The organism is Streptomyces sp. NPDC005811 (assembly GCF_040630405.1).
GTDB lineage: Bacteria > Actinomycetota > Actinomycetes > Streptomycetales > Streptomycetaceae > Streptomyces.
This window is the reverse complement of sequence record NZ_JBEXXK010000078.1, coordinates 1-47018: the sequence shown is the minus strand read 5'-3', so window position 1 is coordinate 47018 and position 47018 is coordinate 1. Positions and strand designations below refer to the sequence as shown.

Annotated in this window: 41 protein-coding genes and 1 pseudogene; 11 read left to right on the top strand and 31 right to left on the bottom strand. The window is 72.6% G+C overall.

Features of this window, described 5'->3' with window-relative positions:
* Nucleotides 1–279: 279 nt before the first annotated feature.
* From ABZ490_RS47625 to thyX, 3 genes are all read right to left on the bottom strand, one after another.
* Nucleotides 280–1965 carry a ribonuclease J gene (locus tag ABZ490_RS47625; protein ID WP_359005641.1) on the bottom strand — a complete coding sequence of 562 codons (1686 nt, stop codon included), beginning with the start codon at nt 1963–1965 and terminating at the stop codon, nt 280–282.
* 129 nt (nt 1966–2094) lie between these two features.
* Nucleotides 2095–2994, bottom strand: coding sequence for a 4-hydroxy-tetrahydrodipicolinate synthase (dapA, locus tag ABZ490_RS47620; protein ID WP_359005638.1), 900 nt, complete (start codon nt 2992–2994; stop codon nt 2095–2097).
* A 212-nt stretch (nt 2995–3206) separates the two neighbouring features.
* On the bottom strand, nt 3207–3938 hold the full coding sequence (thyX, locus tag ABZ490_RS47615; protein ID WP_359005635.1) for an FAD-dependent thymidylate synthase: 732 nt from the start codon (nt 3936–3938) through the stop codon (nt 3207–3209).
* A 138-nt stretch (nt 3939–4076) separates the two neighbouring features.
* Here thyX and ABZ490_RS47610 point away from each other — a divergent pair, with 138 nt between their 5' ends.
* Nucleotides 4077–4328, top strand: a complete 252-nt coding sequence (locus ABZ490_RS47610) for a hypothetical protein (RefSeq protein WP_359005645.1) — start codon at nt 4077–4079, stop codon at nt 4326–4328.
* 51 nt (nt 4329–4379) lie between these two features.
* Nucleotides 4380–4934 (top strand): hypothetical protein, encoded by a 555-nt coding sequence (locus tag ABZ490_RS47605; protein WP_359005632.1) that lies wholly within the window; start codon nt 4380–4382, stop codon nt 4932–4934.
* Nucleotides 4935–5017: 83 nt separating this feature from the next.
* On the opposite strand, the gene ABZ490_RS47600 is transcribed toward ABZ490_RS47605, so the two are convergent.
* The 5 genes from ABZ490_RS47600 to rpsO all read right to left on the bottom strand — a co-directional run bounded on the left by ABZ490_RS47600 (nt 5018) and on the right by rpsO (nt 10533).
* Nucleotides 5018–5473, bottom strand: a complete 456-nt coding sequence (locus ABZ490_RS47600) for a tetratricopeptide repeat protein (protein ID WP_359005629.1) — start codon at nt 5471–5473, stop codon at nt 5018–5020.
* A gap of 14 nt (nt 5474–5487) precedes the next feature.
* A complete protein-coding gene (gene dapB, locus ABZ490_RS47595) occupies nt 5488–6240 on the bottom strand; it encodes a 4-hydroxy-tetrahydrodipicolinate reductase (RefSeq protein ID WP_359005626.1) in 753 nt (250 codons plus the stop codon).
* Between the two features lie 26 nt (nt 6241–6266).
* The gene (locus ABZ490_RS47590; protein WP_359005623.1) at nt 6267–7646 is read right to left on the bottom strand and encodes a pitrilysin family protein; all 1380 of its coding nucleotides are present in this window, start codon (nt 7644–7646) and stop codon (nt 6267–6269) included.
* A complete protein-coding gene (locus ABZ490_RS47585; protein WP_359005620.1) occupies nt 7643–9865 on the bottom strand; it encodes a polyribonucleotide nucleotidyltransferase in 2223 nt (740 codons plus the stop codon). The genes ABZ490_RS47590 and ABZ490_RS47585 overlap by 4 nt, the downstream gene beginning before the upstream one ends.
* 380 nt (nt 9866–10245) lie before the next feature.
* On the bottom strand, nt 10246–10533 hold the full coding sequence (gene rpsO / locus ABZ490_RS47580) for a 30S ribosomal protein S15 (protein WP_016432306.1): 288 nt from the start codon (nt 10531–10533) through the stop codon (nt 10246–10248).
* Nucleotides 10534–10875: 342 nt separating this feature from the next.
* Here rpsO and ABZ490_RS47575 point away from each other — a divergent pair, with 342 nt between their 5' ends.
* The gene (locus ABZ490_RS47575) at nt 10876–11157 is read left to right on the top strand and encodes a DUF397 domain-containing protein (protein ID WP_359005616.1); all 282 of its coding nucleotides are present in this window, start codon (nt 10876–10878) and stop codon (nt 11155–11157) included.
* A 35-nt stretch (nt 11158–11192) separates the two neighbouring features.
* Here ABZ490_RS47575 and ABZ490_RS47570 read toward each other — a convergent pair.
* Nucleotides 11193–12358: pseudogene (locus tag ABZ490_RS47570) on the bottom strand (type VII secretion integral membrane protein EccD); the annotation flags it as partial.
* 57 nt (nt 12359–12415) lie between these two features.
* Between ABZ490_RS47570 and eccE the strand changes: the two are divergent.
* Both eccE and ABZ490_RS47560 read left to right on the top strand, forming a co-directional pair.
* Nucleotides 12416–13876: a type VII secretion protein EccE gene (eccE, locus tag ABZ490_RS47565; RefSeq protein WP_359005613.1), complete on the top strand. Its 1461-nt coding sequence runs from the start codon at nt 12416–12418 to the stop codon at nt 13874–13876.
* A gap of 243 nt (nt 13877–14119) precedes the next feature.
* Nucleotides 14120–17227, top strand: coding sequence for an SCO5717 family growth-regulating ATPase (locus tag ABZ490_RS47560; protein WP_359005610.1), 3108 nt, complete (start codon nt 14120–14122; stop codon nt 17225–17227).
* Between the two features lie 66 nt (nt 17228–17293).
* Here ABZ490_RS47560 and ABZ490_RS47555 read toward each other — a convergent pair whose 3' ends face one another.
* The 9 genes from ABZ490_RS47555 to rimP form a co-directional block, all read right to left on the bottom strand.
* Entirely contained in the window at nt 17294–18241 is a 948-nt protein-coding gene (locus ABZ490_RS47555; RefSeq protein ID WP_359005607.1) for a bifunctional riboflavin kinase/FAD synthetase, read from the bottom strand.
* Nucleotides 18242–18372: 131 nt separating this feature from the next.
* The gene (locus tag ABZ490_RS47550) at nt 18373–22410 is read right to left on the bottom strand and encodes a trypsin-like peptidase domain-containing protein (protein WP_359005604.1); all 4038 of its coding nucleotides are present in this window, start codon (nt 22408–22410) and stop codon (nt 18373–18375) included.
* A gap of 261 nt (nt 22411–22671) precedes the next feature.
* Nucleotides 22672–23577, bottom strand: coding sequence for a tRNA pseudouridine(55) synthase TruB (truB, locus tag ABZ490_RS47545; RefSeq protein WP_359005601.1), 906 nt, complete (start codon nt 23575–23577; stop codon nt 22672–22674).
* Nucleotides 23574–24023, bottom strand: a complete 450-nt coding sequence (rbfA, locus tag ABZ490_RS47540; RefSeq protein WP_067257649.1) for a 30S ribosome-binding factor RbfA — start codon at nt 24021–24023, stop codon at nt 23574–23576. The genes truB and rbfA overlap by 4 nt, the downstream gene beginning before the upstream one ends.
* Before the next feature lie 52 nt (nt 24024–24075).
* On the bottom strand, nt 24076–24372 hold the full coding sequence (locus tag ABZ490_RS47535; RefSeq protein WP_059203129.1) for a DUF503 domain-containing protein: 297 nt from the start codon (nt 24370–24372) through the stop codon (nt 24076–24078).
* A 325-nt stretch (nt 24373–24697) separates the two neighbouring features.
* Nucleotides 24698–27793 (bottom strand): translation initiation factor IF-2, encoded by a 3096-nt coding sequence (infB, locus tag ABZ490_RS47530; protein WP_359005597.1) that lies wholly within the window; start codon nt 27791–27793, stop codon nt 24698–24700.
* Between the two features lie 148 nt (nt 27794–27941).
* Nucleotides 27942–28238, bottom strand: coding sequence for a YlxR family protein (locus tag ABZ490_RS47525; RefSeq protein ID WP_359005594.1), 297 nt, complete (start codon nt 28236–28238; stop codon nt 27942–27944).
* Nucleotides 28239–28375: 137 nt separating this feature from the next.
* Nucleotides 28376–29362 carry a transcription termination factor NusA gene (gene nusA / locus ABZ490_RS47520; RefSeq protein ID WP_359005591.1) on the bottom strand — a complete coding sequence of 329 codons (987 nt, stop codon included), beginning with the start codon at nt 29360–29362 and terminating at the stop codon, nt 28376–28378.
* 2 nt (nt 29363–29364) lie between these two features.
* Entirely contained in the window at nt 29365–29877 is a 513-nt protein-coding gene (gene rimP, locus ABZ490_RS47515) for a ribosome maturation factor RimP (RefSeq protein WP_359005589.1), read from the bottom strand.
* 203 nt (nt 29878–30080) lie between these two features.
* Between rimP and ABZ490_RS47510 the strand changes: the two genes are divergently transcribed.
* Genes ABZ490_RS47510 through ABZ490_RS47500 form a run of 3 tightly spaced genes read left to right on the top strand, consistent with a single transcriptional unit; the run spans nt 30081 to nt 32091 of the window.
* A complete protein-coding gene (locus ABZ490_RS47510) occupies nt 30081–30677 on the top strand; it encodes a hypothetical protein (RefSeq protein WP_359005586.1) in 597 nt (198 codons plus the stop codon).
* A complete protein-coding gene (locus ABZ490_RS47505) occupies nt 30674–31156 on the top strand; it encodes a ferritin-like domain-containing protein (protein WP_359005584.1) in 483 nt (160 codons plus the stop codon). The genes ABZ490_RS47510 and ABZ490_RS47505 overlap by 4 nt, the downstream gene beginning before the upstream one ends.
* A 29-nt stretch (nt 31157–31185) precedes the next feature.
* Nucleotides 31186–32091 carry an aminoglycoside phosphotransferase family protein gene (locus tag ABZ490_RS47500; RefSeq protein WP_359005582.1) on the top strand — a complete coding sequence of 302 codons (906 nt, stop codon included), beginning with the start codon at nt 31186–31188 and terminating at the stop codon, nt 32089–32091.
* Nucleotides 32092–32301: 210 nt separating this feature from the next.
* Here the strand turns inward: ABZ490_RS47500 and ABZ490_RS47495 are convergent, their stop codons facing one another.
* The 3 genes from ABZ490_RS47495 to ABZ490_RS47485 are packed head-to-tail and all read right to left on the bottom strand — an operon-like array spanning nt 32302 to nt 34460.
* On the bottom strand, nt 32302–32775 hold the full coding sequence (locus ABZ490_RS47495) for a hypothetical protein (RefSeq protein WP_359005579.1): 474 nt from the start codon (nt 32773–32775) through the stop codon (nt 32302–32304).
* Nucleotides 32776–33873: a BN159_2729 family protein gene (locus tag ABZ490_RS47490; RefSeq protein ID WP_359005576.1), complete on the bottom strand. Its 1098-nt coding sequence runs from the start codon at nt 33871–33873 to the stop codon at nt 32776–32778.
* Nucleotides 33870–34460, bottom strand: a complete 591-nt coding sequence (locus tag ABZ490_RS47485; protein WP_359005573.1) for a sigma-70 family RNA polymerase sigma factor — start codon at nt 34458–34460, stop codon at nt 33870–33872. Before ABZ490_RS47485 ends, ABZ490_RS47490 begins: the two co-directional genes overlap by 4 nt.
* 246 nt (nt 34461–34706) lie before the next feature.
* Here ABZ490_RS47485 and ABZ490_RS47480 point away from each other — a divergent pair, with 246 nt between their 5' ends.
* Nucleotides 34707–35129 carry a helix-turn-helix domain-containing protein gene (locus ABZ490_RS47480; protein ID WP_359005570.1) on the top strand — a complete coding sequence of 141 codons (423 nt, stop codon included), beginning with the start codon at nt 34707–34709 and terminating at the stop codon, nt 35127–35129.
* Nucleotides 35130–35278: 149 nt separating this feature from the next.
* Complete coding sequence (locus ABZ490_RS47475; protein ID WP_359005567.1) at nt 35279–35509, top strand: hypothetical protein; 231 nt, start codon at nt 35279–35281, stop codon at nt 35507–35509.
* Between the two features lie 7 nt (nt 35510–35516).
* On the opposite strand, the gene ABZ490_RS47470 is transcribed toward ABZ490_RS47475, so the two are convergent.
* From ABZ490_RS47470 to ABZ490_RS47455, 4 genes are read right to left on the bottom strand one after another with little or no spacing between them, the layout of a single operon-like run.
* Nucleotides 35517–35786, bottom strand: coding sequence for a ferredoxin (locus ABZ490_RS47470; RefSeq protein ID WP_359005564.1), 270 nt, complete (start codon nt 35784–35786; stop codon nt 35517–35519).
* A gap of 1 nt (nt 35787) precedes the next feature.
* The gene (locus ABZ490_RS47465) at nt 35788–37005 is read right to left on the bottom strand and encodes an NADH-ubiquinone oxidoreductase-F iron-sulfur binding region domain-containing protein (RefSeq protein WP_359005561.1); all 1218 of its coding nucleotides are present in this window, start codon (nt 37003–37005) and stop codon (nt 35788–35790) included.
* Nucleotides 37002–37583, bottom strand: a complete 582-nt coding sequence (locus ABZ490_RS47460) for a ferric reductase-like transmembrane domain-containing protein (RefSeq protein WP_359005558.1) — start codon at nt 37581–37583, stop codon at nt 37002–37004. Before ABZ490_RS47460 ends, ABZ490_RS47465 begins: the two co-directional genes overlap by 4 nt.
* Nucleotides 37580–38602 carry an FAD:protein FMN transferase gene (locus ABZ490_RS47455; RefSeq protein ID WP_359005555.1) on the bottom strand — a complete coding sequence of 341 codons (1023 nt, stop codon included), beginning with the start codon at nt 38600–38602 and terminating at the stop codon, nt 37580–37582. Before ABZ490_RS47455 ends, ABZ490_RS47460 begins: the two co-directional genes overlap by 4 nt.
* A 15-nt stretch (nt 38603–38617) precedes the next feature.
* Here ABZ490_RS47455 and ABZ490_RS47450 point away from each other — a divergent pair, with 15 nt between their 5' ends.
* Nucleotides 38618–39064, top strand: a complete 447-nt coding sequence (locus ABZ490_RS47450; RefSeq protein ID WP_359005552.1) for a hypothetical protein — start codon at nt 38618–38620, stop codon at nt 39062–39064.
* Nucleotides 39065–39104: 40 nt separating this feature from the next.
* Here the strand turns inward: ABZ490_RS47450 and ABZ490_RS47445 are convergent, their stop codons facing one another.
* The 6 genes from ABZ490_RS47445 to dxr all read right to left on the bottom strand — a co-directional run bounded on the left by ABZ490_RS47445 (nt 39105) and on the right by dxr (nt 46470).
* On the bottom strand, nt 39105–40808 hold the full coding sequence (locus ABZ490_RS47445; protein WP_359005549.1) for a proline--tRNA ligase: 1704 nt from the start codon (nt 40806–40808) through the stop codon (nt 39105–39107).
* Between the two features lie 73 nt (nt 40809–40881).
* The gene (locus ABZ490_RS47440) at nt 40882–41415 is read right to left on the bottom strand and encodes a GNAT family N-acetyltransferase (RefSeq protein WP_359005546.1); all 534 of its coding nucleotides are present in this window, start codon (nt 41413–41415) and stop codon (nt 40882–40884) included.
* A gap of 21 nt (nt 41416–41436) precedes the next feature.
* Nucleotides 41437–42285: a GNAT family N-acetyltransferase gene (locus ABZ490_RS47435; protein WP_359005543.1), complete on the bottom strand. Its 849-nt coding sequence runs from the start codon at nt 42283–42285 to the stop codon at nt 41437–41439.
* Nucleotides 42286–42554: 269 nt separating this feature from the next.
* Nucleotides 42555–43712 carry a flavodoxin-dependent (E)-4-hydroxy-3-methylbut-2-enyl-diphosphate synthase gene (gene ispG / locus ABZ490_RS47430; RefSeq protein ID WP_359005541.1) on the bottom strand — a complete coding sequence of 386 codons (1158 nt, stop codon included), beginning with the start codon at nt 43710–43712 and terminating at the stop codon, nt 42555–42557.
* Nucleotides 43713–43915: 203 nt separating this feature from the next.
* A complete protein-coding gene (locus tag ABZ490_RS47425; protein ID WP_359005538.1) occupies nt 43916–45220 on the bottom strand; it encodes a site-2 protease family protein in 1305 nt (434 codons plus the stop codon).
* A complete protein-coding gene (gene dxr / locus ABZ490_RS47420) occupies nt 45217–46470 on the bottom strand; it encodes a 1-deoxy-D-xylulose-5-phosphate reductoisomerase (RefSeq protein ID WP_359005536.1) in 1254 nt (417 codons plus the stop codon). The genes ABZ490_RS47425 and dxr overlap by 4 nt, the downstream gene beginning before the upstream one ends.
* Nucleotides 46471–47018 lie beyond the last annotated feature (548 nt).

Genomic DNA, 47018 nt, shown 5'->3' with positions numbered 1-47018 from the left:
CAGGTTTTCCTCCGGGCTTCCCTTCGGTCTTGCGTTTCCGACTCTATCAGATCTTTTCTCGATCCGATTTCCTCGGTGCTTTCCAGGTTCCCGCTTTTGTTTCGCGGTTTCCTTTCCGGCGGTTCCGACTTTATCAGAAGTTCTGAGTCGGTTTTCCCGGCCCCTCCCGGTGGGCTGGTCCGGCGCGTGGCGCGGACTGCTTCCCGTTCAGGCGGAGCCGTAAACGTACTGGAGCGGGGCGCCCCGATGCAAATCGAGGCGCCCCGCTCCAAGTTCGGCTCAGACCTCCACCACGACCGGGAGGATCATCGGCCTGCGGCGATAGTTGTCGGAGACCCACTTGCCCAGGGTGCGGCGGATGAGCTGCTGCAGCTGGTGGGGTTCGACCACGCCGTCCTGGGCCGAGCGCTCCAGGACCTCGTTGATCTTCGGGACGACGTCCCCGAAAGCCGAGTCCTCGATGCCGGAACCGCGGGCCTGGATGTGCGGGCCGCCGGTGATCTTGCCGGTGGAGGAGTCCACGACCACGAAGACCGAGATGATGCCCTCGTCGCCGAGGATCTTCCGGTCCTTCAGGGCCGGCTCGCCCACATCGCCGACGGAGAGGCCGTCGACGTAGACGTATCCCGCCTGGACCTTGCCGGAGATCTTGGCCTTGCCCTCGACGAGGTCGACGGCGATGCCGTCCTCGGCGATGACGATCCGGTCGTGCGGGACGCCCGTCAGGGCACCCAGCTCGGCGTTGGCCCGCAGGTGGCGCCACTCGCCGTGGACCGGCATCAGGTTCTTCGGGCGGCAGATGTTGTAGAAGTACAGCAACTCGCCCGCCGAGGCGTGACCCGAGACATGGACCTTGGCGTTGCCCTTGTGGACGACGTTCGCGCCCCACCGGGTCAGGCCGTTGATCACGCGGTAGACCGCGTTCTCGTTGCCGGGGATCAGGGACGACGCCAGGATGACCGTGTCGCCGGGGACGATACGGATCTGGTGGTCGCGGTTGGCCATGCGGGACAGGGCGGCCATCGGTTCGCCCTGGGAGCCCGTGCAGACCAGGACCACCTCGTGGTCGGGGAGGTCGTCGAGCGTCTTGACGTCGACCACCAGGCCCGGCGGGACCTTCAGATAGCCGAGGTCCCGGGCGATGCCCATGTTGCGGACCATCGAACGGCCGACGAAGGCGACCCGGCGGCCGTACTCGTGGGCGGTGTCCAGGATCTGCTGGATGCGGTGGACGTGGCTGGCGAAGCTGGCCACGATGATCCGCTTGCGGGCGTTCGCGAAGACCGTGCGCAGGACGTTGGAGATGTCCCGCTCGGGCGGCACGAAACCGGGGACCTCGGCGTTCGTCGAGTCGGAGAGGAGGAGGTCGATGCCCTCCTCGCTCAGCCGGGCGAACGCGTGCAGATCCGTGAGACGCCCGTCCAGCGGCAGCTGGTCCATCTTGAAGTCACCCGTGTGGACCACCATGCCGGCGGGGGTGCGGATCGCGACGGCGAGGGCGTCCGGGATGGAGTGGTTGACGGCGATGAACTCGCAGTCGAAGGGGCCGATGCGCTCCCGGTTCCCCTCCGCCACCTCGAGGGTGTACGGGCGGATCCGGTGCTCCTGGAGCTTGGCCTCGATGAGCGCCAGGGTCAGCTTGGAGCCGATCAGCGGGATGTCCGGCTTCTCGCGCAGGAGATAGGGGACGGCCCCGATGTGGTCCTCGTGACCGTGCGTGAGGACGATGCCCTCGATGTCGTCCAGCCGTTCACGGATGGACGAGAAGTCGGGCAGGATCAGGTCGATTCCGGGCTGCTCCTCCTCGGGGAAGAGCACTCCGCAGTCGACGATCAGCAGACGGCCGCCGTACTCGAAGACCGTCATGTTGCGGCCGATCTCGCCGAGGCCGCCGAGCGGGGTGACCCGCAGGCCTCCCTTGGGGAGCGGCGGGGGCGGGCCCAGTTCGGGATGCGGATGACTCAAAAGACTCTCCTCAAACACGCGCGCCACGTACCGGTAGGGCACGTGGCGCGCGTGACGTTCGTGCAGAAGCAGTTGTCGTTGTGGTGTGCAGGCACCGGTGTCCTGCCTATTCAGTTGTGAAGTCCGTTGTCAGAGCTGTACCCCGCCCGAGGCAAGATCGATCTTGAGCTGCTCGATCTCTTCCGGCGAGCATTCGACCATGGGAGAGCGCAGCGGACCGGCGGGCAGGCCCTGGAGGGCGAGCGCGGCCTTGGTGGTCATGACGCCCTGGGTGCGGAACATGCCCGTGTAGACGGGGAGCAGCTTCTGGTGGATCTCGGTGGCCTTCTGGACGTCGCCGGCGACGAACGCGTCGACGAGTGCCCGCAGGTCGGGCGTGACGACATGGCCGACGACCGAGACGAAACCGACCGCGCCCACGGAGAGCAGCGGGAGGTTGAGCATGTCGTCGCCGGAGTACCAGGCGAGGCCGGAGCGTGCGATGGCCCAGCTCGCGCGGCCGAGGTCGCCCTTGGCGTCCTTGTTGGCGACGATCCGCGGGTGCTCGGCGAGGCGGACGAGCGTCTCGGTGCTGATCGGGACGCCGCTGCGGCCGGGGATGTCGTAGAGCATGACCGGCAGCTCGGCGGCGTCGGCGACGGCCGTGAAGTGCCGGTACAGGCCCTCCTGAGGGGGCTTGTTGTAGTACGGGGTGACGACCAGCAGGCCGTGCGCGCCGGTCTTCTCGGCGGCCTTGGCCAGTTCGACGCTGTGGTGGGTGTCGTTGGTGCCGACACCGGCGACGATGTGGGCCCGGTCGCCGACGGCCTCCAGGACGGCTCGTACGAGGTCCGCTTTCTCCGCGTCGGTGGTGGTGGGGGACTCACCGGTGGTGCCGTTGATGACCAGGCCGTCGTTGCCTGCGTCCACCAGGTGGGTGGCGAGCCGCTGGGCGCCGTCGAGGTCGAGTGCGCCGTCCGCCGTGAACGGCGTGACCATGGCGGTGAGGACCCGCCCGAAGGGGGTCTGCGGAGTGGAGGTCGGAGCCATGGGTAACACGCTACTCGTTGCTCCCCATGTGGTCTGCCCTCGGGGGGTTACGAAAAGTCACGACAAATGCGGAGCCCGGTACTGCCTGCTCGGGGGTTCAAGCAGTACCGGGTCCGTTTGATCAGGCTAGATGAACTTCTCCAAATGCCGCAATACGGACACTTCGCGCGGATGACCCGTACATGTGTGCCGGGCAGCAGAACACGCCTTCGTTACGGCGCGACACGACCGTTGGCGTTGAAGGCCGCATACGTGAGGGGCATGAGCTTCGCCCACTCGGCCTCCATCTTCTCGCCCACCATCTCGATCTCCCGCTGCGGGAAGGACGGCACCTTCGCGAGCTCGTGCTGGGTGCGCAGGCCGAGGAAGTGCATCAGCGAGCGGGCGTTGCAGGTGGCGTACATCGAGGAGAAGAGCCCGACGGGCAGGACCGCGCGGGCGACCTCGCGGGCGACGCCCTGGGCGAGCATCTCCTGGTAGGCCTCGTAGGCCTGCCGGTAGGAGGCCTCCATGGTCTTGCCGACGAACTCGTGCTGCTCGGGGGTGCCCTCGACGAACACGTACTGGCCCGGGCGGCCCTGCTGCACGAGCTTGCGCGAGGTGTCCGGGACGTAGAAGACCGGCTCCAGCTCCCGGTAGCGGCCCGACTCCTCGTTGTACGACCAGCCGACGCGGTGCCGCATGAACTCGCGGAACACGAAGATCGGGGCGCTGATGAAGAAGGTCATCGAGTTGTGCTCGAAGGGGCTGCCGTGCCGGTCCCGCATCAGGTAGTTGATCAGGCCCTTGGAGCGCTCGGGGTCCTTCTGGAGCTCTTCCAGCGACTGCTCGCCGAGCGTCGAGACACGGGCGGCGAAGAGGACGTCGGAGTCCGCGGCACTGGATTTCACCAGCTCGACGGTGACGTCGCTGCGGAGGGACGGCTGGGGATCGGCGGGCGTCACGGAGGGTCCTTCCCATCACATCTGCGGTTCGCGCCCACTCTACGGGGCGCCCGGGACCGTACCCGGTCTGGTTGTTTTCCACGTGTTTTCTTCAGGAAGGGCACCTTTTGCTCTTCTCGTGCGTCTGTACTGACGGAAATCTTCTGTACGACTCCTCTGTACGACTCCTCGAAGGACGCGGTCGCCCTGTTCGCCAGCAATGTCACTCCCCCACCCCGTGAGCGGGCCTCGCTCGGGCAGACGGCCGGGCGCTGGCTGCTGGGGCTCACGATCGTGGCCGCGCTCGTGGGATCGGTGGTCATCGGGAGGCCGGCGCTCACCGTGGACCACTCCTCCCCGACACAACAGTCACAGCCGTCACAGCAGCCGCAGGCGTCTCAGGGACACTGACGCGATAGCCTCACCGGGCACAGCCCACGCACGAACGAGTGAGGACCAGCCGTGCCCCTGCCCTTCCTGACGGCCGAGCGCCCGTTCGAGACGGCCGACGACGTCGCGCTGCCCTTCGAGGACCGTGAGCGCTGGCGGCGCCCCTACCGGCCCGGCCCCTGGCGGGTCGTGGCGGCCGCGCTGGCGCTGCTGCTCGCCTCGTACGTGCTGCTCGCGGCGGTCGTGATCGCGCTGACCGGGAAGAGCTCCGACGCCGGCGTGATCCTCGGGATCTCGGCGCTGGTGATCGTCGCCGCGCTGCGACTGCTGCGCGTGGGCGTGTGGGTGAGCCCCCGCGGGCTGCGGCACGTGCGGTTCCTGCTGACGCGGACGGTGCCGTGGGACCGGGTCGCGGCCGTGCGGACGGTGCAGCAGCCGGTGCGCTGGCTGGGCCTGCCGCGCACCGTCCAGGGGCAGGCGCTGCTCCTCGTACGGCGGGACCGGCCGGCGGAGGAGACGGCGATGCTGCTGACCACGCACGGCGCGGACTTCCTGGGGCGCTCCGAGGCCTTCGACCGGGCCTCCGACGCCGTCGAGGCGTGGGCGTCGGAGAACGGCCGCGGCTGACCGCACGACACAGCACGACACGCCGAAGGGGCCGGCCCGCGGAGAGCGCGGGCCGGCCCCTTCGGCGTACGACGGCCGGGCGGTCAGGCCGGTTCGACGCTCTTGCCGTCGTGGAGGCGGATCGCGCGTTGCATCGCCTGGCGGGCGCGCGGGGTGTCGCGGGCGTCGTGGTAGGCGACGGCGAGCCGGAACCAGGTGCGCCAGTCCTCGGGGGCCGCCTCGGTCTCGGCCTTGCGCCGGGCGAAGACCTCGTCGGCCGAGTCACGGTCGATCCGGCCGCCGGGGGTGCGCCTGAGCTCGTCGACGGGGAGGCCGCCCTCGGCGTCGAGGGCGGCGGCGAGGGCGTTGGCCCGGCGGACGAACTGGGTGTTCTTCCACAGGAACCAGACGCCGATGACCGGCAGGATCAGCACCGCGATCCCGAAGGTGACGGTGATGACCGTGCCGGACTGGATGAGCATGACGCCGCGGCTGCCGACCAGGACGAAGTAGAAGACCAGGACGGCGGCCGTGACCGCGTAGGAGAGCTTGGCGCGCATGTCGGAAGGGATCTCTAGTTCAGGTCCAGGAAGTGCTCCAGGCCGAAGGTGAGGCCCGGAGTCGTCACCACCCGGCGGGCGCCCAGCAGGATGCCCGGCATGAAGCTGCTGTGGTGGAGGGAGTCGTGGCGGACGGTGAGGGTCTCGCCCTCGCCGCCCAGCAGGACCTCCTGGTGGGCCAGCAGGCCCCTCAGCCTGACGGCGTGCACCGGGACGCCGTCCACGTCCGCGCCGCGCGCGCCGTCCAGGCCGGTCGCCGTGGCGTCCGGGGCCGGGGCGGTGCCGGCCGCGCGGCGGGCCTCGGCGATGAGCTGGGCGGTGCGGGTGGCGGTGCCGGAGGGCGCGTCCACCTTGTTGGGGTGGTGCAGTTCGACGACCTCGACGGACTCGAAGTACGGCGCCGCGATCTGCGCGAACCTCATGGTGAGGACCGCGCCGATGGAGAAGTTCGGCGCGATGAGCACGCCGGTCTCCGGGGAGGCGGCCAGCCAGCCGTTCAGCTGCGCGAGGCGCTCCTCGGTCCAGCCGGTCGTCCCGACGACGGCGTGGATGCCGTGGCCCACGCAGTACTCGAGGTTCTCCATCACGGAGGCCGGGGTGGTGAGCTCCACGGCGACCTGGGCGCCGGTGTCGGCCAGCGTCTCCAGCTTGTCGCCGCGGCCCAGCGCGGCCACCAGCTCCATGTCCTCGGCGGCTTCGACGGCCCGTACCGCCTCGGAACCGATCCGGCCCCTGGCGCCGAGGACCGCCACACGCAGCTTGCTCATCTGTTGTGCTTCCTTACGGGAGTGGATTAGGCGACCGCGTCGTGCAGCCGGGCGGCCTGCTTGTCCTTGAGCGGGCCGATGACCGACAGCGACGGGCGCTGTCCCAGGATGTCGCGGGCGACCGCGCGGACCTCGTCCGGGGTCACGGCCGCTATCCGGGTCAGCATGTCGTCGACGGACATCTGCTCGCCCCAGCACAGCTCGCTCTTGCCGATGCGGTTCATGAGCGCGCCGGTGTCCTCCAGGCCGAGCACTGTGGAGCCCCTGAGCTGGCCGATGGCGCGGCCGATCTCGTCGTCGGACAGGCCGTTCTGGGCGACGTCGTCGAGTTCGTCGCGGCAGATCTTGAGCACGTCGTGGACCTGCGAGGGGCGGCAGCCGGCGTAGACGCCGAACAGGCCGCAGTCGGCGAAGCCGGAGGTGTACGAGTACACGCTGTAGGCCAGGCCGCGCTTCTCGCGGACCTCCTGGAACAGCCGGGAGGACATGCCGCCGCCGAGGGCGGTGTTGAGGACTCCGAGCGCCCAGCGGCGGTCGTCGGTGCGGGCGAGGCCGGGCATGCCGAGGACGACATGGGCCTGCTCGGTCTTGCGGCCGAGGAGTTCGACGCGGCCCGAGGTGCGGAGGGTGCGCCGGCCGTCGCGCGGGGCGATGGGGGCGGCGTCCTGGTTCCCGAGGGCGCCCGCCTTCTCGAAGGCCGCGCGGACCTGTCGTACGACCTTCTGGTGGTCGATGTTGCCGGCGGCGGCCACGACCAGGTGCGTCGGGTCGTAGTGCTTCTTGTAGAAGCGGCGGATGCGGTCGGCGGTGAGGGCGTTGACCGTGTCGACGGTGCCGAGGACCGGGCGGCCGAGGGCGTTGTCGCCGAACATGGTGTGCGCGAACAGGTCGTGCACACAGTCGCCGGGGTCGTCCTCGGTCATGGCGATCTCTTCGAGGATGGCGCCGCGTTCGACGTTGACGTCGTCCTCGAGGATGAGCGAGCCCGTCAGCATGTCGCAGACGACGTCGATGGCGAGCGGCAGGTCGGTGTCGAGCACGCGCGCGTAGTAGCACGTGTACTCCTTGGCCGTGAACGCGTTCATCTCGCCGCCGACCGCGTCGATCGCGGACGAGATGTCCAGCGCCGACCTGCGGGTGGTGCCCTTGAAGAGCAGGTGCTCCAGGTAGTGCGTGGCGCCGTTCAGCGCGGGGGTCTCGTCGCGGGAGCCGACGTGGGCCCAGATGCCGAAGGTCGCGGAGCGGACCGAGGGGAGGGTCTCGGTGACGATGCGCAGGCCGCCCGGGAGGGTGGTCTTGCGGACCGTGCCGATGCCGTTCTCGCCCTTGATCAGGGTTTGGGTACGGGCGACGGCCCGCGCCTCGGAGGAGGTGCGGGCCGTCGTCCTGGAGCTACTCGACGTCACTTGTCGGAGTCGTCCTTCTGGTCTTCGGCGGACTCGTCCTCGCCCTCGATCACGGGGATGAGGGAGAGCTTGCCGCGGGAGTCGATCTCGGCGATCTCGACCTGGACCTTCTGGCCCACGCCGACGACGTCCTCGACGTTCTCCACGCGCTTGCCGCCGGCCAGCTTGCGGATCTGCGAGATGTGCAGCAGACCGTCCTTGCCGGGGAGCAGGGAGACGAACGCGCCGAAGGTGGTGGTCTTGACGACCGTACCCAGGTAGCGCTCGCCGACCTCGGGCATCGTCGGGTTGGCGATGCCGTTGATCGTGGCGCGGGCGGCCTCGGCGGCCGGGCCGTCGGCGGCACCGATGTAGATGGTGCCGTCGTCCTCGATCGTGATCTCGGCGCCGGTGTCCTCCTGGATCTGGTTGATCATCTTGCCCTTCGGGCCGATGACCTCGCCGATCTTGTCGACCGGGATCTTCACGGTGATGATCCGCGGCGCGTTGGGGGACATCTCGTCCGGCGTGTCGATCGCTTCCATCATCACGTCGAGGATGTGGAGGCGGGCGTCACGGGCCTGCTTGAGGGCGGCGGCCAGGACGGAGGCCGGGATGCCGTCCAGCTTGGTGTCGAGCTGGAGGGCGGTGACGAACTCCTTGGTGCCGGCGACCTTGAAGTCCATGTCGCCGAAGGCGTCCTCCGCACCGAGGATGTCGGTGAGGGCGACGTAGTGCGTCTCGCCGTTGATCTCCTGGGAGATCAGGCCCATGGCGATACCGGCGACCGGGGCCTTCAGCGGCACACCGGCGTTCAGCAGCGACATGGTGGAGGCGCAGACCGAGCCCATCGACGTCGAGCCGTTGGAGCCGAGGGCCTCGGACACCTGACGGATCGCGTAGGGGAACTCCTCGCGCGTCGGCAGGACCGGCACGATGGCGCGCTCGGCGAGGGCGCCATGGCCGATCTCGCGGCGCTTGGGGGACCCCACGCGGCCGGTCTCGCCGACGGAGTACGGCGGGAAGTTGTAGTTGTGCATGTAGCGCTTGCGGGTCACCGGGGAGAGGGTGTCCAGCTGCTGCTCCATACGGAGCATGTTGAGGGTGGTGACGCCCAGGATCTGGGTCTCGCCACGCTCGAACAGCGCGGAGCCGTGCACCCGCGGGATGGCCTCGACCTCGGCGGCGAGCGTACGGATGTCCGTGACGCCGCGGCCGTCGATGCGCTTCTTCTCCTTGATGACGCGCTCACGGACCAGGGACTTGGTCAGCGAGCGGTACGCGGCGGAGATCTCCTTCTCGCGGCCCTCGAACTCCGGGAGCAGCTTCTCGGCGGCCAGACCCTTGACGCGGTCCAGCTCGGCCTCGCGCTCCTGCTTGCCCGCGATGGTCAGCGCGGAGGCCAGCTCCGGCTTGACGGCGGCGGTCAGCGCCTCCAGGACGTCGTCCTGGTAGTCGAGGAAGATCGGGAACTCGCCGGTCGGCTTGGCGGCCTTCGACGCGAGGTCGGCCTGGGCCTTGCACAGGACCTTGATGAAGGGCTTCGCGGCGTCCAGACCGGCCGCGACGACCTCCTCGGTGGGGGCCTCGGCGCCGCCCTTGACCAGCTGGATCGTCTTCTCGGTGGCCTCGGCCTCGACCATCATGATCGCGACGTCGCCGTCCTCCAGGACGCGGCCGGCGACGACCATGTCGAAGACGGCGTCCTCGAGCTCGGTGTGCGTCGGGAACGCGACCCACTGGCCGTTGATCAGCGCGACGCGGACGCCGCCGATCGGGCCGGAGAAGGGCAGACCGGCCAGCTGGGTGGACGCGGAGGCGGCGTTGATCGCCACGACGTCGTACAGGTGGTCGGGGTTGAGCGCCATGATCGTGGCGACGACCTGGATCTCGTTGCGCAGGCCCTTCCTGAAGGACGGGCGCAGCGGGCGGTCGATCAGGCGGCAGGTGAGGATCGCGTCCTCGCTCGGCCGGCCCTCACGGCGGAAGAAGCTGCCGGGGATCTTGCCGGCGGCGTACATCCGCTCCTCGACGTCCACCGTCAGGGGGAAGAAGTCGAGCTGGTCCTTGGGGTTCTTGGAGGCGGTGGTGGCCGACAGCACCATGGTGTCGTCGTCCAGGTAGGCCACGGCCGAGCCGGCGGCCTGGCGGGCCAGGCGGCCCGTCTCGAAGCGGATGGTGCGGGTGCCGAAGGCGCCGTTGTCGATGACGGCCTCGGCGTAGTGGGTCTCGTTCTCCACTAGCGTTTTCTCCGTTACTTGTCGTCTTTTCGTCCCGTGCTGCCCGTGTGGCAGAGGGACGGTGGCGGAGATGCGCGCCGTGCGGTGCGGGCCGGTCTTCGATCGAAGCACCCGGGGCTCACTTCCTCCCGGGCGCCACTACCGAGGACCGGCGGCGGCTAGGTGCGCTTCTCCTCGTTCGGTGGGTGATGCGTCGGGTGTGGCGCGTCGGGCGCCGTCACCCTGTGTCGTGCGTAATGCGTTGTGCTACCACACTACAAAGGGGCGGTGACACTCCGCACGTTTCGTACGTACAGCAGTCCGTACTCAGTCCGTACTCAGTCCGTACGTACAGCAAAAGGGAGCGGCCCCCCAGACGGGAACCGCTCCCTCCACGCGACTTACTTGGCGCCGGCCGCACCGCGGCGGATGCCGAGGCGGTCGACCAGCGTACGGAAGCGCTGGATGTCCTTCTTGGCCAGGTACTGCAGCAGGCGACGACGCTGGCCGACCAGGATCAGCAGACCCCGACGGGAGTGGTGGTCGTGCTTGTGGGTCTTGAGGTGCTCGGTCAGGTCGGAGATCCGACGCGAGAGCATGGCGACCTGGACCTCGGGGGAGCCGGTGTCGCCCTCCTTCTGGCCGAACTCGGCGATGATCTGCTTCTTCGTAGCGGCGTCGAGCGACACGCGTACTCCTCATGGTCTGGGTGGCCACCGAGTGCCCCCGGTCTGCTTCTCGGGGTGACTTCCGTGACTCGGATGGCGGGATCCGCTGGGCGCGGCCTCCGATCCCTCGATACGGAGGGCTCCGGGGGCGCGTACACAAACGGCCGACAGTCAGGGTACCAGGAGGTGGCGGGCACCTTCGCCCGGGTATCCGAACCACCTCGGCGGTGGGCGGGGGGCCACTAGGGTGACGCACGGATCGTAGACGGAGCGAAGCGGAGCGAAGTCGGTCCGTGGACGGAACCAAGAGCGGATGCCGGGAAGCCGGCACATGGGGACACGTGGGGAAGGGGACGCTGCGCCATGGCGGAGACCGAAGCGGAGATGAAGGCGCGCAAGGAGCGCGAGCGGGACGAGCTGTACGCGCTCGACATCTCCGGCGTCGAGTGGAAGTGCGCGCCGGGCACGGAGGAGCACGAGGAACGCGTGGAGATCGCGGACCTGCCCGGCGGTGCGGTGGCGATGCGGTCGTCACTGGATCCGGACACGGTGCTGCGGTACACGGAGGGGGAATGGCGGGCGTTTGTGTTGGGGGCTCGGGATGGGGAGTTCGATCTGGAGCGGGGGGATCGGGCGGTGGGCTGACGTGGGTGATGGTCCAGGTGGGGCGGGCTTGGATGTCAGCTCATCATCGACCTGGCGGCCGCGTACACGTCGAAGACGGCCAGCGCCAGCGGGACGAGGGTCAGAAGGACGAATCCCTCGGCGATCTCCATGAAGCGGCCCCAGAACGGGGTGAGCCCGCCGCGTGAGGCGATGAGGCCGATCGCGGTGACGACCGCGGACGCCGCCGCCATCGTCGCGACCAGCCAGATCGTACGGCTGTCCAGGTCGGCGCGGTCGCCGGTCAGGGCGTCGTGGACCACCGACAGCGGCGGGTCGAGTGCCAGGCCGAGGCCGAGCAGCACCAGCGGGCCGAGGCCTGCGGCGAGCACGGGAGCGACCTGGGCGGTGTAGCGGAAGAGGTGGGCGCGCATCAGCAGGGCGACACCGGTCGCGAGAGCGAGCAGCTGAGCCCACGGGTCGTCGGAGAATCCCAGGACCGCGCAGGAGCCGACGGCAAGGACCGCGCAGCCGCCGACCATGCCGACCAGAAGTTCGTGGCCGCGGCGGACCTGGGCGGTGATGCGTTCGACGTCGACCGGCTCATGGGGGGGCGGGGTCGGCGCCGTACGTGCTGTGCGGGGCGGAGTGGAGCGCGTCGTAGCCGATCGGCAGCCGGGCGAAGCGCATGGACAGGCCTGGCAGGAAGGCGAGGGCGCCCACACCGAGAGGGGCGCACAGGGCCGCGCTCTCGGAAGGCGTCCAGTGGGCGAGGATCCCCGCGAAGACGGCGGCCAGGGCGGCGCCCGAGGCGACGGCACAGGAGACGAACGGGCCGTCGCCGGCCGGGGAGCACAGGGTGAGCAGGACCGCGGCCACCAGCACAGCAGCGCAGGCCAGGAGGAACCGCGGCTTGCCGATGCCCTGGCCGTCGGCGAGCGGGAGGAGGCCGGAGCCGGCCACGCCGATGTTCGGAAGGGCGCCGAGGCCCAGTGCGACGGCCGAGGCGCGGTCGTCGTAGACGCGGGCCCGCACGCAGGCGAGCGCGACGAGTGAGGACGCCCACGACGGACGCGAGGACTCCGGGCACCGAGTGCATGTCGTGACGCGGGTCGCCCGTCCAGGCCACGAAGGCGAGCAGGGCCGACAGGACACCTCCGCCGACGAGCCCCGCGGCGCGCGTGAGGTCGCCGCCCCAGAGGGTGCGTTCGCGGGTCACCACGGCCGCGACGGCCTCGGAGACGCAGCGCGCACAGCAACAGGGGCGTGGGCTGCTCAGGACGGCAGCGGACAAACGGGGATGGTCGCCACCGCGATCGTGGTGCTGTCCGTCGCCCGTCGGCGTGGCCGCTCGCTCCCCGAACGGCGGGCCACCGCAAGAGCGTTGAAGGCACGTCGGCGACCGGCCGCGAAGTTCGAGATCCCGCCCGGCACCGAACCCGGCTTCGGCCCCGCCCTGAAGTGCGACCCGAGCCTTCGGACCTATGAGTACGGCGGCCGTGACCGCAGCCCTGTCGGAATCGTCGGGGACGGCACGTTCGTCACGGCGGTCCTCCAGGTCGAGGCGGACGCGACCGCGCTGCGCGCCGACCGCAACCGCCGACCACTGCCGCTGAACCTGGTGCGCGACGCGCTCGACGTGGACGGCATCCGTCTGGAGTCCGCGCAGATCGTGCTGCACACTCAGCCCGCGCCCGCCCTGCACCTGCCCCCGCAATCCGTGGCCGTCACCAACTACGCGCCGCTGCAGGAACAGACGGGTGCGCCGGCGGTTCGCCTCACCTGGATCGCGTTGAAGCTGGATCCAGAACCGTGCCCGGAGGCCGTGGCCGCGCGCGGCGGCGGTTTCGTCGGCGCGCAGAAGTGCGTGGTCCGGGCCGCCGATCATCTCGTGAGCCGGCTGACCGGCGCCGGATTTCGTTCGACCGTCCTGGCCGAGGAGCAGTTGACCACGGCCCTGGCCACCTCGGCCTGTGCCGACCACCTGGTCACGGCGGAGGCCGGACGGACCGGAACGCTGGAGCGGCGCACCGAGGAGTCCAGCCGCAACTGGCGGTGCGACAACCGTCGGCACACCACGTACCGGATGCGCCGGTGGCCCACGTTGGGCGGCGCCGACGCGCCGACGCTGCCACAGTTCATCGCCCTGGTGACGGCGGTGCCCGCCCTCGCCACGACCTTCAGTGTCACTCTCGCGCGCGGGAAGCGGCAGGACGTGTCCCTGTCCGCACACATCCGGATCGGGGGTCTGTGGACCGCGCAGGTCCTCGCGCTCAGGGCGGCGGCGACCGGGGCGCGGGTGGCCGTGGAGCCGGGACGTCCGCAGGCCTGGGCACAGATGGTGCACGCGATGGGCGGCGGCCAGAACGGGCTCGCGGTGCACGAGGTCGGCCGGGTCCCCCCGCAGGGCGCCTCGACGGATACGCCGGTGCTGGTGGTCCGGGACTGCGGTATGCGGCCGCCGCGCGGACGCGTCGTCTCCGGCCCCTGGCAGTCCGTGCTGACCCTGCTGCCCTACCTCAGTCCGGTCGCCCCGCGGCTGATACGTCAGGCGCGGCTCGTCGGTGTGCAGCGGATCTCGCCCGACGAAGCCCTGGAGGTGGGCCGGGCGTTGACGCTGCCCAGGGAGAACGTGGAGGCTCTGCCCACGCTCGTCGACGGGTTCACCCTGTGGTGTGCCGACCGCGACCGGCAGTACGTGATGACACGGCCGACGGACGCGGAGATCGGGCTGCTGGGCTCGCCCCGGCGCATGGACTGAGCCTTTCTGGGCCTTCCGGGCCCTCTGAGGGTGGGCGGGCCTGCCGGGTCGGGGCATCTGATGATTAGGCTGGTACGGGGCGCCATGCCGGAAACCCGGAGGGGTGGGTGTCGGCGTCCTCGGGGAGGGCCGGTGCGTCGACGACCTCGGACGGCCTCGAAACCACTGCGTACGACGAGAAATGGTCGCGCCCCGGCACGGCAGGAGCGTGCTCGAGGGTGCTCGACCACACCAGGAGGAATTGTGAGCAGCGATCGGGACGGGACGCGCGGGGGCTGGGCCACACCCGGCGATGACCAGCCCGACGCGGAATCCGCCATCGAGATGACGGGCGAGTTCACCATCGACTACGCGCCGCCCGCTTGGTACACGCAGAACGCGGGGAGCGGGGGGAACACGGGGGCGGCTCCTCCGCCGGGGCCGCCGGCACCCGTTCCCGGGCCGCCGGCCACTCCTGTCTCCGGGCCGCCGCCCGTTCAGGGCCAAGGGCAGGGGACGGGACCGGGCCAGGGCCAGGTGCCGGGTCAGGGCCAGGTGCCGGGTCAGGGGCAGGTTCAGGGGCCGGGGCAGGTTCAGGGGCCGGGGCAGGTTCAGGGGCCGGGTCAAGGTTCCGGTCAAGGGGCGGCTTCGGCTGCTCCGGTTCCCGCGCCGGCTCCGTTCCAGCCGCCGGTTCCGGGTCTTGCCCCGTTCCAGCCTCCGGCGCCGTTCCTGCCTCCGGGGCAGGTTCCGCCGCCTCCGCCCGAGATGCCGGGTGCGGCTACGGCTCCGTATGCCCCGCCCGTCGCTCCTCCCACGCCCTTCACTCCGCCGCCTGTGCCCGGGCTTCCCGTCGACGGAGGCTTCCAGCCGCAGGCACCGGCCGCCGTTCCGGGCCCGCCCGCCGAGGTGAGCGGTTCTGAGAACGAGGACCCGGCTGAGGCAGCGGCGGAGACGGGCGGCGACAGCGGCGCCGACGTCCAGACCCAGGCCGAGGCTGAGGCTCAAGTCGTTGGCTCTGGGGGCGCCCCTTCGCGTGATGACGAGGCGGGGGCGGAAGTCGAGGGCGAGGGCGAGGGCGAGGAAGGCGTCGACCTGGACTCCCCGGTTTCCGAGGGCTCCGAGACCGCTCCCGACTCCGCCGAAGCCGTCGATGTCGGTGATGCCGGTGATGCCGCCGACCTCACCGACGAGCAGGCCGGGCCCGCCGCTGCCCCCGCCTGGGCCCCTCCGCCCGTTCCGCAGGGCGGGGTTCCGCCGTTGCCGCCGTCGTACGAGCCTGCGGCTCCCGCGTCGGCGGCCCAATGGCCTGCCCAGCCGCAGCCGCAGCCGCAGCCGCACGCCGATGCCGCGGCGGCGCAGCCCGAGGCGGCACCGCCCGCACCGGCTCCCGAGGCTCCCCCGGCAACACCGCCCGCACCGGCTCCGGAAGCTCCCCCGGCCGCACCGCAGCAGCCGCCCGCCTACGGGTTCCCCCAGCAACCCGCCCCGCCCGCCCCGCCGGTTCCGCCGCAGCAGCCCGGCTACGGCTTCCCGCAGCCCCCGGCCTCCAACGCCCCGGACGGGTACGGGTTGCCACAGCCGCCCGCGCCCGACACCGCCGATGGGTACGGCTTTCCGAAGCCGCCGGCCCCCAACGCCCCGGACGGGTACGGTCTCCCGCAGCCGCCCGCGCCCGACACCGCCGATGGGTACGGGTTCCCGCAGCCGCCGGCCCCCAACGCCCCGGACGGGTACGGGTTCCCGCAGCCTCCGGTGCCCAACTCCCCCGTCGGCTACGGCTTTCCCCAGACGCCTCCCGCTCCTCAGCCTCAGCCCGGTATCCCCCACCAGGCCGACGGCCGGCCCCCGGCGCCTCAGGGGTTCCCGGGGCAGCCTCCCTACGGGCACCAGCACCCCGCGCCCGTCCATGACGCCGCCGCGCACCCGCCGCAGCCCCCGCAGCCGCCCGTCGACCCGCGGATCGGTGCCGCCTGGCCGCAGGCCGTCCAGCACGATCATCGGCAGCCCGTCAACCCCGGTGCCGCGCCGCTGGGTTACACCGCGGCCGTGGAGCTCTCCTCGGACCGGCTGCTCAACAACAAGAAGCAGAAGGTCAAGAGCGGCCGTCCGACCGCCTCGTCCTCCCGTTTCAAGCTCGGCGGGAAGAAGGAGGAGGCGGAGCGGCAGCGCAAGCTGGAGCTGATCCGTACGCCGGTGCTGTCCTGCTACCGCATCGCCGTCATCAGCCTCAAGGGCGGTGTCGGCAAGACGACCACGACCACCGCGCTCGGCTCCACCCTCGCCATCGAGCGTCAGGACAAGATCCTCGCGATCGACGCCAACCCGGACGCCGGTACGCTCGGCCGGCGGGTGCGGCGGGAGACCGGGGCCACCATCCGTGACCTGGTCCAGGCGATCCCGTACCTCAACTCGTACATGGACATCCGGCGGTTCACCTCCCAGGCCCCCTCGGGTCTGGAGATCATCGCCAACGACGTCGACCCGGCCGTCTCCACGACGTTCAACGACGAGGACTACCGGCGCGCGATAGACGTGCTCGGCAAGCAGTACCCGGTCATCCTCACCGACTCGGGCACCGGCCTGCTCTACAGCGCGATGCGCGGGGTGCTCGACCTCGCCGATCAGCTGATCATCATCTCCACGCCGTCGGTCGACGGGGCGAGCAGCGCCAGTACGACGCTGGACTGGCTGTCCGCGCACGGGTACGCGGAGCTGGTCTCCCGGTCCATCACCGTCATCTCGGGGGTGCGCGACACCGGAAAGATGATCAAGGTCGAGGACATCGTGCAGCACTTCGAGACACGCTGCCGCGGTGTGGTCGTGGTGCCGTTCGACGAGCATCTCGCGGCCGGTGCCGAGGTCGACCTCGACATGATGCGGCCGAAGGTGCGGGACGCGTACTTCAACCTCGCGGCGATGGTCGCGGAGGACTTCGTACGGCATCAGCAGATGCACGGCCTGTGGACGAACGACGGCAACCCGCCGCCGGTCGCCGCCCCGCCGATGCCGGGCCAGCAGCAGCAGCCGTACGCGGGCCCGCAGCAGCCGTACGCGGGCCAGCCGCAGCCCTATCCGGGTCAGCCCGGTCAGCCCGGAGGGTTCCCGCCCCAGGCCGGACCCGGCCAGCCGGCACCCGGTCAGCCGCCCCAGCCCTTCCCTGGCCAGCCGTACCCGCCGCAGGCAGCCCAGCCGCCGCACCCCGGTCAGCCCCCGTACCCGCCGCAGGGCCAGCAGCCGCCCGGTCAGCCGTACCCGCCGCAGCCGGGGCCGCCCCAGCCCCCGGCCGGTTACGGCTACCCGCAGCCGCCCCAGCCCCCGGCGGGCTATGGCTACCCCCAGCCGCCGCAGGACGACCCGCCGCCGCAGCAGTGACCTACGCCGAAGGGCGGCCGGTGTCCGAGGACACCGGCCGCCCTTCGGCCGTACCGAACCGGGGAACTACTCCGCCGCCGCCACCAGCTCCCGGCAGCGCTTCACGTCCTCGGCCATCTGCTCCAGCAGGCCCTCCAGCGAGTCGAACTTCGCCTGGCCGCGCACGAAGGCGAGGAAGTCGACGGCGACATGCAGGCCGTACAGGTCGAGGCCGACGCGGTCGATGGCGTACGCCTCCACCGTGCGCTCGGTGCCGTCGAACTGCGGGTTGGTGCCGACGGAGATCGCGGCCGGCATCGCCTCGCCGCCCGCGTGCAGCCAGCCCGCGTAGACGCCGTCGGCCGGGATCGCGGTGTGCGGGAGGGTCTCGACGTTGGCGGTGGGGAAGCCCAGCTCCCGGCCGCGCTGGGCGCCGCGCACGACGACGCCCTCCACGCGGTGCGGGCGGCCGAGGATCTCCGCGGCACCCGAGACGTCGCCCGCGCCGACCAGGCGGCGGGTCAGGGTCGAGGAGAACGGCTCGCCGCCGCCCGCCTCCCCGCACAGCACCAGGTCGACGACCTCGACCTCGAAGTCGTACACCTTGCCCTGCTCGGCGAGGAACTCGACGTTGCCCGCGGCCTTGTGGCCGAAGCGGAAGTTCGGGCCCTCGACGACGGCCCGGGCGTGCAGCTTGTCGACGAGGACCTTCACCACGAACTCGGCCGGTGACAGCTTCGAGAACTCGGTGGTGAAGGGGAGGATCAGCAGCGCGTCCACGCCCAGCTCCGCCATCAGCTCGGCACGGCGGTGGTGCGGGGCGAGCAGCGGCGGGTGGCTGCCGGGGCGGACGACCTCGCTGGGGTGCGGGTCGAAGGTGACGACGACGGAGGGGACGCCCAGCTCGCGGGCGCGGTCCACGGCGTGCTGGATGATCAGCTGGTGTCCGCGGTGGACCCCGTCGTAGGAGCCGATGGTGACGACGCTGCGTCCCCAGTCCTCGGGGATGTCCTCCAAGCCACGCCAGCGCTGCACTGTGACCGCTCCTCGAACCCGTGTCCGTATCAACCGTTGCTGTTACGCAGGTCTAAGGGTGCCATGCCGGGTGCTTCCTGCCCGCATCGGCATGGGGGTGTGACTCGATCCACGCGCGCCCGCGGCTCCGGTCAGGCGGGCACCCGGACCCCCGCCAGGTCCTCCAGGGTGCGCCGGGCACCCGGGCCGACCAGGACCGCCCAGTCGCCCGGGGCGTCGGCGAACCAGCCCGTCGCGCGGGCGGCGAAGCCCGGGATGTGACGGGCCAGCTCGACCAGACCCCGGTCGAAGCGGGTCGCGCCGTCCGGGGTGCGGGCCAGCAGCAGGCCGGTGCGGTGGACGAGGGCGCGCAGTTCCTCGCCGTCGCGCTGCGGGGCCGCGTGCAGGACGGCGTCGAGGACCGCCGGTGCGTGCTCGTGGAGCAGCAGGAACTCCAGCAGCTCGCGCCGCAGCGGGCGGGAGGCGGGGGTGCCGGGGGCCAGCAGGGCGCCGGCCAGCGCGGCCCGCACCTGCTCGGGGCCCTCGGTCACCAGCAGTCCGGTGACCAGCGGGAGGAGGACGGCCCGGGCGGCCGGTCCCTGGTCCAGGCGGTGGTCGACGTAGGCGGCGACGTCCCCGGCGGTGTCCGGCCGCCGCCGGACCGCCTCCCGTACGACGGCGGCGACCCGGTGGGCGAGCGCGGGCGGGGTGGCGTCGGCGAGGGCCCGCAGGGTGCCGCTCGCGCCGGGGCTGTCCAGGCGGGCCCGGACGGCGGCCAGGACCGGGTCGGGATGGGTGTCGAGCGCGGTCAGCAGGGTGCTCGGGGGGAGCTCGGGATCGCCCGCCGCGAAGCGCTCCAGCGCTCGGGGCAGATGGCGGTCGCGGGTCTCCGGGTCGCGGACGAGGAGGGCGAGCGCACCGCCGTGCAGGGGGGAGTCGTCGGGGCGGGCGAGCAGGGCGAGCGCCGCGTGGCGCAGCAGGCCCCGGTCGGCGTCGGCGACGGTGTGCGCGGCGGTGTGCCGGGCGTACGTCAGCGCGGCGACCCGGCGGGCGGGCCGTTCGTCGTGCGCCCAGCGGTCGACGGCCCGGCAGAGCGCGGACGGCTCGTCCTCCGCGAGCACGGCGAGCAGTTCGTCGGCGCGGTGGTGCCCGCAGCCGACGAGGAGATCGGTGAGGTCGTCCGGCGACCGGTGCCGGTGCGTGTGCAGCAGGGCCTGCGCGGCCGTGGCCACGGTGGCGTGCGGGGTCGCGGGCAGCGGCCGTTCGTCGTCGAACCAGCGCGTGAGACACGGCTGTACGGCGGTGGAGTCGTCGGCGAGGAGCCGGGCCACGGCGTCGAGGTACCGGGGGGCGCCGACGCGCTCCGGGGCGGCGTCGGCGAGGACGAGCCGGCGCAGCAGGTCCAGGCACAGCTCGGGCGGCAGAGCGAGCCGCGTCCAGAACCCGGGCCCGAACTCACCCCACCCCCTGGCCCGTCCGTCCCCACCGACACCGTGGCCCGGCTGCCCGGCCCCGGCGGGGCACCGGCACGGCTGCCCGGCCCCGGCGGGGTCCTGGGCCGGCTGCCGGGCTCCGGCGGGGCACCGGCACGGCTGCCCGGCCCCCGTGAGGCCCCGGTCCGGCTGCCCGCCCTCCGCGACGCCTCGCCGCGGCTCCTCGTCCCCGGCCACGCCCCGGGCCGCCTGCTCCCCCTCGGTCACGCCCCGGGCCGGCCGGCCGGACCCCGCGACGCCTCGCCGCAGCTCCTCGGCCCCGGCCACGACCCGGGCCGCCTGCTCCCCCTCGGTCACGCCCCAGCACGGCCGGCCGGGCTCAGCGCGGACCCGGCCCGGCTGGCCGGCCTCGGCGCGGACCCGGCTCGGCTGGCCGGCCTCGGCGCGGACCCGGCCCGGTTGATCGGCCTCGGCGCCGACCCGGCCCGGCTGATCGGTCTCGGCGCAGCCCAGGTCCGGCTGGTCGCCCCCCTCCGCGATCCGGTCGGCCAGCAGTCGGAGGATTCCGGTGTACGGCGTGGCGTCCGGGACACGGAGGAGGGTCTCGGACAGGAGGCGGGCGGCCCACCAGGAGGTGCGGTCGGCGTCCAGTGCCCGCAGCAACTCCTCCAGGCGGTCGCGGAGTCGGCTCGTGCCCTGTTGGCGGCCGAGGAGGAGCAGGGCCTGGACGACCGGGCCGATGCGGTGGTGCGGGACGGGGAGCGGATGGGCACCCCCGGGGGTGCGGCGGCGGTGGACGAGGGCGCGCAGGGCCTCGTCGAGGTCGAGGTGGACGCCCTGGATCCAGTCGGCGAGTTCCTCGTGGGCGAAGCGGTAGCCGCCGCCGGCGGGCACCAGCAGGCCCTCGGTGAGGACGGCGGAGGCCCAGCCGGTGCCGCCGCCGAGCCGGGCGGGTGCCGGTCCCCAGGGGAACACCGCCTCGAAGTTCGCCCGGTCCAGCTCGCCCTGGCCGGGCCCGAGGCTGCGCCGGGCGGCCTCGTGGACCTGGCCGGAGACCTTCGCCGCGAGCCGGCGGACCGCGGTGCCGCGCAGGCCGTTCCCGGCGGCGAGGCGGACGGCGATCCGCAGGCACATCAGGTCGAGGTGGGCGGAGAGGACCTCGGCGCGGTCGACGGGGTGGGCGGGCGGGGGGTCGGGCAGGGCGGCGCGGACCTCGGAGAGGAGCCGGATGGTGAGCGGGTGCCGGGCGTCGGGGCCGGTGAGGGCGGTGCCGGGGACGCCGTACCGGGCCAGGGCGGCGCGGGCCTCGGCCGGGGTGAGGTCGCCGAGCGGGACGCAGGGCGGGAGCGCCCCGGCCGTCTCCTCCCGGGGGCCCGTGCCGTCGTACAGCATCCCGGGCGGGAACCGGGTCCCGGCCCGCTCCCAGTACTCGGCCCGGCAGGCCACCATCAGGCGGGCGCCGGTGCGCCGCAGCCACTGCGCGGTGCCCTCGGTCCAGTCGGCGAGCCGGTGGGCGAGGACGGGCGGCATCTCCTCGGGGCCGTCGAGCAGCAGGAGCAGCGGGCGTCCGGCGGCGTGCGCGAGGCGGGCCAGGCGGTCGGGGCGGATGTCGCCGAGGTCGGCGGGGTCGGTCCCGGCGGATGCCGGGTCCGGTGCGGGTGCCGTCGGGCGTCCGGCGCGGGAGGCGGCCACGATGCGGGCGGCGCGGGTCAGGGCCCGGCGGGCCGCGTCGGCGAGGGAGTCGTCGTCCGCCTTGAGGTCGGCGCCGCGCAGCCACAGGGTGGGGGCGGGTTCAGGGCCGCGGGTGCGGCGGGCGGCGAGGGCCGCGAGTTCCGTCGTACGGCCGCTGCCCGGTGGTCCGACGAGCCCGAGGACGGCCGCCGGGCCGATGTCGAAGGCGGCGAACTCCCGGGCCGTCGCGGCGCGTTCGACGGTGGCCACGGGGGTGCCGCCGGGGCCGCCCGGGTGACCGGAGAAAGCGCCGGGCGGGCCGTCGGAGGCCACCGAGGTGGCGGTGAGCTCCAGGACGCCCGCGAGATTGAGGTCGGCTCCGTACGCGGGCACGGTGGCCGCGTTGCGGGCGAGCAGGTCGGCCAGCGGGCCGGGGGCGGCGGGGCGCAGGGGGACGGCGAAGCCGGCCTCGCGGTCGCCGGAGCGCAGGGCGGTGCCGAGGATCGCGACGACCGCGCCCGTACCCGCGTCCAGGACGGGTCCCCCGCCCGCGCCTCCGCCGGGTCGCAGCGCGTCCCGGCCCGCGGTGCCGATGGCCAGTTCCAGGGCGCCGTCGAGCCGGTGGGCGCGGTCTCCGGCCGGGTGGTACGTCGCCCCCGTCGCGCCCAGCACACGGGCCTCTCGCCAGCAGCCGGCGGCCAGCCGGACGTACGTCCCGGTGCCGACGGGTTCCCGGACGGTCACGGGGAGCGGGTCCGTGCCGAGGCCCTCGGTGCGGACCAGGGCGAGGTTCAGCTCCGGGAGCGGGGTGACCGCCTCGGCGGTCACGGCGCAGACGCGGCCGTCGGCGTCGTGCAGGGTGAGGCGGGGCAGGCCGGCCACGGCCTCGTGGCAGGTGACGACCGTGCCGAGGTGGTCGGCGACGAAGCCGGTGCCGCGCGGGCGGCCGGCGAGGTCGCGCAGGAGGACGAGGGGGGCGAGGGGGGGGGGGGGGTGGGTGTCGCCGGGTGGCGCGTCCCCGGGTGTGCCGGTGGAGGCGGTGTGCACGCCGTGGTCGTCGTCCGTCCACGGGCCCCGTCCCGCCATCGCCCTACCTCCCCGCAGCGCCCTTGTGCCCTCGGTTCGACGGTAGGCATGCGGTGATCAAGAGAACAGGGGCCGTGGCGAAAGCGCCCCCCTGCGCTCCCTCGGTTCACTCCGAGCGCCTGCCCGGACGGGTGAATGAACCCGGGCGGTCGGACGCAGGCTAGAGGCGGGGGAACCGAGGGGGGACCGTGGAGCGGCGGGGCAGTGGATCACCCCGTGTCCGCCGCTCCACGGGCAGAGCGGTGCGCGGACCGGAAGGGGTCAGCTGAGCACGGCGAGGCTCTTGGCCTTGCCCTTCTGCTCCTCGACCAGGGCCAGGAGGCGGCCCTCGGGGTCGAAGACGGCGACCGGGCCGGCGCCCGCGTACTCCTCGGGCATCTCCAGGCGGACGCCGTTGAGGAGCAGCCGGGCCCGCTTGGCGTCCACGTCCCAGCGGGGGAACGCGGCGGCGGCGGCCTCGGCGATCGGCATCACGTCCAGCTCCTTCTGGAGCTGGTCGAGCGTCTTCGCGGAGTCCAGCTTGTAGGGGCCGACCCGGGTGCGGCGCAGGGCGGTGAGATGTCCGCCGACGCCGAGGTCGGCGCCCAGGTCGCGGGCGAGAGCGCGGATGTAGGTGCCGGAGGAGCAGACGACCGAGACGACCAGGTCCAGGACGGGGGTGCCGTCCTCGGCGACGGCGTCGCGGACGTCGTACACGGCGAAGGAGGAGATGGTCACCGGGCGGGCCGGGATCTCGAACTCCTCGCCCTCGCGGGCCCTCTTGTACGACCGTACGCCGTCGATCTTGATGGCGCTGACCTTGGACGGCACCTGCATGATGGCGCCGCTGAGCTTGGCGATACCGACGTCGATCGCGTCCCGGGTGATCCGGGAGGCGTCGGCGGAGGCGGTGATCTCGCCCTCGGCGTCGTCGGTCAGGGTCGTCTGGCCGAGGCGGATCGTGCCGAGGTACTCCTTCTCGGTGAGGGCGAGGTGACCGAGGAGCTTGGTCGCCTTCTCCACACCGAGGACGAGGACGCCGGTCGCCATCGGGTCGAGCGTGCCGGCGTGGCCGACGCGGCGGGTCTTCGCGATGCCGCGCATCTTGGCCACGACGTCGTGGGAGGTGAAGCCCGACGGCTTGTCGACGATGACGAGGCCGTCGGGCGCGGTGGACTTGCGGTTCATTCGGCGGTGTCGTCCGTCTCGTCGTCACCGGGCTTGCGGTACGGGTCGGCCTCGCCGGCGTACCCGGCGCCCGCGGACGCCTCGCGGACCTTCTCGTCGGCGGCGCGCGCCTTGTCGAGGAGGTCGTCGATGGTGCGGGCGTTGTCCGGGAGGGCGTCGGCGACGAAGGCCAGCGTCGGCGTGAACTTCACACCGGCCGCGCGGCCGACCTCGGAGCGCAGGATGCCCTTGGCGCTCTCCAGGCCGGCGGCGGCGGCCTTGCGGTCCTCGTCGTCGCCGTACACGGTGTAGAAGACGGTCGCCTCCCGGAGGTCGCCGGTGACCCTGGTGTCCGTGATGGTGACGTGGGAACCGAGCCGCGGGTCCTTGATCCCGCGCTGCAGCTTCTGCGCCACCACCTCTCGGATGAGGTCCGCCAGCCTCTTGGCGCGCGCGTTGTCGGCCACTGGTCCGTCTCCCGTTCTTTCTTGCGTGTCGTGTCTGTGTGCTGGTCTGTGGTCAGTCGTCGTCTTCGCCGTGGAACCGGCGTCTGACCGACAGCAGTTCCACCTCCGGGCGGGCGGCGACGAGCCGTTCGCACCGGTCCAGTACGTCGGTCAGGTGCTCCGCGTCACCGGAGACCACGGCGAGGCCTATACGGGCCCTGCGGTGGAGGTCCTGGTGGTCGACCTCGGCCGCGCTCACCGCGTACTTGCGCTGGAGCTCGGCGACGATGGGGCGGACGACGGAGCGCTTCTCCTTCAGCGAGTGGACGTCGCCGAGGAGCAGGTCGAAGGACAGAGTCCCCACGTACATGTGCAGCCGGTTCACCCGCCGGTACGGGATCGATGGCCCTGTCGGCCGTGTGGGACAGGGGCATCATGAACGGTACCGCGATCCTGCCGTCGGCTCGACGGAGTTTCCCACCCACCCACCCGACTCGGTCGGACAAGGAGTGGCCCGACCCCGGGGCTCCGCCCCGGACCCCGTCCGGGCGCCGTAGCCCTCGGACGGAGCGATGCCGGTCCCCGGACGGGGTGGTGCAGGTCCCCCGGACGGACCGGTGCCGATCCCCCGGGACGGACCGGTGCCGGTCCCCCGGGACGGTGTCCCAGTGGACCGGCACCATGGGCCGTGGGGGTTACACCCGCGGCTTCTCGCGCATCTCGTACGTCGCGATGACGTCGTCGATCTTGATGTCGTTGAAGTTGCCGAGGTTGATACCGCCCTCGTACCCTTCGCGGATCTCGGTGACGTCGTCCTTGAAGCGACGCAGGCCCTCGATGTTGAGGTTCTCCGCGATGACCTTGCCGTCGCGGACGAGGCGCGCCTTGGTGTTGCGCTTGACCTCGCCCGAGCGGATGAGGACACCGGCGATGTTGCCCAGCTTGGACGACTTGAAGACCTCGCGGATCTCCGCCGTACCGAGCTCGAACTCCTCGTACTCCGGCTTGAGGAGACCCTTCAGGGCCGCCTCGATCTCCTCGATCGCCTGGTAGATGACCGAGTAGTAGCGCACGTCGACGCCCTCGCGCTCCGCCATCTGCTGCGCACGGCCGGCTGCCCGGACGTTGAAGCCGATGACGATCGCGTCGGAGCCCATGGCCAGGTCGATGTCCGACTCCGTGACCGCACCGACGCCGCGGTGCAGGACGCGGATGTCGACCTCTTCGCCGACGTCCAGCTGGAGCAGCGAGGACTCGAGGGCCTCGACCGAACCGGAAGCGTCACCCTTGATGATCAGGTTCAGCTGCTGGACCTCGCCGGCCTTCAGCGCCGCGTCCAGGTTCTCCAGGGAGAACCTGCGCGTGCGCTTGGCGAAGGCGGCGTTGCGCTCGCGGGCCGCACGCTTCTCGGCGATCTGGCGGGCGGTGCGGTCCTCGTCGACGACGAGGAAGTTGTCGCCCGCGCCCGGGACGTTGGTCAGGCCCAGGACCTGGACCGGCGTCGACGGGCCGGCCTCGGCCACGTTGTTGCCGTTGTCGTCGAGCATGGCGCGCACGCGGCCGTAGGCGTCGCCCACCACCATCGTGTCGCCGACCCGCAGGGTGCCTCGCTGGACGAGGACCGTCGCCACGGCACCGCGGCCGCGGTCGAGACGGGACTCGATCGAGATGCCCTGCGCGTCCTGGCTGGGGTTGGCCCGCAGGTCGAGCGAGGCGTCGGCCGTGAGGATCACGGCCTCCAGCAGCGAGTCGATGTGCAGACCCTGCTTGGCGGAGATGTCGACGAACATGGTGTCGCCGCCGTACTCCTCGGCCACCAGGCCGTACTCGGTCAGCTGACCGCGCACCTTGGTCGGGTCGGCGCCCTCGACGTCGATCTTGTTGACCGCGACGACGATCGGGACGTCGGCCGCCTTGGCGTGGTTGAGCGCCTCGACCGTCTGCGGCATGACGCCGTCGTTGGCCGCGACGACCAGGATCGCGATGTCCGTCGACCGGGCACCACGGGCACGCATGGCGGTGAACGCCTCGTGACCCGGGGTGTCGATGAAGGTGATCGCGCGGTCCTCGTCGTTGACCTGCGTCGAGACCTGGTAGGCACCGATGTGCTGGGTGATGCCGCCGGCCTCGCCCGCGATGACGTTCGTCTTGCGGATGGCGTCGAGCAGTCGGGTCTTACCGTGGTCGACGTGACCCATGACGGTGACGACCGGGGGACGGACCACCAGGTCGTCCTCGTCGCCCTCGTCCTCGCCGAACTCGATGTCGAAGGACTCGAGCAGCTCGCGGTCCTCCTCCTCCGGGCTGACGATCTGAACCTGGTAGTTCATCTCGCCCGCGAGGAGCTGGAGGGTCTCGTCGGAGACGGACTGGGTCGCGGTGACCATCTCGCCGAGGTTCATCATGACCGCGACGAGCGACGCCGGGTTGGCGTTGATCTTCTCCGCGAAGTCGGTGAGCGACGCGCCGCGGGAGAGACGGATCGTCTCGCCGTTGCCGCGCGGCAGCATCACACCGCCGACGGACGGGGCCTGCATGGCCTCGTACTCCTGGCGACGCTGACGCTTCGACTTGCGGCCACGACGGGCCGGGCCGCCGGGGCGGCCGAAGGCGCCCTGCGTGCCACCACGGCCACCGGGACCGCCGGGACGGCCGCCGAAGCCGGGACGGCCACCGCCGCCACCGAAGCCGCCGCCACCGCCGCCGGGGCCACCGCCACCGGGACGACCGGCGAAGCCGCCGCCGCCACCCGGGCGGGCGCCGCCGCCACCGGGACCGGCCGGACGGCCGGCGAAGCCGCCGCCGCCACCGGGACGACCGCCGCCGCCACCGGGACGACCCGCACCGCCCGGACCGCGACCGCCGGGGCCGCCGCCGGGACGCGGGCCGGCAGCGGGACGCTGCGGCATCATGCCGGGGTTGGGACGGGGGCCGCCGGGACGCGGGCCACCGGGGCCTGCACCCTGCGGACGGGGCATGCCCGCCGGCGACGGACGGGAACCGCCCGGAGCCTGCGGACGGGGACCGCCGCCCTGGGCGCCGGGCGCCTGCGGACGGGGGCCGCCGCCACCGGGGGCACCGCCGGGGCCGCCGGGGCGCGGGGCGCCCTGCGGACGGGGGGCCTGCGGGCGGGCCATACCGGCGTTGCCGCCGGACGTGAAGGGGTTGTTGCCCGGACGCGGACCGGACGGGCGGGCACCGCCCGGACGGGGGGCACCGGCGCCACCGGGACGCTGGCCCTGGCCGGCGGCCGGACGCTGGCCGCGGTCCTGCTGACCCTGGCCGGGACCGCCCGGACGGGCGCCGGGCCGGGGGGCGCCGGGGCGCGGGCCCTGGCCTTGACCCTGGGCGGCGGCCGGACGGGGAGCCTGCGGGGCGGCCGGGGCCGACGGCGGAGCGGTGAACTCCGGGACGGCGGGCGCCGGACGCGGCGCGGGCTTGGGGCCGGGCACGGGACGCGGGCCCGGGGTCGCCGGCGCGGGGGCCGACGAGGCCGCGGGAGCGGCCGGAGTCGTGGGCGCCTGAGGCGCGGCGGGCCTGGGGGCGGCCGGACGCGGGGCGGCCGGACGGGCCGACTGCGCCGGGGAGGGCGCACCAGGCTTGGGGGCGGCCTTGCGCGGGGCGGACTTGCCGCCGCCCTGGAAGGCGTCAGTCAGTTTGCGGACTACGGGCGCTTCGATGGTCGAAGACGCCGAACGGACGAATTCACCGAGTTCTTGGAGCTTGGCCATGACGACCTTGCTCTCAACCCCGAACTCCTTGGCGAGTTCGTATACCCGGACCTTAGCCACTTCGCTCCTTTTAGGTCCGGGTTGCCGCCGGACCGTCGCTACTTCATGGGCGTACTCATCGCGTGCTCATCGAGTGCTCATCGCAATCTCGACCTACTTCCCACTCGCGGGGTACCTGGCCGCACGGACGATCCGCGCGACGCGCTTCTTACGGTGTTGCCCGATCGGCAACTGTCGTCTGCTCGACGTACTGGCGCAACGCCTTTGTGTCGAGCGCTCCCGGGGCTCGCAACGCCCGCGTGAACGCCCGGCGGCGCACCGCCTGGTCGAGACAGACCGGCGCGGGGTGTACATACGCACCCCGGCCGGGCAGCGTACCGCGAGGATCGGGGACGCAGGCGTCCTCGATCTCCACGATGCGCAGCAGCTCCGTCTTGGCCGCTCGCTTCCGGCACCCCACACAGGTGCGTTCAGGGCATGCTCCGGCGTGCGTCCGGCCAGACACAGTTAAGTCTACCTCCCCGCGGCCACCTCACCCCTTCGGGGCAGGGGTCGAACGGTTGCCGCGATACATCTGACGTGATCTGAGCGGGCCCCGGCTTGGATCTATTCCCCCGAACGGCCCAACCCCAGGTGGGACATCTACTCCGACGGCTGCTCGGTGTCGGGCCGGATGTCGATCCGCCAGCCGGTGAGACGGGCGGCGAGGCGGGCGTTCTGGCCCTCCTTGCCGATCGCCAGGGACAGCTGGTAGTCCGGCACGGTCACGCGCGCGGAGCGGGCCGCGAGGTCCACCACGTCGACCTTGGAGACCCGGGCCGGGGACAGCGCGTTCGCCACCATCTCGGCCGGGTCGTCCGACCAGTCGACGATGTCGATCTTCTCGCCGTTCAGCTCACCCATCACATTGCGCACCCGGCCGCCCATGGGGCCGATACAGGCCCCCTTGGCGTTCAGGCCCGAGCGGGTGGACCGTACGGCGATCTTGGTGCGGTGGCCGGCCTCGCGGGCGATGGCGGCGATCTCGACGGACCCGTCGGCGATCTCCGGCACCTCCAGCGCGAACAGCTTCTTCACCAGATTGGGGTGGGTACGCGAAAGCGTGACCGAGGGACCTCGCACGCCCTTCGCCACCCGAACGACGTACGAGCGCAGGCGCATGCCGTGCGGGTACGTCTCCCCGGGGACCTGCTCCTGGACCGGGAGGATGGCCTCCAGCTTGCCGATGTCCACGAGCACGTTCTTGGGGTCGCGGCCCTGCTGGACCACGCCGGTGACGATGTCTCCCTCACGGCCGGCGTACTCGCCGAGCGTCGCGTCGTCCTCGGCGTCGCGCAGCCGCTGCAGGATCACCTGCTTGGCGGTGGTGGCGGCGATACGGCCGAAGCCGGACGGGGTGTCGTCGAACTCGCGGGGCTCCTGGCCCTCTTCGAGGTCCTCGGGGTCCTCCTTCGCCCACACGGTCACATGCCCGGTCTCCCGGTTGAGCTCCACGCGCGCGTGTCGGCGGCTTCCCTCGGTGCGGTGGTAGGCGATGAGGAGGGCCGACTCGATCGCCTCGACCAGCAGGGGGAAGGAGATCTCCTTCTCCCGTACCAAGCCCCGCAGGGCACTCATGTCGATGTCCACGGCTACGCCTCCTCTTCCTTCTCGTCCTTGACGTCCTGGTCCTTGCGGTTGAACTCGACCTGCACGCGCGCCTTCTCGATGTCCGGGAAGCCGACCCTGCGGGTCGTGGCCCTGCGGCCCTTCACACCGGGTACTTCGAGGTCGAGGCCGTCGTCGTCGGCCTTCAGGATCCGGGCGACCAGTTCCCCGCCCTCGGCGAGCTGGAACTTCACCAGCCGGCCGGTGGCGCGCACGTAGTGGCGGTGCTCGGTGAGGGGGCGTTCGGCGCCCGGGGTGCCCACCTCGAGGGTGTACTCGCCCGCGCCCATCGCGTCGCTCTCGTCGAGCTTCGCCGAGAGCGCGCGGCTCACATCGGCGATCTGGTCCAGGTCCGCCCCGGTGTCGGAGTCGACGACGACACGCAGCACACGCTTGCGACCGACGGAGTCCACGGCGATCTCTTCGAGATCCAGGCCCTGGGAGGTGACGAGCGGTTCCAGGAGCTCTCGCAGCCTCTCGCTCTGGGTGGTGCTCATCCGGGTGACTCCTCGGCCGCGTGTGCTGTTGTGGGATGGGGCGCGTGTCTGGTCAAAGGGTATCCGGTCGCGGGGAGTGTTGCCGTCCACCCGTGCACGGAGGGTGGCGGAGACCTCGCTCCGGCGTGCGCGCGGGTACGGTGATCACGGACCTGTTCCCTTCCCGGTCCTTCGTTCGCACGTATTCCCCGAGGACGTCTGCCGTGCCGTTCCCGCTCGTTCCGCGCGCCCGCTCCGGGCCGCGCAGAAGAACCCTGCTCGCGTCGGCCGCCGGGGCGGCGCTCCTCGTGGGCTGCTCGTCCGGTTCCGAGGACTCCGAGGAGGTCGCGAGCGGCAGCCCGTCGGTCACCGAGCGGGCACGCGCGCGTGCGGCCGAGGACAGCGGCGGGCTGCTGGCGCGGTACGACACCGTCCTCGCCGCCCATCCCACGCTGGCGGAGCGCCTCGCACCGCTGCGGGCGGAGGTCGTCCGGCATGTGGAGGCGTTCGGGGACGGCGGCGAGGCGACATCGGCCGCGTCTCCTTCCGGCTCGGCTGCGGTTCCTTCCGCCTCGGCTGCGGCTCCTTCCGGCTCGGCCGCGGCCTCCGCGTCCTCCACGCCCCCTGCTGCGGCCACGGCGACAGCCGCGCCGGTGACCGAGAAGGACGCGCTCGCGGCGCTCGCCGCCGCCGAGCGGGAGCTGGCGGACCGCCGGACGAGCGCGCTGCTCGACGTCCCGGGTGAGCTGGCACGGCTGCTGGCCTCGGTGGCGGCGGCGGGCGCGGCCCACGCGTATCTGCTGACGGAGGGGACCCGATGACAGGGAAGCCCGACAAGAGCGGCTCGCTCACGGCGCTCCAGGCGGCGCTGGCCGCCGAGCACGCCGCCGTGTACGGGTACGGCGTGGTCGGCGGCCGGATCGGTGCCGGCCGGCTCACCGAGGCGAGGGCCGCGTACGACGCCCATCGGGCGCGGCGGGACGCGCTGGTGCGCGAGGTGCGCGACCTGGGCGCCGAGCCGGTCGCCGCGAACGCCGCGTACGCGCTGCCGTTCCCGGTGACGGACGCGGCGACGGCGGTCCGGCTGGCCGCGGAGCTGGAGGAGCGGGTGGCCGGGGTGTACTCGGACCTGGTGCGGGCAGCCGCGGACCAGCGGCGCCGGGAGGCGGCCGGGGCGCTGCGGGAGGCGGCGGTGCGCGCGGTGCGCTGGCGCGGCGGGAGCGTAGCCTTCCCTGGGCTCGCCGAGCGGGCGGGTACGGATGCGGCGACCTCCGGAGCCCCGGCGACGCCGACCGCGTGACCCCGGAGAGGGAAGGGAACGACTCGCGCATGGCTTTCGAACCGCCGCAGCGGCTGGTGCGGGCGCTCGGTGAGACCGCACCGAGCGGTGACGACTGGTTGGAGAGGCTGCCCGAGGCGGCCGGACAGGCCGTCGTTCTACGCGAGTTGACCGTCGAGCGGGTGCAGCTGCCGGGGGGCCGGAGCAGCCTGGTGGTGCTGGTGCGCCGGGCGGACGGGACGTCCGCCGTGCTCAAGCTGGCCCCGCCCCGGTTCCGGCCGGAGGCGGAGCGGGCGGCGCTGGCGCACTGGGGCGGGCTGGGTGCCGTACAGCTGCTGGACGGGCCGGTGACGGAGGGCGTGCTGCTGCTCGAACGGCTGCATCCGGATGTCTCGGTCCGGTCGCTGCCGGAGGCGAAGGCACTGCTGGAGGCGGCGGGGACGCTGCGGCGGCTGTGGGTGGAGCCGCCGGCCGGCGGCGGGGGCGCGGGCTTCGAGACGGTGGCCGAGCGGACCGGGCGGCAGGCGGAGGCGATGCGGGGGACTGCCGTCGGCTCCGAGGTGCGGGTTCTGGTGGACGCGGCACTCGCGGCGCGGGAGGAGTTGTTGGCGGCGCCGCCCGAACACCGGCTGCTGCACGGGACGTTCCGGCAGAGCAAGGTGCTGGCCGCCGAGCGGACGCCGTGGCTGGCGGTGGGGCCGGATCCGGTGGTCGGTGAGTGTGCGTTCGATCTGGCGCGGCTGGTGCGGGACCGGGTGGAGGATCTGATCGGCTCGCCGTCGGGGGCGGCGACCACGCGGCGGCGGGTGCGGAAGCTGGCGGAGTCGTTGGAGCTGGATCAGGAGCGGGTGCGGGGGTGGACGCTGTTTCGGGCGGTCGAGTCGGGGGTTCGGGCGCTTCGGGTGGGGCGGCGGGGGGATGCGGAGCTGTTGCTTGAGTTTGCCGGGTGGCTTTAGGGCGGTCGCGGGTGAGGGGTGCGGGTTGTTGTCGGGGTGCGGGTGCGTGGGGGCTTGTCGCGCAGTTCCCCGCGCCCCTTTTGGGTCGGACCACCTGCCCTGTGCTTTTGAAGTGCCGACGGGCAGCGCCCCTCTGGTGGGTGAGGGGGTAGAGGGGCGCTGCGGTCCGGTCGGCTTGCCTCCCGAGCCTGCCGGCCGGAGTCTCGGGTGTCAGGGGTCGGGGGGTGGGGTGAACAGGGCTTCCTCCAGGGCCAGCAGACGGGTGTGGTGGCGGATGTGGGCGGCCTGGTCGGGGATGCGGGGGCCCTCTCTCTGCGGGGGTACGACGGTGGGTTCGGCGTGGCGGACGTGGGCGAACAGTGGGAGGTCGGCGGGCGGCAGGCGCCAGGACAGCAGGCGTTCGCCGGCCATGAGCCGCAGCAGGTGCGTGCCGCCGGGCCCGGTGTCTGCGGCCGGGGTGACGACCGCGCTCGACGGGTGCAGTGCCGCCAGCCAGGCGAGGAGGTCCGCGCGTTCGCGGGACATCCGGGTCAGTTCCCGCTCGTAGGAGTCGGCGTGCCGCTGCCAGCGGGCCAGGTCGCGTCGGCAGTCGTCGAGGTCGCGGGCCAGGCGGTGGCGTGATCCGGTGCCGCGGCCGCGCAGCAGGCGCCGCAGGCGGTGCAGGCGGTGCAGGGTGGGGGGCACTCAGGGACGCCCGGCGGGCCGCACCGGTGACAGCGGGCCCAGTTGGGCCTCCACCTGGGCGAGCGTGCAGCGCTCGGGGCGGCCGTCGAGGGACATCAGGGGCATGCCGTCGGGGGTGCGGCAGCCCTGGAAGTACCAGAGGTCCCCGTTGGTGTCGCGCTGGGGCAGGGCCAGGTCGAAACGGGTCCCGTCGAGCCGGAAGGGGCGCCGCTCGGGGCCGCCGGCCCTGCTCGGCGGTGCGGTGCCGCTGCCGCGCGCCACGACCGTCACCGGGACGCCGTCGCGTTCCCCCTGGGCGGTCACGGTGTGGGGGCGGGACCGCTCACCGGCGTCGGTGAGGCCCAGGTAGGCGCGCCAGCGGGCCCACTGGGCGGGGTCGTCCACGCGGAGCAGGACCCGTACCCGGTCGCCGTCCACGCGGATGCCGTGCGGGCCGGGGTGTCCGTTCATCTGCCGCTCGACGGAACGGGCGACCTCCCGGGCGCGGGCGCAGGACTCGTCCCAGGCCAGCGCCTGCCGCTCCAGCGCGGTGACCGGCCGTAACGGGGTCGGTTCGGTGACCGCCCACACCGGTTCCGTTTCGGCCGTGGGCCGCATCGGCTCCGGTTCGGTGGTCGGCCACATCCGCCCCGATTCGGCGCTCGGCCGCACCCGTCCCGAGTCGGTCCTCGGCCGCACCCGTCCCGATTCGGCGGTCGGCCGCACCCGCCCCGATTCGGCGCTCGGCCGCACCGGCTCCGGTTCGGCGGTCGGCCGCATCCGCCCCGATTCGGGGGCCGGCCGCACCCGTCCCAATGCGGTGCTCGGTCGCACCGGCTCCGGTTCGGTGGTCGGTCGATCCGGTTGCGTGGCCGGCCGTCTCGGGGCCGGTTGCGGATCGGTGAGCCGGGGTTGTGGTTCGGGCGCCGGGGGCCGGGGCCCGGTTCGGGACCAGTCGCCGGCCGGTGACCGGTGCAGCAGGACGCCGTAGGTGCGGGCGGGGTCGGTGAGGAGGTGGGCCGCGTTCAGGGCCCGGGCGGCGGCCGTGGCCTGGTCGGGGGGTACGGAGCGCAGTGCCGCGTGGATCACCCGGGCGGCCCGCGGCAGGTTGCTGTTCACACGGACACCGCCCCGGTCGTCCAGCGCAGTTTCCGCAGCGCGCGATACGTCAGCGTCTTGACGGCGCCAACGCTGCGGCCCATCTCCCGGGCCGTCTCCTCCGGGGTGAGTTCGTCGAGGAACCGCAGTTCCACGCAGTGCCGTTGGTGGGCGTTGAGCGAGTGCAGGGCCGTACGGACCGTCTCGTGGGCCTCGACGGCCTCCAGTTCGCGCAGGGCGAGCGACTCGGGGCACCGGCCCGGCGTCCGGGGGTCGTGGAACTCGGCGACCGGGGTCTCCAACCGGGTGCGGCCGCGGGCGAGTTCGTCGAAGTAGAGGTTCTTGGCGATGGTGGTGAGCCAGGCGGCGAAGGCCCTGCCCTGCCAGGTGTACGAGTCGATGCGGCGCAGGGCGCGGGTGAACACCTCCTGGGTGAGGTCCTCCGCCAGGTGCCGGTTGCGGGTGCGGATGAGCAGGAAGCCGTACACGAGGCGGTAGTGCTCGTCGTACAGGGCGGCGAACGCCTCGCGGTCGCCCGCGCGGGCCCGCGCGACCAGTTCGGGTTCCGGGGCGACCGGTGCGGTCGTGGCGCTGTCGGTGGGAAACACGAAGACCTCCGTACCTTCTAGTCTTCAATATTCATGTAGATGTAGATTCTGCGGTGTCGGCAGTCTTCACGTAGATGCATACAGTGTCAAGTCGCTCACACAGCGCGAGGGAGGAGGAGGTTCGGGGGCACGGGGGCGCACGGAGGCACCTGCTCGTCCACAACGCTCCGGCGTGCATCCGAAGACCCGGCCGGCGATCTGCGATCTACTTGCGCCTGTAGATAGCGATGACCGATCCTCTGAGGCGTGACGAACCAGCGGCGCCACCCAGGAGACCCGGAACCCGGCGACGATCCCGCGCGCCGGGACGAGGATCTCGCGGCACTGCTCGAACGCCTTCTGGCACAGGCCCCCGGACGCACCCAGAAGGATCTGGCGTCCGAGGCCGGCATCTCGTACCCGACGCTGAACGCCTGGATGAACCGCACCCGCGGCACCTCCCGCATCGACCCGGAGAAGCTGCGCGCCCTGGTCGAGGTGTTCCGGCGCTGGGGCGTCGCCACCACCCCGCGGGAGTTCTTCGAGTCCGTCGGCCGTCCCGTTCCCGGGCCCAGCGGCGACGAGCGGGAGGCCCGGCTCCTGATGCTGTACCGGCAATTGCCGGAGTCACGTCAACGCGCGCTGCTCAAGGACGCCGAGGCGATGCTTCAGGTCAGCCGTATCACCTGAGGTGGCAGGCGAGTTGCGGATGAATATGACGAAACCCCCCACGGTCCCGTCGGCCATCGGTACCATCAGTGCGCCGCTGGCCTCCCGGAGCGGATCACTGCGTGTTGTTGTGCAGCCCTGGGGAGACAGTTGTGTGCGTCCACATTTGCATGGCAGACGATCTGCCGAGAATCGCGGTCTGGGACCCTGACGAGGTCAGCATCCGTGTCGCCAGGGGCTTCCAGGTACGCGACGCGCTCCGGGAAGTCCGGGACATCCTGATGATCGATCTGGGTGCCCCCGCGTCGCGCGGCGGTCTGCTCGTGTGTTTCTGCGGCATGCGCGTGGAGCTTCCCCGCGAGCTCACGCCCTGTGCCTCCTCCCCCTGCGCCGTCGGCTGACCGTCCGTCAGACCGCCTGGGCGGGGGCGAGCTTGAGGGCGAGCACGGGGCAGTCCGCGGCGGCCCGGCGGGCCCGCTTCACCGTCCGCGCGGGGATGGCGGTGCCGTCTAGGAGGGGGTAGCCCCACTCGTCGAGCGTGATGTGCTCGGGGAGGAGCTCCGCGCACAGGCCGTGGCCCTGGCAGGACGTCCAGTCGATGTCCAGGTTCAGCTGCCGGTCCGGGTTCGTCCGCCGGTCCGGATTCGTCCGCCCGTCCGGATTCGTCTGCCGGTCCATGTCAGGCCTCCTGGGGTACGGGCAGCAGCGGGGTGCGGTCGGTGGCCGTGCAGTGGCCGTGGGCGTGTGCGTCGGCCTCGGCGGCGAAGGTCGTCAGCGCGCTGCGGACCAGCCGGACCGTGCCGTCCGGGTGGTGGCAGGCGCCCCGGCCCTCCACCAGGCCGGACCAGCGGGCGAGATCGGTACGCACGGTGCCCTGCGGGCCGGGGGTCGCGAGGGTGCGGAAGGCGGTGGCGATCCGGGGCAGGCCGTTGAGGCACGGGCCGCACTGGCCGGCCGACTGGAGGGCCAGATAGCGCAGGACACGGGCGGTCTCGGCGAGGCCGCAGCGGTCGGCGGGCAACGCGGCCAGCACGCCCGCGCCCAGGTAACCGGCGTCCACGGCGAGTTCGGCGGCCTCGCGGGCCGGGATCCAGGTCCCGTGGTAGCCGCCGACGAGCACCGCCGCGGTGTCCTCCAGGGGCAGCAACCGGGCGAGCGGCAGACCGTACGGCGCCTCGACCACCCGGGGTTCGTGTCCCGCGACGTGGACCGTGCACAGGGCGCTGCCCGGCTGGGCGGCGGTACCGGCGCTGCGGTACCAGTCGGCGCCGTAGCGGGCGACGAGCGCGAGATGGGCGAGGGTCTCCACGTTCTGGACCAGCGTCGGCGCCCGGTGCACGCCCCGCTCGCGGACCGGCGGGCTCGGGTGGGTGGGCAGCGCGGCTCCGCCGGAGACGAACCGGGCGAGGGCCGAGGCCTGTCCGGAGAGGAAGGACGGGGGCAGCCGGACGACCGTGACGGGCAGCGGGTCGCCGGAGCGCTGTGCGAGCACGGACTCCAGCCAGGTCGCACCGTCCTCCACGCCCAGGTACGCCTCCCCCGCGCCGACCGCGTGCGCCGCGATCTGCAGTCCGTCCAGGACCAGGTGCGGGGACAGGTGCAGCAGCGTCCTGTCCTTGCGGCTGGCGGGCTCGCCCTCCGCGCCGTTGGCGACGACCACCGGGGCCCGGCCGGTACGACGGCCCGCCTCGGCGACCGAGACCAGCTTGCGGTACGTCGGGAAGGCGGCCCCGCCGCGCCCGGTGAGACCGGACTCGGCCACCGTGCGCAGCACGCCCTCGGGGTCGCCGTAGGAGAGGGGGCCGTAGCGCTGGTGGTGGGTGGGCAGGTCGGCCGGGGCGCCGCCGGGGGCCAGCAGCCGCGGGGACATGTACAGGTCGGGGAAGGTCGCGGTCACGGGCGGGCTCCATCGGCGGTGCGCAGCAGGGCGGCGGGGGTGCGGCGGGCGGCACGGGCGGCGTGGGCGAGGCGGGTGCCGCCGGCGGTGAGGACCGTGGCCACGCAGGCGACGGTGAGCCAGGTCATCCAGTCGGCGCCGGTGTCCGTGCCGATGCCGATGCCGTGGACCAGGGCGACCGGCCAGGAGGCGTACGCCAGCCAGTGGACGGCCCGCCAGGCGCGGTGGCCCATCCGGGCCCGGAGCAGGCTGGTGATCAGGACCGCGAGCATCAGGTCGAAGGCGACCGTGCCCAGGCCGAGCCACAGGGGCTGGTAGTCGGAGACGAAGGGGATCAGGGCGTCGACGACGGTGATGTTCACATAGCTGTCGGCGATCGCGGTGGTGATGTGCAGGGCCAGGAAGGCGGTGGCGGAGAGGGAGAGGGTGCGGTGGAGGCTCATCGTGCCGAAGCGGGGCAGGCCCGGGACGCGGGTCCTCAGGTGCACCGCGATGCCGAGGAGGACGACGACCGTGAAGAGGATGAGACAGACGGCGCCGGTGGCTCGGTTTGCGTACCAGAGGGTTTCGGTGGTCATGCGGCTGTCCCGCGGTGGTGGGCTGATCGCGCCCCGCGGTGGAGCCGCTGACCGGCACAGTCCCGCGCCCCTTGGGGGGTCGGCCAGCCCGGTGTCGTGACGATCAGGCCCTTCTGCGTGACCAGGCGGGCCGGGAGGCGCAGGCGGGTCAGCCACTTCTCCGCGCCCTCGCCCTTCACCAGGGCCGCCGTGCTCGCCGCGTTCGCGTCGGCGCAGGTGGCCGCGGCCACCGAGACCGTGCGCCAGGGGGAGCGGACCGGCAGGCCGGTGCGCGGGTCCACGATGTGGTGCAGGTCGTGGCCGCCGCGCTGCCAGCGCCGGGCGGTGGTGCCGGAGGTCGCCAGACCGCCGCCGCGCAGGCCGACGGTGGCGTACGAGCCCGGCGCGGGCGTCTCGTCGACCGGCCCGGTGATGTCCTGGACGCGGATCTGCCAGCCGCCCGCCGGGGCCTCGCCCGCGACGGCCGTGTCGCCGCCCAGGCTGACCAGGACCCCGCAGCCCGCCGTGTCGGCCAGCGTCCGCGCGGCCCGGTCGGCGGCCCACGCCTTGGCGGTGGCGCCGAGGTCGAGACGGACGCCCCGGGGGACGGTGACCGTGCCGGTGGTGCGGTCGAGGGTGACGGTGCGCCAGCCGGGGGTGCGGCGCAGCGTGAGGCGGACCGGGCGGTCGTCCTCCCGGACGAGGGTGAAGTCGCGGTCGTAGCCGATCGCGTCCATCGCGGAGCCGACCGTCGGATCCACGGCGCCGTCGGTCGTCGCGGCGGCCCGCAGGGCCACGTCGAGGGCCTCGGCGAGCAGCGGGCTCACCCGGACCGGGCGGCCGGCGGTGGCGTCGAGGGCGGTCAGTTCGGAGTCGGGGCGGAAGCGGCTGCACGCCGCGTCGACCTCGGCGAGATGCCGGGCGAGGAGCAGGTTGCAGGACTCCAGCAGGGCCGGGTCGGTGACGACCAGGCGGACGGTGGTGCCGAGGGCGCGCCATTCGGTGGCGGCCGTGGTGCGGGGCTTGAGCGGCGTGGTCATCACGACGCTCCCGAGGTGGAGTCCGCGGAACCGCCGGAGGAGGAGGTCAGGCCGCCGGAGCTGTCCGAGGAGGAACTGCTCGACGAGTCGTCCGTGGAGGACGAGGAGGACGAGTCGTCCGAGCTGGAGGAGTCCGTCGAGCTGCTCGAGCCCGTCGAGCCCGTCGAGCTGTCCGAGTCGCTGTTCGTGCTCGAGCTCGAGCTCGTGCTCGTACTCGTGCTGGAGCTCGTCCCGCTGCTCGCCGCCGTGGTGGCGTCCGCCTGCATGGTGCCGATCAGGGCGAACACCCCGGCCGCCCCCGCCAGCGTGACCGCGGCGGCGAGGGCCGCCGTACGCCGTGCGCCTCTGCGGACCGCTGCCGCGGCCCCGCGTTCTTCTTCCCTGGTCGCCATGACCGTTCCCCTCCGCAGTGACGTTCTGTCACGCACTACGGTCGGGGAACGGCCTGAGAGAAGTCTGTGAGGATCCCATAGACCCCGACAGAACTCTCTGAGAGCTTCCTTTAAGCGGTGAGCCTCGCGATCGCCTCGTCCACCGTGAGCTCCTCGCGCTCGCCGGTCCTGCGGTCCTTCAGCTCGACCACGCCCTCGCCCGAGCGGCGGCCCGCGACCAGGATCTTCGGTACGCCGATCAGCTCGGAGTCGGTGAACTTCACGCCCGGGGAGACCCCGGCCCGGTCGTCGACCAGGACGCGCAGGCCGGCCGCCCGCAGCTTCTCGGAGACCTCCAGCGCCAGCTCGGTCTGGAGGGCCTTGCCGGCCGCGACCACGTGGACGTCGGCCGGGGCGACCTCGGCCGGCCAGCACAGGCCCTTGTCGTCGGCGGTCTGCTCGGCGAGGGCCGCGACCGCGCGGGAGACGCCGATGCCGTAGGAGCCCATGGTGACGCGGACGGGCTTGCCGTTCTGGCCGAGGACGTCGAGCTTGAGGGCGTCGGCGTACTTGCGGCCGAGCTGGAAGATGTGGCCGATCTCGATGGCGCGGTCCAGCTTGAGGCCGGTGCCGCAGTTCGGGCAGGGGTCGCCCTCCTGGACGACCACGACGTCGACGTAGGCGTCGACCTCGAAGTCACGGCCCGCGACGACGTTCTTCGCGTGCATGCCGTCCTTGTTGGCGCCCGTGATCCAGGAGGTGCCGGGGGCCACGCGCGGGTCGGCGATGTAGGTGACCTTCTCGCCGAGGCCCTGCGGGCCGACGTACCCGCGCACGAGGTCGGGGCGGCCGACGAAGTCCTCGGCGGTGACCAGCTCCACCGTCGCCGGGGCGAAGTGCGCCTCGACCTTGCCGAGGTCGACCTCGCGGTCACCGGGCACGCCCACGGCCACGATCTCGCCGTCGACCTTCACGAGGAGGTTCTTCAGCGTGTCGGAGGCCTGGACGCCGAGGTGGGCGGCGAGGGTCTCGATGGTGGGGGTGTCCGGGGTCGGGATCTCCTCCAGCGCGGGCACGCCCTCGGCGGCCACCGGCTTCAGCTCGTACGAGATCGCCTCGGTGTTGGCCGCGAAGTCGCAGTTCGGGCAGTCGGCGAAGGTGTCCTCGCCGGCGCCGGCCGGGGCGAGGAACTCCTCCGACTTGGAGCCGCCCATCGCGCCGGCGGTGGCGGCGCAGATGCGGTAGTCGAGGCCGAGGCGCTCGAAGACCCGCTGGTAGGCGTCGCGGTGCAGGGCGTAGGAGTGGGCGAGGCCCTCGTCCTCCGTGTCGAAGGAGTAGGAGTCCTTCATCAGGAACTCGCGGCCGCGCAGGATGCCGGCCCGCGGACGGGCCTCGTCGCGGTACTTGTGCTGGATCTGGTACAGGATGACCGGCAGGTCCTTGTACGAGGACGCCTGGTCCTTGACCAGCAGGGTGAAGATCTCCTCGTGGGTCGGGCCGAGGAGGTAGTCGCCGCCCTTGCGGTCCTTCAGCCGGAACAGCTCCGCGCCGTACTCGTCCCAGCGGCCCGTGGCGTCGTACGGCTCACGGGGCAGGAGGGCCGGGAGCAGCACCTCCTGGGCGCCGATCGCGTCCATCTCCTCGCGGACGATCCGCTCGACGTTGGCCAGCACCTTCTTGCCGAGCGGGAGCCAGGACCAGATGCCGGCGGCCGTGCGGCGGACGTAGCCGGCGCGGACGAGGAGCTTGTGGCTGAGGACCTCGGCGTCCGCCGGGTCGTCGCGCAAGGTCTTCGCCATCAACTGGGACATGCGCTGGACCGGTGCGTTCGCCATGGTTCTCGTACTCCTGCCGGGTAAGGGTGATGGCATGGAGGTTAGCCGGGAGCGTGGGGTCGCCGGAAATCCGTTACTTGCGGAGCAGGGGGAGCGGGGCGCCCATCACGGCGTAGGGGCGGGGGGCGCTGGGGAACAGGACGCGGCGGGCCAGGTCGTCGTAGCCGAGGGAGCGGTAGAGGGCGCGGGCGGGGCTGTCGAAGTCGATCGCGGAGAGGATCGAGCGGGGCTGGCTCGCGCTGTCGGTGATCGCGGTGATCAGGGCCCGGCCCGCGCCGCGGTTCTGGTACACGGGGTGGACGTGGAGCTCGGTGATGACGAAGGAGTCGTCGAGCCAGAAGTCGGTGCCCTGGGCTCGGAGGTAGGGCTCGACGACGGTGGACCACCAGTGGGTGCGGTCGTTCGGCATGCCGTAGACGAAGCCGACGAGGCGGCCCTCGGGGGTGCGGGCGCCGAGGGCCCGGGCGCCCGGGTACGTCATGTGGCGCAGGACGATCTGGCGGCGGACCGCGACCTCGTCGGGGCCGAGGCCGAAGGCGACGGCCTGCACCGCGAGGGCCTCGTCCACATGGGCGGGGAGGTCCAGGGGGCCGATGACGAGATCCATGGCGGGGAGCCTACAGGTGCCTCAGAACAGCACGCTCATGAATGCGCCGACCTCCTGGAAGCCGACCCTCCGGTACGCCCTTCTCGCGGGCGTGTTGAAGTCGTTGACGTAGAGGCTGACCACCGGGGCCACGTCCGCGAGGGCGTAGCGCAGGACCGCGGCCATGGCCGGGGCGGCCAGGCCCCTCCCCCGGTACTCCGGGGCCACCCAGACGCCCTGGATCTGGCAGGCCTGCGGGGTGGCCGCGCCGATCTCCGCCTTGAAGACGACCCTGCCGTGTTCGTCGAGGCGGGCGAAGGAGCGGCCGGAGCCGACGAGTTCCGCGACCCGGGCCTGGTAGAGCAGGCCTCCGTCGCCGGCCATCGGGGAGACGCCCACCTCCTCGGTGAACATCGCCACGCAGGCCGGCATGATCGTCTCCATCTCGTCCTTGCGGATGCGGCGGACGTAGGGGTCCGGGGCCAGGTCGGCGGGCATCCGGTCGGTGACCATGAGGGGCTGGTGGGCGCGGACCTCGCGGGCGGGGCCCCAGTGGGGTTCGAGGAGGCGCCAGAGCTGGGTGGTGGGCTCGGCGGGGCCGACGATGGAGGAGCAGCGGCGGCCCGCCCTGCGGGCGCGGTCGGCGAAGGCGCGGACGGCGCGGGGGGTGGCGCAGATGGGGACGAGGTTGGCGCCCGCGTAGCACAGGGACGTCAGCATGCCGTCCTCGTACCAGCCCCACATCTCGCCGCCCAGCCGCCAGGGGTCGAGGCCCGCGACCTGGACGCGGGAGGTGACGAAGGCGTTGGTCACCGGCTCGCGGTCGAGGACGGCGAGGGCGGCGTCCAGGTCGCTCGGTTCGAGGACCCGGGAGGTGGTCTGGGTCAACAACTGCGGGGCCTCACACTCAGGGCTGCTGATCCCCGCACTGTACCTGCGGAAGCTGAGCGGTGCCGCCCTGTGTGTGCCTGGCCGTTGCTTTGCCGGTGGGTGTCGGCTTGCGGTGCCGTCCCCCGGGGGCTGCCGCTCCCAGCCCCCCCGCATCGGCCCTGAACGGGCCTCGTCCTCAAACGCCGGACGGGCTGGAAGATCCGGACCGTCGCCGAAGAGCGGAGCCCCCTCCGGGTGGGAGGGGGCTCGGGGCGGTGCGGGCGGGGGTGTCAGCCCGCTACCGCCACCGAGGGCTCGCCCGAGGCGACTCCCGCTGCCTCCATCTGTTCGGCCAGCTTCATGGCCTCCTCGATGAGGGTTTCGACGATCTTGGACTCCGGGACGGTCTTGATGACCTCGCCCTTGACGAAGATCTGGCCCTTGCCGTTGCCCGAGGCGACACCGAGGTCTGCCTCGCGGGCCTCGCCGGGGCCGTTCACCACACAGCCCATGACGGCGACCCGGAGGGGGACCTCCATGCCGGTGAGGCCTGCGGTGACCTCCTCGGCCAGCTTGTAGACGTCCACCTGGGCGCGGCCGCAGGACGGGCAGGAGACGATCTCCAGGCCGCGCTGCTTGAGGTTCAGGGACTCCAGGATCTGGTTGCCGACCTTGACCTCCTCGACCGGCGGGGCCGAGAGGGAGACGCGGATGGTGTCGCCGATGCCCTGGGAGAGGAGGGCGCCGAAGGCGACGGCCGACTTGATGGTGCCCTGGAAGGCGGGGCCCGCCTCGGTGACGCCGAGGTGCAGCGGGTAGTCGCACTGGGCGGCGAGCTGCCGGTACGCCTCGATCATCACGACCGGGTCGTTGTGCTTGACCGAGATCTTGATGTCCCGGAAGTCGTGCTCCTCGAAGAGGGACGCCTCCCAGAGGGCGGACTCGACGAGGGCTTCGGGGGTCGCCTTGCCGTACTTCTGGAGCAGGCGGCGGTCCAGCGAGCCCGCGTTCACGCCGATGCGGATCGGCGTGCCGTGGTCCTTCGCCGCCTTCGCGATCTCCCGGACCTTGTCGTCGAACTGCTTGATGTTGCCCGGGTTCACGCGCACCGCGGCACAGCCCGCCTCGATCGCCGCGAACACGTACTTCGGCTGGAAGTGGATGTCCGCGATCACCGGGATCTGCGACTTCCGCGCGATCGTCGCCAGGGCGTCCGCATCGTCCTGGGTCGGGCAGGCCACGCGGACGATCTGGCAGCCGGACGCGGTCAGCTCGGCGATCTGCTGGAGCGTCGCGCCGATGTCCGACGTACGGGTCGTCGTCATGGACTGGACCGAGACCGGGGCGTCGCCACCGACCGCCACACTGCCGACCTGGATCTGCCGGCTCTTCCGGCGCTCGGCAACCCTGGTCGGAACGGACGGCATGCCGAGAGAAATCGCAGTCATCTGCTGTGCAACCCCAAGTCGTGGATCAAGGTCCAGGTCCCGTCGATGGCGGGTTCCAGGCTTCGAGATTACGGCACGTGGCTGGGCGCGAGCACTCCCCCGCCTCGAACCACTCGGCGGGGGGACCCCCATCGCCGTCAAACCCACCCAAGGGCGAAACGGCCCGGGAGCAAGTGTCCCGGGCCGTTTCGAACTGCGGATGACTACGAGATGCGCACCGGGTTAACCACGTCCGCGATCAGCACGAGGATCGTGAAGCAGACGAAGATCCCGGCCACCACGTACGCCACCGGCATCAGCTTCGCCACGTCGAACGGGCCCGGGTCCGGGCGGCGCAGCACGCGCGCGAGGTTGCGGCGCAGCGACTCCCACAGGGCGCCCGCGATGTGCCCGCCGTCGAGCGGGAGCAGCGGGAGCATGTTGAACAGGAACAGGGAGAGGTTGAAGCCGGCGACCACGAACACGGCCATCGCCAGCTGCTGCGAGGCGGGGATGTCCAGGGTGGCGATCTCGCCGGTGACTCGGGCCGCGCCGACGATGCCCATCGGGGAGTCGGGCTCGCGGGGGGCGTCGCCGAAGGTGGCGTTCCACAGGGCGGGGATCTTGCCGGGGAGGGCGACGAGGGAGTCGACCGCGTCGCCGACGTGGTCGGTCATCCAGGTCACGGAGTCGCCGAAGTCCTGCTTGACGACGCCGGTGGCCGCGCTGAAGCCGAGGAAGCCGGCCTTGACGTACTCGCCCTGGACGTAGGCGCCGCTGGAGTCCTTCTTGGCGACCTGGTTGGTGGCGATGGTGGCGTGCAGCGTGACGTCCTTGCCGCCGCGTTCGACGACGATCGCCACGGTCTTGCCGGCGCTGTCGCGGATGAGGTCGGAGAGCGTGTCCCACTTGGCGGTGGAGACGCCGTCGAAGGAGACGATCCTGTCGCCCTTCTTCAGGCCCGCCGCCTCGGCCGGGGAGGGCTTGTCGGTGCTCTTGCAGGTGTCGCGGTTCTCGCTCTGCGCGATGACGCAGGGCGAGACGGAGGCGACGTCGGTGGTCTCCTGCTGGATGCCGAAGCCCATCAGCACGGTCAGGAACAGGCCGACCGCGAGGATCAGGTTCATGAAGGGGCCGGCGAACATGACGATGACGCGCTTCCACGGCTTGCGCGTGTAGAACATGCGCTTCTCGTCGCCGGGCTGGAGCTCCTCGAAGGCGGCCGAGCGGGCGTCCTCGATCATGCCGCGCCAGGGCGAGGTGGAGCGGGCGGTGACGCGGCCGTCCTCACCGGGCGGGAACATGCCGATCATGCGGATGTAGCCGCCGAGCGGGATGGCCTTGATGCCGTACTCGGTGTCGCCCTTCCGGCGCGACCAGATGGTCGGGCCGAAGCCGACCATGTACTGGGGCACGCGGATGCCGAACATCTTCGCCGTGGACAGGTGGCCCAGCTCGTGCCAGGCGATCGAGAAGAGCAGGCCCACGAAGAAGACCAGAATCCCGAGGATGAACATCAGGGTCGTCATGCACGGGCCTCCGCCGTCTGCGCCGTCAGTTCCTGTGCCCGGGCGCGCGCCCAGGTCTCCGCTTCGAGGACGTCCGACACGGTGAGTGAAGTTCCCGTGGCCGGGGTGCCGTGTTCCTCGACGACCCTGGTCACGGTCTCCATGATCCCGTTGAACGGCAGTGCGCCGGTGCGGAAGGCCTCCACGCACTCCTCGTTGGCGGCATTGAACACCGCCGGGGCCGTCCCGGCGAGCTCGCCCACGTGCCGGGCGAGGTTCACCGAGGGGAAGGCCTCGTTGTCGAGCGGGAAGAACTCCCACGTCGACGCCGTGCTCCAGTCGAAGGCGGGCGCGGCGTCGGGGACGCGCTGCGGCCAGCCGAGGCCGATGGCGATGGGCCCGCGCATGTCGGGGGGCGTCGCCTGGGCCAGTGTCGATCCGTCCGTGAACTCAACCATCGAGTGGACATACGACTGCGGGTGCACGACCACCTCAATCCGCGAGAAGGGAATGTCGTAGAGGAGGTGCGCCTCGATGACCTCCAGCCCCTTGTTGACGAGGGTCGCGGAGTTGATCGTGATGACCGGGCCCATGGACCAGGTGGGGTGGGCGAGGGCGTCCTGGACGGTGACGTGCGCCAGCTCCGCCTTGGTACGGCCGCGGAAGGGGCCGCCGGAGGCGGTGACGACCAGTTTGCGCACGTCGGCGCGGGTGCCGGCGGCGAGGGACTGGAAGAGGGCGGCGTGCTCGGAGTCCACCGGGATGATCTGGCCGGGCTTGGCCAGCGCCTTGACCAGCGGGCCGCCGACGATGAGCGACTCCTTGTTGGCGAGCGCGAGGGTGCGGCCCGCCTCCAGGGCGGCGAGGGTGGGGGCGAGGCCGATGGAGCCGGTGATGCCGTTGAGGACGGTGTGGCAGTCGGAGGCGGCCAGCCGGGTGGCCGCATCGGGCCCCGCGAGGATCTCGGGGAGCGGCTCCGCGGTGCCGTACTCGGCGGCGAGCGCCTCGCGCAGGGCCGGGACGGCGTCCTCGCGGGCGACCGCGACGGTCCGCACCCGCAGCCGGCGGGCCTGCTCGGCCAGGAGGGCGACCCGGCCGCCGTTGGCGGACAGGCCGGTGACCCGGAACCGGTCGGGGTTGCGCAGCACGAGGTCGACGGCCTGGGTGCCGATCGATCCGGTGGCGCCGAGGATCACCACGTCCTTGGGGCCGTCGCCCGCGACGGGGTCGTAGACGAGATGAGGGTCGGCGAGGGGGGCTGGAACGCTCATCCCCCCATTGTTGCCTGGCCCGCGATCCGTCACGCCCATGGGTCGCCCGCAGGGGGCGGTGTCCTCGGGCGCGTCGGCGGGGCCGGGGGCGGGTGTACCGGTGGGTCCGCTCGGGTCCGCTCGGGTTCTCCCCTCCGCGGGGACCCACCGGGGGCGCCGCGCCCCGGTCACCGCCGGTCACCGCCGATCGCCGCCGATCGCCAGCTGCCAACACCCGTCGCCATCGGTCGCCGACGGTGACCTCCGACCGCCATCGGTCGCGGGCAGTCACGGCCGACAGCCATCGGTCGCGGGCAGTCACCGCCGACCGCCATCGGTCGCGGGCAGTCACGGCCGGTCGCCATCGGTCGCGGGCGGTCACCGCCGACCGCTGCGGACCGCCCCCGCCCGGCGCCGCTCCCGCGTCCCTGACATCGCGGGCTCCGGATCCGGCTCCACCGAGCACGGACGGGGGGGGGCGGGAAGGAAGCCCCCCGCCCGGGCCGCCGGGGTGCGGCCCGGTGGGGAAAACCAGGGGCGGGGGGCCGTATACCCAATCCGCGGGGCCC

Excerpts from the sequence above, each read along its gene's own strand:
- ABZ490_RS47475 (WP_359005567.1), top strand. The coding sequence starts at position 35,279 with ATGGCAGACGATCTGCCGAGAATCGCGGTCTGGGACCCTGACGAGGTC.
- ABZ490_RS47575 (WP_359005616.1), top strand. The coding sequence starts at position 10,876 with ATGGCGGAGACCGAAGCGGAGATGAAGGCGCGCAAGGAGCGCGAGCGG.
- ABZ490_RS47425 (WP_359005538.1), bottom strand. The coding sequence starts at position 45,220 with ATGACGACCCTGATGTTCATCCTCGGGATTCTGGTCTTCTTCGTGGGC.
- dxr (WP_359005536.1), bottom strand. The coding sequence starts at position 46,470 with ATGAGCGTTCCAGCCCCCCTCGCCGACCCTCATCTCGTCTACGACCCC.
- ABZ490_RS47500 (WP_359005582.1), top strand. The coding sequence starts at position 31,186 with ATGGCTTTCGAACCGCCGCAGCGGCTGGTGCGGGCGCTCGGTGAGACC.
- ABZ490_RS47445 (WP_359005549.1), bottom strand. The coding sequence starts at position 40,808 with ATGGCGAACGCACCGGTCCAGCGCATGTCCCAGTTGATGGCGAAGACC.
- eccE (WP_359005613.1), top strand. The coding sequence starts at position 12,416 with ATGGTCGCCACCGCGATCGTGGTGCTGTCCGTCGCCCGTCGGCGTGGC.
- ABZ490_RS47550 (WP_359005604.1), bottom strand. The coding sequence starts at position 22,410 with ATGGCGGGACGGGGCCCGTGGACGGACGACGACCACGGCGTGCACACC.
- dapA (WP_359005638.1), bottom strand. The coding sequence starts at position 2,994 with ATGGCTCCGACCTCCACTCCGCAGACCCCCTTCGGGCGGGTCCTCACC.
- dapB (WP_359005626.1), bottom strand. The coding sequence starts at position 6,240 with ATGAGCAAGCTGCGTGTGGCGGTCCTCGGCGCCAGGGGCCGGATCGGT.
- ABZ490_RS47455 (WP_359005555.1), bottom strand. The coding sequence starts at position 38,602 with ATGACCACGCCGCTCAAGCCCCGCACCACGGCCGCCACCGAATGGCGC.
- rimP (WP_359005589.1), bottom strand. The coding sequence starts at position 29,877 with ATGAGCACCACCCAGAGCGAGAGGCTGCGAGAGCTCCTGGAACCGCTC.
- ABZ490_RS47440 (WP_359005546.1), bottom strand. The coding sequence starts at position 41,415 with ATGGATCTCGTCATCGGCCCCCTGGACCTCCCCGCCCATGTGGACGAG.
- ABZ490_RS47505 (WP_359005584.1), top strand. The coding sequence starts at position 30,674 with ATGACAGGGAAGCCCGACAAGAGCGGCTCGCTCACGGCGCTCCAGGCG.
- ispG (WP_359005541.1), bottom strand. The coding sequence starts at position 43,712 with ATGACTGCGATTTCTCTCGGCATGCCGTCCGTTCCGACCAGGGTTGCC.
- truB (WP_359005601.1), bottom strand. The coding sequence starts at position 23,577 with ATGAACCGCAAGTCCACCGCGCCCGACGGCCTCGTCATCGTCGACAAG.
- ABZ490_RS47470 (WP_359005564.1), bottom strand. The coding sequence starts at position 35,786 with ATGGACCGGCAGACGAATCCGGACGGGCGGACGAATCCGGACCGGCGG.
- ABZ490_RS47535 (WP_059203129.1), bottom strand. The coding sequence starts at position 24,372 with ATGTACGTGGGGACTCTGTCCTTCGACCTGCTCCTCGGCGACGTCCAC.
- ABZ490_RS47600 (WP_359005629.1), bottom strand. The coding sequence starts at position 5,473 with ATGCGCGCCAAGCTCTCCTACGCGGTCACGGCCGCCGTCCTGGTCTTC.
- ABZ490_RS47460 (WP_359005558.1), bottom strand. The coding sequence starts at position 37,583 with ATGACCACCGAAACCCTCTGGTACGCAAACCGAGCCACCGGCGCCGTC.